The sequence below is a fragment of the Zobellella taiwanensis genome (genome assembly GCF_003012795.1).
GTDB classification, from domain to species: domain Bacteria; phylum Pseudomonadota; class Gammaproteobacteria; order Enterobacterales; family Aeromonadaceae; genus Oceanimonas; species Oceanimonas taiwanensis.
Map to the genome: position 1 here is coordinate 1 of NZ_PXYH01000009.1, position 55445 is coordinate 55445.

The 55445-nt window shown below is 64.3% G+C and carries 54 protein-coding genes and 4 tRNA genes (1 of these 58 running past the window's edge); 24 read left to right on the forward strand and 34 right to left on the reverse strand.

Going from position 1 to position 55445, the window contains the following annotated elements; genetic code table 11:
* The first annotated feature begins 51 nt into the window (after window positions 1-51).
* From C7I36_RS07930 to nadA, 3 genes are all read left to right on the forward strand, one after another.
* Window positions 52-127: transfer RNA gene (locus C7I36_RS07930), tRNA-Val, on the forward strand.
* Between the two features lie 24 nt (window positions 128-151).
* Window positions 152-227, forward strand: a tRNA-Lys gene (locus C7I36_RS07935).
* Window positions 228-357: 130 nt separating this feature from the next.
* Window positions 358-1419 carry a quinolinate synthase NadA gene (gene nadA / locus C7I36_RS07940; RefSeq protein ID WP_106453190.1) on the forward strand — a complete coding sequence of 354 codons (1062 nt, stop codon included), beginning with the start codon at window positions 358-360 and terminating at the stop codon, window positions 1417-1419.
* A gap of 71 nt (window positions 1420-1490) precedes the next feature.
* On the opposite strand, the gene C7I36_RS07945 is transcribed toward nadA, so the two are convergent.
* The 6 genes from C7I36_RS07945 to C7I36_RS07970 all read right to left on the reverse strand — a co-directional run bounded on the left by C7I36_RS07945 (window position 1491) and on the right by C7I36_RS07970 (window position 6819).
* Window positions 1491-1847: a NirD/YgiW/YdeI family stress tolerance protein gene (locus tag C7I36_RS07945; RefSeq protein WP_106453191.1), complete on the reverse strand. Its 357-nt coding sequence runs from the start codon at window positions 1845-1847 to the stop codon at window positions 1491-1493.
* A gap of 60 nt (window positions 1848-1907) precedes the next feature.
* Window positions 1908-3212 carry an ATP-binding protein gene (locus tag C7I36_RS07950; protein WP_106453192.1) on the reverse strand — a complete coding sequence of 435 codons (1305 nt, stop codon included), beginning with the start codon at window positions 3210-3212 and terminating at the stop codon, window positions 1908-1910.
* Window positions 3209-3874 (reverse strand): response regulator, encoded by a 666-nt coding sequence (locus C7I36_RS07955; protein WP_106453193.1) that lies wholly within the window; start codon window positions 3872-3874, stop codon window positions 3209-3211. Before C7I36_RS07955 ends, C7I36_RS07950 begins: the two co-directional genes overlap by 4 nt.
* Complete coding sequence (locus C7I36_RS07960) at window positions 3855-4718, reverse strand: D-hexose-6-phosphate mutarotase (RefSeq protein ID WP_181256322.1); 864 nt, start codon at window positions 4716-4718, stop codon at window positions 3855-3857. The genes C7I36_RS07955 and C7I36_RS07960 overlap by 20 nt, the downstream gene beginning before the upstream one ends.
* 77 nt (window positions 4719-4795) lie before the next feature.
* Window positions 4796-5791, reverse strand: coding sequence for a glyceraldehyde-3-phosphate dehydrogenase (gene gapA / locus C7I36_RS07965; RefSeq protein ID WP_106453195.1), 996 nt, complete (start codon window positions 5789-5791; stop codon window positions 4796-4798).
* A gap of 236 nt (window positions 5792-6027) precedes the next feature.
* A complete protein-coding gene (locus C7I36_RS07970) occupies window positions 6028-6819 on the reverse strand; it encodes a DUF2989 domain-containing protein (protein WP_181256324.1) in 792 nt (263 codons plus the stop codon).
* A 145-nt stretch (window positions 6820-6964) separates the two neighbouring features.
* Between C7I36_RS07970 and C7I36_RS07975 the strand changes: the two genes are divergently transcribed.
* Window positions 6965-8395 (forward strand): glyceraldehyde-3-phosphate dehydrogenase, encoded by a 1431-nt coding sequence (locus tag C7I36_RS07975; protein WP_106453197.1) that lies wholly within the window; start codon window positions 6965-6967, stop codon window positions 8393-8395.
* A 91-nt stretch (window positions 8396-8486) separates the two neighbouring features.
* Window positions 8487-8765, forward strand: a complete 279-nt coding sequence (locus C7I36_RS07980) for a YeaC family protein (protein ID WP_106453198.1) — start codon at window positions 8487-8489, stop codon at window positions 8763-8765.
* A 44-nt stretch (window positions 8766-8809) separates the two neighbouring features.
* On the opposite strand, the gene C7I36_RS07985 is transcribed toward C7I36_RS07980, so the two are convergent.
* The 12 genes from C7I36_RS07985 to rbsD form a co-directional block, all read right to left on the reverse strand.
* On the reverse strand, window positions 8810-9559 hold the full coding sequence (locus C7I36_RS07985; protein ID WP_106453199.1) for a M15 family metallopeptidase: 750 nt from the start codon (window positions 9557-9559) through the stop codon (window positions 8810-8812).
* The gene (locus C7I36_RS07990; RefSeq protein WP_106453200.1) at window positions 9556-10842 is read right to left on the reverse strand and encodes a TRAP transporter large permease; all 1287 of its coding nucleotides are present in this window, start codon (window positions 10840-10842) and stop codon (window positions 9556-9558) included. Before C7I36_RS07990 ends, C7I36_RS07985 begins: the two co-directional genes overlap by 4 nt.
* Complete coding sequence (locus C7I36_RS07995) at window positions 10839-11312, reverse strand: TRAP transporter small permease (RefSeq protein WP_106453201.1); 474 nt, start codon at window positions 11310-11312, stop codon at window positions 10839-10841. Before C7I36_RS07995 ends, C7I36_RS07990 begins: the two co-directional genes overlap by 4 nt.
* Before the next feature lie 54 nt (window positions 11313-11366).
* The gene (locus C7I36_RS08000; protein WP_219899619.1) at window positions 11367-12398 is read right to left on the reverse strand and encodes a TRAP transporter substrate-binding protein; all 1032 of its coding nucleotides are present in this window, start codon (window positions 12396-12398) and stop codon (window positions 11367-11369) included.
* A gap of 126 nt (window positions 12399-12524) precedes the next feature.
* Window positions 12525-13430, reverse strand: coding sequence for a LysR family transcriptional regulator (locus C7I36_RS08005; protein ID WP_106453202.1), 906 nt, complete (start codon window positions 13428-13430; stop codon window positions 12525-12527).
* Window positions 13431-13449: 19 nt separating this feature from the next.
* Window positions 13450-14337 carry a DMT family transporter gene (locus tag C7I36_RS08010; RefSeq protein WP_106453203.1) on the reverse strand — a complete coding sequence of 296 codons (888 nt, stop codon included), beginning with the start codon at window positions 14335-14337 and terminating at the stop codon, window positions 13450-13452.
* A gap of 36 nt (window positions 14338-14373) precedes the next feature.
* Entirely contained in the window at window positions 14374-15393 is a 1020-nt protein-coding gene (locus C7I36_RS08015) for a substrate-binding domain-containing protein (protein WP_106453204.1), read from the reverse strand.
* Window positions 15393-16304: a ribokinase gene (gene rbsK, locus C7I36_RS08020; RefSeq protein ID WP_106453205.1), complete on the reverse strand. Its 912-nt coding sequence runs from the start codon at window positions 16302-16304 to the stop codon at window positions 15393-15395. Before rbsK ends, C7I36_RS08015 begins: the two co-directional genes overlap by 1 nt.
* Window positions 16305-16471: 167 nt before the next feature.
* Window positions 16472-17353 carry a ribose ABC transporter substrate-binding protein RbsB gene (rbsB, locus tag C7I36_RS08025; protein ID WP_106453206.1) on the reverse strand — a complete coding sequence of 294 codons (882 nt, stop codon included), beginning with the start codon at window positions 17351-17353 and terminating at the stop codon, window positions 16472-16474.
* A gap of 184 nt (window positions 17354-17537) precedes the next feature.
* On the reverse strand, window positions 17538-18506 hold the full coding sequence (rbsC, locus tag C7I36_RS08030) for a ribose ABC transporter permease (protein ID WP_106453207.1): 969 nt from the start codon (window positions 18504-18506) through the stop codon (window positions 17538-17540).
* The gene (gene rbsA, locus C7I36_RS08035) at window positions 18503-20005 is read right to left on the reverse strand and encodes a ribose ABC transporter ATP-binding protein RbsA (RefSeq protein WP_106453208.1); all 1503 of its coding nucleotides are present in this window, start codon (window positions 20003-20005) and stop codon (window positions 18503-18505) included. The genes rbsC and rbsA overlap by 4 nt, the downstream gene beginning before the upstream one ends.
* Window positions 20006-20012: 7 nt before the next feature.
* On the reverse strand, window positions 20013-20432 hold the full coding sequence (gene rbsD, locus C7I36_RS08040; RefSeq protein WP_106453209.1) for a D-ribose pyranase: 420 nt from the start codon (window positions 20430-20432) through the stop codon (window positions 20013-20015).
* 271 nt (window positions 20433-20703) lie between these two features.
* Between rbsD and miaE the strand changes: the two genes are divergently transcribed.
* A complete protein-coding gene (gene miaE, locus C7I36_RS08045) occupies window positions 20704-21474 on the forward strand; it encodes a tRNA isopentenyl-2-thiomethyl-A-37 hydroxylase MiaE (protein ID WP_106453210.1) in 771 nt (256 codons plus the stop codon).
* Between the two features lie 69 nt (window positions 21475-21543).
* Here the strand turns inward: miaE and C7I36_RS08050 are convergent, their stop codons facing one another.
* The 10 genes from C7I36_RS08050 to pspF form a co-directional block, all read right to left on the reverse strand.
* Complete coding sequence (locus C7I36_RS08050) at window positions 21544-22152, reverse strand: TetR/AcrR family transcriptional regulator (RefSeq protein WP_106453211.1); 609 nt, start codon at window positions 22150-22152, stop codon at window positions 21544-21546.
* Window positions 22152-23549, reverse strand: a complete 1398-nt coding sequence (locus tag C7I36_RS08055; RefSeq protein WP_106453212.1) for an efflux transporter outer membrane subunit — start codon at window positions 23547-23549, stop codon at window positions 22152-22154. The genes C7I36_RS08050 and C7I36_RS08055 overlap by 1 nt, the downstream gene beginning before the upstream one ends.
* Entirely contained in the window at window positions 23542-26691 is a 3150-nt protein-coding gene (locus tag C7I36_RS08060; RefSeq protein WP_106453213.1) for an efflux RND transporter permease subunit, read from the reverse strand. Before C7I36_RS08060 ends, C7I36_RS08055 begins: the two co-directional genes overlap by 8 nt.
* A 12-nt stretch (window positions 26692-26703) precedes the next feature.
* Window positions 26704-27864 (reverse strand): efflux RND transporter periplasmic adaptor subunit, encoded by a 1161-nt coding sequence (locus C7I36_RS08065; protein WP_106453214.1) that lies wholly within the window; start codon window positions 27862-27864, stop codon window positions 26704-26706.
* A 168-nt stretch (window positions 27865-28032) separates the two neighbouring features.
* Window positions 28033-28830 (reverse strand): peptide ABC transporter ATP-binding protein, encoded by a 798-nt coding sequence (locus C7I36_RS08070; protein WP_106453215.1) that lies wholly within the window; start codon window positions 28828-28830, stop codon window positions 28033-28035.
* Window positions 28827-29831, reverse strand: a complete 1005-nt coding sequence (locus C7I36_RS08075; RefSeq protein ID WP_106453216.1) for a peptide ABC transporter ATP-binding protein — start codon at window positions 29829-29831, stop codon at window positions 28827-28829. The genes C7I36_RS08070 and C7I36_RS08075 overlap by 4 nt, the downstream gene beginning before the upstream one ends.
* Window positions 29831-30724, reverse strand: coding sequence for a putrescine export ABC transporter permease SapC (gene sapC / locus C7I36_RS08080; protein WP_106453217.1), 894 nt, complete (start codon window positions 30722-30724; stop codon window positions 29831-29833). Before sapC ends, C7I36_RS08075 begins: the two co-directional genes overlap by 1 nt.
* Window positions 30708-31670, reverse strand: a complete 963-nt coding sequence (locus C7I36_RS08085) for an ABC transporter permease (protein ID WP_106453218.1) — start codon at window positions 31668-31670, stop codon at window positions 30708-30710. The genes sapC and C7I36_RS08085 overlap by 17 nt, the downstream gene beginning before the upstream one ends.
* Before the next feature lie 2 nt (window positions 31671-31672).
* Window positions 31673-33274: an ABC transporter substrate-binding protein gene (locus tag C7I36_RS08090; protein ID WP_106453219.1), complete on the reverse strand. Its 1602-nt coding sequence runs from the start codon at window positions 33272-33274 to the stop codon at window positions 31673-31675.
* 2 nt (window positions 33275-33276) lie between these two features.
* The gene (gene pspF / locus C7I36_RS08095; protein WP_106453220.1) at window positions 33277-34263 is read right to left on the reverse strand and encodes a phage shock protein operon transcriptional activator; all 987 of its coding nucleotides are present in this window, start codon (window positions 34261-34263) and stop codon (window positions 33277-33279) included.
* Between the two features lie 199 nt (window positions 34264-34462).
* Between pspF and pspA the strand changes: the two genes are divergently transcribed.
* The 6 genes from pspA to C7I36_RS08125 are packed head-to-tail and all read left to right on the forward strand — an operon-like array spanning window position 34463 to window position 38785.
* Window positions 34463-35128, forward strand: a complete 666-nt coding sequence (pspA, locus tag C7I36_RS08100; RefSeq protein ID WP_106453221.1) for a phage shock protein PspA — start codon at window positions 34463-34465, stop codon at window positions 35126-35128.
* Window positions 35128-35361, forward strand: a complete 234-nt coding sequence (pspB, locus tag C7I36_RS08105; RefSeq protein WP_106453222.1) for an envelope stress response membrane protein PspB — start codon at window positions 35128-35130, stop codon at window positions 35359-35361. Before pspA ends, pspB begins: the two co-directional genes overlap by 1 nt.
* Entirely contained in the window at window positions 35346-35741 is a 396-nt protein-coding gene (gene pspC / locus C7I36_RS08110) for an envelope stress response membrane protein PspC (RefSeq protein ID WP_106453223.1), read from the forward strand. The genes pspB and pspC overlap by 16 nt, the downstream gene beginning before the upstream one ends.
* Complete coding sequence (locus C7I36_RS08115) at window positions 35738-37141, forward strand: YcjX family GTP-binding protein (RefSeq protein ID WP_106453224.1); 1404 nt, start codon at window positions 35738-35740, stop codon at window positions 37139-37141. The genes pspC and C7I36_RS08115 overlap by 4 nt, the downstream gene beginning before the upstream one ends.
* Entirely contained in the window at window positions 37138-38133 is a 996-nt protein-coding gene (locus tag C7I36_RS08120; protein ID WP_106453225.1) for a YcjF family protein, read from the forward strand. The genes C7I36_RS08115 and C7I36_RS08120 overlap by 4 nt, the downstream gene beginning before the upstream one ends.
* A gap of 10 nt (window positions 38134-38143) precedes the next feature.
* Window positions 38144-38785 (forward strand): tellurite resistance TerB family protein, encoded by a 642-nt coding sequence (locus tag C7I36_RS08125; protein ID WP_106453226.1) that lies wholly within the window; start codon window positions 38144-38146, stop codon window positions 38783-38785.
* A 39-nt stretch (window positions 38786-38824) separates the two neighbouring features.
* Here the strand turns inward: C7I36_RS08125 and C7I36_RS08130 are convergent.
* Together C7I36_RS08130 and C7I36_RS08135 are read right to left on the reverse strand one after the other, a co-directional pair.
* A tRNA-His gene (locus C7I36_RS08130) sits at window positions 38825-38900 on the reverse strand.
* Between the two features lie 6 nt (window positions 38901-38906).
* Window positions 38907-38983 (reverse strand) — tRNA-Arg (locus C7I36_RS08135).
* Window positions 38984-39140: 157 nt separating this feature from the next.
* On the opposite strand from C7I36_RS08135, the gene folD reads away from it, so the two are divergent.
* Together folD and C7I36_RS08145 are read left to right on the forward strand one after the other, a co-directional pair.
* Window positions 39141-39998: a bifunctional methylenetetrahydrofolate dehydrogenase/methenyltetrahydrofolate cyclohydrolase FolD gene (folD, locus tag C7I36_RS08140; protein WP_106453227.1), complete on the forward strand. Its 858-nt coding sequence runs from the start codon at window positions 39141-39143 to the stop codon at window positions 39996-39998.
* Window positions 39999-40007: 9 nt separating this feature from the next.
* On the forward strand, window positions 40008-40829 hold the full coding sequence (locus C7I36_RS08145; RefSeq protein ID WP_106453228.1) for an ion transporter: 822 nt from the start codon (window positions 40008-40010) through the stop codon (window positions 40827-40829).
* Window positions 40830-40904: 75 nt separating this feature from the next.
* On the opposite strand, the gene C7I36_RS08150 is transcribed toward C7I36_RS08145, so the two are convergent.
* The 4 genes from C7I36_RS08150 to C7I36_RS08165 form a co-directional block, all read right to left on the reverse strand.
* Entirely contained in the window at window positions 40905-41252 is a 348-nt protein-coding gene (locus tag C7I36_RS08150; RefSeq protein ID WP_106453229.1) for a hypothetical protein, read from the reverse strand.
* A 230-nt stretch (window positions 41253-41482) separates the two neighbouring features.
* A complete protein-coding gene (locus tag C7I36_RS08155; protein ID WP_106453230.1) occupies window positions 41483-41758 on the reverse strand; it encodes a hypothetical protein in 276 nt (91 codons plus the stop codon).
* A gap of 93 nt (window positions 41759-41851) precedes the next feature.
* A complete protein-coding gene (gene cysS, locus C7I36_RS08160; RefSeq protein WP_106453231.1) occupies window positions 41852-43231 on the reverse strand; it encodes a cysteine--tRNA ligase in 1380 nt (459 codons plus the stop codon).
* 131 nt (window positions 43232-43362) lie between these two features.
* Entirely contained in the window at window positions 43363-43893 is a 531-nt protein-coding gene (locus C7I36_RS08165; RefSeq protein WP_106453232.1) for a cytochrome b/b6 domain-containing protein, read from the reverse strand.
* Between the two features lie 150 nt (window positions 43894-44043).
* On the opposite strand from C7I36_RS08165, the gene C7I36_RS08170 reads away from it, so the two are divergent.
* The 10 genes from C7I36_RS08170 to C7I36_RS08215 all read left to right on the forward strand — a co-directional run.
* Entirely contained in the window at window positions 44044-44730 is a 687-nt protein-coding gene (locus tag C7I36_RS08170) for a response regulator transcription factor (RefSeq protein WP_106453233.1), read from the forward strand.
* On the forward strand, window positions 44714-45958 hold the full coding sequence (locus tag C7I36_RS08175; protein WP_106453234.1) for a sensor histidine kinase: 1245 nt from the start codon (window positions 44714-44716) through the stop codon (window positions 45956-45958). Before C7I36_RS08170 ends, C7I36_RS08175 begins: the two co-directional genes overlap by 17 nt.
* Before the next feature lie 58 nt (window positions 45959-46016).
* Window positions 46017-47990, forward strand: a complete 1974-nt coding sequence (locus tag C7I36_RS08180; protein WP_106453235.1) for an LTA synthase family protein — start codon at window positions 46017-46019, stop codon at window positions 47988-47990.
* Window positions 47991-48045: 55 nt separating this feature from the next.
* Entirely contained in the window at window positions 48046-48543 is a 498-nt protein-coding gene (locus tag C7I36_RS08185) for a peptidylprolyl isomerase (RefSeq protein ID WP_106453236.1), read from the forward strand.
* 71 nt (window positions 48544-48614) lie between these two features.
* Entirely contained in the window at window positions 48615-49343 is a 729-nt protein-coding gene (gene lpxH, locus C7I36_RS08190; protein WP_106453237.1) for a UDP-2,3-diacylglucosamine diphosphatase, read from the forward strand.
* A complete protein-coding gene (locus tag C7I36_RS08195) occupies window positions 49340-49708 on the forward strand; it encodes a diacylglycerol kinase (protein WP_106453238.1) in 369 nt (122 codons plus the stop codon). Before lpxH ends, C7I36_RS08195 begins: the two co-directional genes overlap by 4 nt.
* A 212-nt stretch (window positions 49709-49920) precedes the next feature.
* Window positions 49921-51132, forward strand: a complete 1212-nt coding sequence (locus C7I36_RS08200; RefSeq protein ID WP_106453239.1) for a M24 family metallopeptidase — start codon at window positions 49921-49923, stop codon at window positions 51130-51132.
* Window positions 51133-51312: 180 nt separating this feature from the next.
* The gene (locus tag C7I36_RS08205) at window positions 51313-52920 is read left to right on the forward strand and encodes a BCCT family transporter (protein WP_106453240.1); all 1608 of its coding nucleotides are present in this window, start codon (window positions 51313-51315) and stop codon (window positions 52918-52920) included.
* A gap of 8 nt (window positions 52921-52928) precedes the next feature.
* A complete protein-coding gene (locus C7I36_RS08210) occupies window positions 52929-53690 on the forward strand; it encodes a creatininase (RefSeq protein WP_219899620.1) in 762 nt (253 codons plus the stop codon).
* 396 nt (window positions 53691-54086) lie between these two features.
* On the forward strand, window positions 54087-55445 hold the 5' portion of the coding sequence (locus C7I36_RS08215; RefSeq protein ID WP_219899621.1) for a BCCT family transporter. The gene runs 312 nt beyond the window's last position; the window shows 1359 of its 1671 coding nt (coding positions 1-1359); it begins with the start codon at window positions 54087-54089; the stop codon falls past the right edge of the window.

Here is a 55445-nt window from a genome sequence, read left to right on the forward strand (position 1 = left end):
TTTTAATCAATTGGTCGCAGGTTCGAATCCTGCACGACCCACCAGATTCCCGGACGCTTAGCTCAGCCGGGAGAGCACCTCCCTTACAAGGAGGGGGTCACTGGTTCGATCCCAGTAGCGTCCACCATCTTCATGCAATTCCGTATGCAACGGGTCGTTAGCTCAGTTGGTAGAGCAGTTGACTTTTAATCAATTGGTCGCAGGTTCGAATCCTGCACGACCCACCATTTCCTCCCCATCCTGTTATTTCTCCTGTCGATGCAACTTTTACTGCCGGATATTTGGGTTCGCTCCCGGTCGGCGTTATAATGCCGCGCTATTTTGACATTATTCTGGATGGAGCACTGGGACCCGGTCATGACTGACGCTGTCGATATCATCGAGTTTGACTACCCCTTTCCCGCCAAGCCCGCCCCGCTCAATGCGGAGCAGCAGCAGGCGCTGAAAGACGAAATCAAGGCCCTGCTGAAGGCGCGCAACGCCGTTTTGGTGGCCCACTATTACACGGACCCGGAAATCCAGGCCCTGGCCGAGGAGACCGGCGGCTGCGTGTCCGACTCGCTGGAAATGGCCCGCTTCGGCAAGCATCACCCGGCCCAGACCCTGATCGTGGCCGGTGTGCGCTTTATGGGGGAAACCGCCAAAATTCTGAGCCCGGAAAAAACCGTGCTGATGCCGACCCTGGAAGCCGAGTGCTCTCTCGACCTGGGCTGCCCTGCCGACGAATTCACCGCCTTTTGCGATGCCCATCCCGACCATACCGTGGTGGTTTATGCCAACACCTCGGCGGCGGTGAAGGCGCGGGCCGATTGGGTGGTGACGTCCAGCATAGCGCTGGAAATCGTCGAGCACCTCGACAGCGAGGGCCACAAGATCATCTGGGCACCGGATCGCCACCTTGGCGCCTATATCGAAAAACAGACCGGCTGCGAAATGCTGCGCTGGCAGGGTGCCTGTATCGTGCACGACGAGTTCCGCGCCAAGGCCCTGCAGGAGCTGAAGGCCCAGAATCCCGATGCGGCCGTGCTGGTGCACCCCGAGTCACCCCAGGCGGTGGTCGAGCTGGCGGATGCCGTGGGCTCTACCAGCCAGCTGATCAAGGCGGCCCAGACCCTGCCCCACAAAAAGCTGATCGTGGCCACCGACAAGGGCATCTTCTACAAGATGCAGCAGGCCTGCCCCGACAAGGAAATGGTGGAAGCCCCCACCGGCGGCAACGGCGCCACCTGCCGCAGTTGCGCCCACTGCCCCTGGATGGCGATGAATGGCCTGGTGGCCATTCGCGACGCCCTGCGCGACGGCGGCAAGCCCCACGAAATCCAGGTCGACGAAGATACCCGGGTCAAAGCCATGATACCGCTGGAGCGGATGCTCAACTTCGCCGAGCAGCTCAAGCTGAAGGTCCAGGGCAACGCCTGATGCTGTGGCCACCCGACCATAAAAAAGCCGGAAGCGGTTGCTTCCGGCTTTTTTGTTGCTGCCGCCGGGCCTTATTGGGCCAGTTCGACGCGCTCCACGTCCAGTTCGGTTTCGTTCCAGTCCTTGTCGATTTCACCCCAAATGGTCAGACGGGTGTCGGGAGTGGCCTCGATACCGCGCCATTCGTCGTTGTCGATCTCGACGATCATGGTGCCGCTGTCGTCCTGAAAGCGATATTTCTCATCGCCCAAGGACTCGGTGATGACGCCGGTCAGGCGGACCTGGCTGTCGTCGCCCAGCTCCAGCGCCTGGGCCACGCTGACCTGCTCGGTGCGATCCGGCCCCTTGAATCCCCCGTGGTTGTCGGCCAGGGCGGCGGTGGAAAAAACGGTCAGGCCAAGCAGGGTGGCAGTGAGGGTCTTGTTCATGATGATACTCCCGTGTGGTTTAATTAAGGCTAATGTTAGCGGCAAAAGCTTAAATGAACCTTAAGACGGCAGACGCAACTGGACCCTTAGCCCCGGCTCACCGTCGGCGCGGGCCAGGAACCGCAAGTGGCCGCCATGGGCATGGGCAACCTGGTGGCAAATCGCCAGCCCCAGCCCCAGTCCCTGGCTCTTGCTGTCGAGCCGGGTGCTGCCCCGGGCCATGTCCTGGCGCAGGTCGGCGTCGATGCCCGCACCCCTGTCGCTGACCTCCAGTACCACCTCACCCGCCTCCTGTTGGAGGACGACATCGATGCCGGTGCCGGGCGGACAGTGGCGCAGCACATTATTGAGCAGGTTATCGAGCAAAATCCCCAGCAGGGTAGGCTCTACCCTGGCCTGGAGCGGGGCCAGCCGTTCACTGACCGGATAGTCCCGGGTTTCGGGACGCTGGCGAAAGCGCTGCAGCCCCGAGGCCAGCGCGGAATCCAGCGACAACCGTTCAAAGCGGTGGCGCCAGCGCCCCTGATCCAGCCGTGCCAAAATAAGCAGTTGTTCGATAACCCGCGCCATGCGATCCACTTCCGCCCGGATGGCGGCCAGATCCGGATCGCCGCCGGCCAGTTCCAGTTTGAGGGTGGTCAGGGGGGTGCGCAGCTCGTGGGCGACATCGCTGGCAAAGCGACGTTGCCGGCCAAGCACCTCGTTGACGTCGGTGATCAACTGGTTGATGCCGGCCGCCAGGCTGGCGACTTCCCGGGTCGGGGCGCGCAGCGAAAGCGGCGTCAGCGCGGCGGGCGAGCGCTGCTCCAGCTGGCGCACCAGGCGCGACAGGGGCCAGAGCATCAGCCCCATCAACAGGGTCAGCAACAGCAGGTTGACGCCGTTGCCGATCAGCGCCGGGGTGATGATGTCCTCGACAATGTCTTCCTGCAATTCCCGGTGCAGATCGTCCCGGCGCAGCATCTGCACCAGGATATCGTCCTGGCGCCATTGCCGGCCAAACCACTGGTGGCCGTCGAAAGCCAGCCTCACCGGGCCGCTGTCGGTACTGTCGGGCCAGTCGGGGTAATCCAGGTTGCTGATCCCTTGCCGGCGCCGCAGATCCACCACGTTGACCAGCAGGGTTTCTTCGTCGTCGGCCTCGAAGGTATTGCCCAGCAGGCGGCGCAGCCGGTCGTCGTCAATGGCGTCCTGGCCGGCGGCCAGCACCCGGGCCAGGATTTCCGCCTGGCGCGCCAAGTCGTCCTCCAGCAGCTCGCGAAACTCGCCCTCGGCCATGCGATAGGTGGCATAGATGCCGAGGCTGGTGCTGAGCAGAGTGGTCAGCGCCAGCACCAGGGCCAGATGGGTCAGTCGCAGTTTCATTCCGTTGTCGACTCCACCAGCCGGTAACCCTGGCCGCGGACGGTGGCGATGCGCTCCCGGCCGAGCTGCTTGCGCAGGGCGTGGATATGTACCTCCAGGGTATTGGAGTCGGCGCCGTTGCCGCTGCCGTAGAGCTGCTGGGTCAGGCGCTCCCGGCTCACCACCCGGCCGCCGGCCATCACCAGCACCTGCAGCAGTTGTTGCTCCTTGGGCGCCAGGGTCAGGGCCTGGCCGGCGAGGGTAAAGGTGTCGCTGTCCGGGGCATAGTGCAGTTCGCCAACCCGGATCACCGGGCTGGCCTGGCCGGCCCGCCGGCGCAGCAACACCCGGATACGGGCCAGCAGTTCGTCGGGTTCAAAGGGCTTGACCAGGTAGTCGTCGGCGCCGGTGTCCAGCCCCTGCACCCGGTCGTCGAGCTGATCCCGGGCCGAGAGGATCAGCACCGGCAACTGCCGGCCCTGGTGGCGCAGTTGCCTGAGCCACTGCAGGCCGTCCCCGTCGGGCAGGCCCAGGTCGAGCAGCACCAGATCCGGCTCGGCCGCCTCGAAATGGCTGCGGGCCGCCGCCAGGGCACGAACCCACTCCACCCGGTAATGTGCCTTGAGCAGCTTGAGCAGGGCATTGCCCAGGGCCAGATCGTCTTCAACCAGCAGCAGATACATGGGCAGTCTCCCTGTGGGGATCAACAAGGCGGCAGTGCAGCAACAGGCTGCGCGAGGCGCCCGGTGCCAGCGGCGGGGCGGCCAGGCTGGCGGTTTCGATGCAGACGAAACGGCGCGGATCGTCGATGTCCTCGGGCAGGGGCAGCCGGTGGGGATTCCACAGCACCAGGGCATCCTGGTGGCGGTGTTCCAGAAGCAGGCTGTCCGGCCCGCGGTCCAGCCGGGTTTGCGGTTGCGGCCGGGTATAGACCCGGTCGAAGGGCGCGCGGGCGGGAGCGGTGTGCCGGCATTCGGCGCCCTGGGCCAGGTTGTCCCGGTAAGTCGGGCCCAGGCCGCTGATGGCGCACAGGTCCACCTCGTCCACCGCAAAATAACTGTGCAGGGCAGCCTGGAACGGCAGCGGCCCGGCTCCCGTATTGGTGGTGACCAGCTCCAGCGTCAGGCCCTGGTCCAGGGTGATGAGCAGGCGCAGGCGGGCCTCGGGGCGCAGCAACTCAAGCTCCAGGCGGCAGCCTTGCGCCGTATCGCAAAGGGCATGCAGCCGCCACCGGCTGAGCCGGGCCAGTCCGTGCTGGGGGCCGCCCCGGGCGGCGGGGCCAAACCAGGGCCAGCACAGGGGAATACCGCCGCGGATGGCCTTGCTGCCGTCGAGCACGGCGCTGTCGCTCAGCCACAGCAGCGGGCGGCCTCCCGCCGGCGTGTATTGCAGCAGCTGGCCCCCGAACAGGCTGACCAGCCCCTCGCCCGCAGGGTGGCGGATATCGATGAATTCCAGCCCGGCCGGGTTGACCATCCGGCGGCAGTGGGGGGAGAGCCAGTCCTGGGGATCAAGGGAAAGAGACATAAGCCGAAAGTCCATGCTGCGATCAAAAAAGCGGCCCGGGGGCCGCTTTGCATCTTAACGGGTTATGGCCCCGAATGTTACTTCGAGATGTGGGCGATCAGGTCCAGCACCTTGTTGGAGTAGCCGATTTCGTTGTCGTACCAGCTGACCAGCTTGACGAAGTTGTCGTTCAGGGCAATGCCGGCCTTGGCGTCGAACACCGAGGTGCAGGTTTCGCCCAGGAAGTCGGTGGAGACCACGTCGTCTTCGGTGTAGCCGAGGATACCCTTGAGTTCGCCTTCGGCAGCGGCGCGGATGGCGGCGCAGATGTCGGCGTAGGAAGCCTGCTTCTCAAGGCGCACGGTCAGATCCACCACGGACACGTTGGGCGTGGGCACCCGGAAGGCCATGCCGGTGAGCTTGCCGTTCAGCGCGGGGATCACCTTGCCCACGGCCTTGGCGGCACCGGTGGAGGAGGGGATGATGTTCTGGCCGGCACCGCGGCCGCCGCGCCAGTCTTTGGCGGAGGGGCCGTCCACCGTTTTTTGGGTGGCGGTGGTGGCATGCACTGTGGTCATCAGGCCTTCGACGATGCCGAACTGGTCGTTGATCACCTTGGCCAGGGGCGCCAGGCAGTTGGTGGTGCAGGAGGCGTTGGAGACGATGTCCTGGCCGGCGTAGCTGTCCTGGTTGACACCCATCACGAACATGGGGGTGTCGTCCTTGGACGGACCGGTCAGCACCACCTTTTTGGCACCGGCCTGGATGTGCTTGCGGGCGGTCTCGTCGGTCAGGAACAGACCGGTGGCTTCGGCCACCACGTCCACGCCCGCCTGGTCCCACTTGAGGGCGGCCGGATCGCGCTCGGCAGTGACCCGAATGGTCTTGCCGTTGACCACCAGCTGGCCACCTTCAACGGCCACGGTGCCCTTGAAGCGGCCGTGGGTGGAATCGTACTTCAGCATGTACGCCATGTAGTCCACGTCCATCAGATCGTTGATGGCCACCACCTCGATGTCGCTGCGCTCGCAGGCTGCGCGGAACACGAAGCGGCCGATACGACCGAAACCGTTGATACCTACTTTGATAGTCATAAGTTCACCTGACGCTAAGTTGTGAAAAATTACGTTATGAAGAATTCTGATGGTTGTAAAATTACAAAAAAAAACGGCGGAGTCAACTCAAAAACCGGGTCGGCTTGTGCCAGATCATGATTTGCTGAAATTTTATTTCGGTTTTGATGTCTGTTTATTGTTAACGGTTTTCAGGCGGGGCGGCCTGTGGCCCCGGGCGCCACAGGCTTGAGTATAGGCCTAAATGGGTAGACCGATCAGCGGAGATAGCGGCCTTCCCGCAGCCGCAGCAGGATGTCGTCGGCCTGGCGCTGCAGGTCGGCCTGCTGTTCCGGCGACATGGCGGCATAGCTTTGCAGCCGTTGCCAGTCGATGTTCTGTTCGGGATCCTGCGCGGCCATGACCCGGCTCCATAGCCAGGCGTCGGCGTGGCGGCCATCGGCCAGGTAAAGGGAGATAAGATCGGCGAAAATGCCGGTATCGATGGCCGCGCCCGCCGGATACAGGCCCAGGGCCCGGTGCAGTGCCTGTTCCGCCGCCTGCGGGTCGCGCCGGGCCAGCAACTGGGCCAGGGCGCGCTGCAATTCCGGCTGCTGCATGGCGGGCCGGTCGGCCTGGTTTAAAAACCGCATACGGGCGGCGAGATCCCCCTTGTGGTGCCAGTGCCACAGTTGCAGGTGGGGATAGTCGGACTCCCGGGTCTGTTGTTCGAGCCGGGCCAGCTCCTCGCGGGCGTTGATCATCGCCTCGACCTTGTCGTTCTTGCGCTCCTTGCGCTTGCTGTATTCGATGCCAAGCACCGGCTCCAGGCACTTGTGGTAACTGTCCAGCCCCGTCATCAACTGGTGCAGGGAGGCGTCACCGGGCATCCTGGCCTGCAGGTCGCGGCCCCGGACCACGGCATTGCGCTCGTTGGCGCACCAGCTGTCGGTGTGCAGGCCGACGCAAAGCTCGGGCTGGGTATCGCACAGGGTGGCGATGCGATCTTCCTCACAACCTGCCAAAAAGATAAGGGGCAGGAGCAGGGCGAAGGGTGTTTTTGTATTCATTTGGGACATTCTCGGCCTGGCCTTGGTCTGGTAATCATACCCCCTATCCACTAAAATGGGCGCGCTTAAAAAGAGCAAAAGCGGGGCGTCTATGCGTCCGCTTCCAATACTAATGACGGTTACGTGAAATAAAAGGATCTGGTCGATGACCCACGAGAGTTACCTGTCCGCCTGGCAACAGAGCCAGGAGCTGGCGGAGTCCATGCAACCCCTGATCGGCAAGCTGTACCGCAACCAGGGTATCGAAACCCTGGTCTACGGCCGTACCCTGCTCAATGCCTCCACCATTGATATCCTCAAGGCCCACCGCGTGGTGCGCCGCCACGAGGGCCAGGTGTTGCCGGTTGCCCAAAGCTATCCGGTGCTCAAGGCCATCAGCGAGCTGCAACTGGCCCCCGCCAGTATCGACCTCGGCAAGCTGACCGTGCGTTACTGGAAGCAGCACAGCGACGAAGCCGGCCTGGCCGACTTCCTGCAGCGCGAGCTGGCGCCCGCCCTGGCCGCCGGCCCCCAGTCCCGCGCCACCGACGTGGTGCTGTACGGCTTTGGCCGCATCGGCCGCCTGCTGGCCCGCCTGCTGATTGAACGGGCCGGCGGCAACAACGGCCTGCGCCTGCGCGGTATTGTGGTGCGCGGCTCCGGCGACGACCTGGAAAAGCGTGCCAGCCTGCTGCGCCGCGACTCCGTGCACGGTCCCTTCAACGGCTCCATCGAGGTCGACAAGGAAAACAACGCCATCATCGCCAACGGCACCTACATCCAGGTGATCTACGCCAACAGCCCGGAAGAAATCGACTACACCCAGTACGGCATCCACGATGCCCTGGTGGTCGACAACACCGGCAAGTGGCGCGACGAAGCCGGCCTGGGCCTGCACCTCAAGGCCAGGGGCGCTGCCAAGGTGCTGCTGACCGCGCCGGGCAAGGGCGACATCAAGAACATCGTGTTCGGGGTGAACGACGCCATGATTGAAGCGGGCGACCGCATCATGTCCGCCGCGTCCTGCACCACCAACGCCATCACCCCGGTACTGAAGGCGGTGAACGACGCCTACGGCGTGAAGAACGGCCACGTGGAAACCGTGCACTCCTACACCAACGACCAGAACCTGATCGACAACTACCACAAGGGTGACCGTCGCGGCCGCAGCGCGGCGCTGAACATGGTGCTGACCAGCACCGGCGCCGCCAAGGCGGTGGCCAAGGCGCTGCCCGAGCTGAAAGGCAAGCTGACCGGCAACGCCATCCGGGTGCCCACCCCCAACGTGTCCATGGCGGTGCTGAACCTGAACCTGGAAAAGGCCACCACGGCCGAAGAGCTGAACGACTACCTGTGCCGGATGTCCCTGGACTCGCCCCTGCACAACCAAATCGACTTCAGCACCAGCCGTGAACTGGTGTCCACCGACATGGTCGGCTCCCGTTTCGCCGGTATTGTCGACTCCCTGGCGACCATCGTCGAAGGCGATCGGGCCGTGCTTTATGTGTGGTACGACAACGAGTTCGGCTACAGCTGCCAGGTGGTGCGGGTCATGCAGAAAATGGCCGGCATCGAGCTGATGGATCTGCCCGCCTGAAGGTAGAACCATGATCGAACAAGGGCAGCCGGTGGCTGCCCTTTTGTGTTTGTGGTGGTAGAGTAAGGCCGCCAACAGAGGAGAAATGCCCATGTCATCTTTTCAGCAAGCCATCGCCGCCATGCCGAGGGAAGTGTACGAACGCCTGAAAACGGCGGTGGAGCTCGGCAAATGGCCCGACGGCGCCCCGCTGACCCCGGAGCAGAAGGACACCACCCTGCAGGCGGTGCTGGCCTGGCAGTCCCTGCACAACGACACGCCGGACTTTATGACCATCGCCAAGGGCGGCGAGATAGTGATGAAGAGCAAGGCCGAGCTGCGCCGCCAGTTCCGCGACGAGCAGGAAATCGTGCGCCAGAACGTCAACTGATCTCCCCGGGGCCGCCGTCCGGTGGCCCCGAACCCTCTCAAGGCTCAGCCAATCCGCCGATCCACCTCCTTGCGCCAGCGGTTTTCCAGGCTTTCCGGATAGGTATGGCCATAGTGGGCGCGGCCGTGCCCGCCATACCAGGCCCACAGCTGGTTGCCAAAATCATAATGCCACCATTCGCTGGGCAGGTTGGTAAAGCCCGCCCGGGTCATGGCCCGGTAGAGCGTGCGGCGATGCTCGATCACCTCCTGTTCCCGCGGCGAGGGCCGGTCCAGCGCCTCGAAGGCGGCGGTATGGGAGGCGGGCGTGGCCTCGTCGAACAAGGTGCCCATGTCCAGCATCAGGCCGTTGTCGTCAACCAGGGTCACGTCGACCGAGCCGCCGGTGAGGTGCGGGCTGGGCGCCCGGGGATCGGTGCTCGGCACCGACACGAACTCGCGCGTCAGCTGCTCCAGTTCGGCATCGCTCTTGGAGGGCCAGTGATGCTCGATGACATTGTAGAGGGTATCGTACAGATATTGCTGTACCGAATAGGGCCGCCAGCTGTCGAGCACCAGCAGAGTCAGGCCTTCCGGCAGGGAGCGGGCCGCCGCCTGCAGGCGCAGGTAAACCTCGCGCCTGACATAGCATTCCGGCACGGCGTTGGGAATGCCGAGCTTGTAGTAGGCCGGGTAGCAGGCCAGCCGGCCCTGGGCCAGGCTGGCGGGCACCAGCTCTTCCTGGTTGTCGGCAATGGGCAGGGCCGTGACCTGGCGCCAGTCCGGCTCGGGCAGGCGGGGAATGGCGGTGTTCATGCGGCACCTCCAAGCAGGGCCGGCAGCCACAGCACCAGGGACGGGAACAGCACCAGGATCAGCAGCACCAGCAATGCCACCGCCACGAAGGGCCAGATGCTCTTGAACATCTCGGTGATCTCCAGCTTGCTGACGGCGGCGGCCACGAACACGCAGGCGCCCATGGGCGGGGTGATCAGGGCAATGGTGATGTTGAGGGTGATGACAATGCCCAGGTGGACGGGATCGACCCCCGCCGCCATGGCCACCGGCATGAAGATGGGCGTGAGCAGCATCAGCGCCGATACTTCCTCCATGAACATGCCGGTGACAAAGGTGATCAGGCTGAGCAGCAGCAGCACCAGCACGGGATGCTCAAGAATGGGATCGAACAGCACCACAAACGCCTTGGGCACCTGGGCATAGGACAGCAGCCAGCTGATCACCGCGGAAGCGGCCATGATCAGGAAGATGGCGCTGGTCAGGCGCGCGGTTTCCACCAGGGCGCTCCAGAACCGGCTCCAGGACAACTGGCGGCCGAGCAGGCCGACCAGGGCCACATAGGCCACGGTGAGGGCGCCCGACTCGGTGGGCGTGACCACCCCGAACACAATGCCGCCGACAATGATAAAGGGCGCCAGCAGGGCGGGCAGGGCACCCAGCAGGGCCTGCAGGAAGAGGGCGGCACTGGGACGCTGGCCGGAAACCGGCAACTGCGCCTTGCGGGCATAAAACCAGTTCATGATCATGAACGCCAGCCCCAGCAGCAGCCCCGGAATGACGCCGGCCAGGAACAGGTCGCCCACCGAGGTATTGGTGAGGGACGCATAGAGGATCATGAAAATGCTGGGCGGTATGATGGGGCCGATGAGCGAGCTGCCGGCGGTCAGGCCGGCGGCGTAGGCGGTGGAATAACCTTCCTTTTTCATGGCCGGCACCAGCAGCGAGCCGAGGGCGGAAGTGTCGGCCACGGCCGAGCCATTAACGCCCGCGAAAAACACGCTGGAAACCACGTTCACATAGCCCAGCCCGCCCCTCAGGTGGCCCACCAGCACCCGGGCCAGGGTCATCAGTTGCTGGGTCAGGCCGGCGCTGTTCATCAGGTTGCCGGCCAGGATGAACAGGGGGATAGCCATCAGCGAAAACACGTTGATGCCGCCGAAAAACTGCTGCGGCACCATGCGGCCAATCATGGCGGGATCGATGAACATAAAGCCCACCACGGCGGTGACCAGCAGGGCGATGAACAGGGGCAGGCCCAACAGCACGTGAATGATAAAAGAGGCAAACATTGCCAGCGTCATGCGTGACCTTCCTTGCGGCCGAATGGGCCGCGCAACAGCGTAAAGACGAACAAGAGGCCAAAACCCAGGGGCAGGCTCAGCACCGGCCAGGTACGGCTGATACCAAGCCCCATGGTGGTAAAGCGGCTGACGGAAAAGGCGTAGTGCCAGGAATACCAGCAGAAACCGGCACTCACCAGCAGGATCAGCAGCCACTGGTACAGCTTCAGCAGCCGGGCCAGGGGCGCGGGCAGGCGCTGTTCGAGCAGGCCGATGCGCATATGTTCGTTGCGCACCCACACCACGCCCGCCATCAGCAGGGCGCAGCCGATAATCAAAAACCGGGACAGCTCGTCCATCCAGATGGGCGAGCGGCCGAGCAGATAGCGGGCGGCCACGCCGTAGAGCAGCACCAGCAGGTTGGCCAGCACCAGGGCGCCGACTACCCACTCTATGGTGCGGCTGAGATAACGTATCAATGATGTTGTCATGGTGTCACAGGGCGGCCGCGAGGCCGCCGTTATGCAAAGGATGAAAGGAAAAACTCAGAATTTGGCCGCGTCTTCCAGGGCGAGGTCGACCCATTTTTGCTCGATGTTCTGCTCCTTGAGCCAGCCGATATAGGAGGGTTTGGCCTTTTCCTGGAACTGGCCCAGCTCTTGCTGGCTCGGGCGATACACGGCCATGCCCTTGTCGGCCAGGAACTGGACCCGCTCTTCCACCTTGGCTTCCACCGCTTCCCGGTTCAGCCGGTTGGCTTCCTGCACCGCCTCTTCCAGCGCCTGGCGCTGGGTCTCGGTGAGGCTGTTGAGCAGCTCGCCGTTGGCCACCAGGAACTGGTCGGAATACTGGATATTGGCCAGGGTCAGGTGCTGCTGCACTTCGTGCAGGCTGCCGAGGATGATGTACATGGGCGGGTTCATCTGGCCGTCCGCCACATTGGTTTTCAGGGCCATATAGACTTCGGTCCAGGGAATGGGCGTGCCCGAGGCACCAAAGGCCTCATAGAGCGCGACCTGGCTCTTGTCCATGGCGCGAAAGCGCAGCCCCTTGAAATCGTCCGGGGTCTTGATCGGGCGCTTGCTGTTGGTAAAGGCGAGGAAACCGCCTTCCTCCACCACCGCCAGGATATGGGTGCCGGTGCGGTCATAAAACTCCTGCTGGGCCGCCTGCCAGTATTCCCCCTCATCGAAGAAGCGGCGGGCATGGTCGAAATCCCGGAACAGGAAGGGGATGGAGCTGGCGTAAATTTCGGGGAACAGGGGCGAAATGCCGGCAAAGGAGGCAATGTTCAGGCCCGGGGCCGCGATAACCTGCTCCATGCGCTGCACTTCTTCACCCAGCATGCTGTTGGGGTAAAGGGTCAGCTCCAGCTCGCCGCCGGTTTTTTCTTCCACCAGTTGCTTGAGGTTGCTGGCAAACAGGTGCACGGCGTTTTTTTCGGCGTCGGGGGCGCCGTTGTAGGACAGGTCAATGGTGGTGGCGGCCTGGGCCAGGCCGCCCAGCATCAGGCTGCCGGCGCCCAGCAGGGTGGTGAGGGCAGTGGCCAGGCGGGAACGGACAAAAGGGGTTTTCATCGGATGATCTCCATATCGTGATTAGGGTTTCATTCAGCGCTTTCAGGTTAGGTGTTGAGCTGTTGACTTTTCAATACCAAGACTGTTGATTTTAAGTCAACATGGTGACTTATGCTTTAAATTTCATTAACTGAAAAACAACATGCCATCGTGCAGGTGCCGCAGCAGGCGTTCGCTGGCCACGGTCAGCTCCCGCCCCTTGTGGCTGATGATATGGGCCTTGGCACTGGCGAATACCGGGTGCGGGGCGGGCAGGCAAATGATTTTGCCCGCCCTGACCTCGTCGTTGACGGTAAGGCGGGGCATAAAGGTCAGGCCCATTCCGGACAGCACAAAATTCTTCAGTACCGCCACGGAATTGGTTTTTAATTGGGGGTTGAAGCGGATGTGTTCCAGTTGCTCCACCAGCCGGGTCAGCTGCCCCATGCCGAACTGCTGGTCGATCAGCGCCAGGGGATAGTCCAGCACCCGGTGAATATCGAGAGGGCCGGCACCAATCAGCGGATGGCCCGGCGGGGTGATCAGCTCCAGGGGCTGGCAACTGGAGACATGGGACTCCAAATCCGGGTCGGGCAGGGGAGCGTAGACCAGCGCCAGATCCACCATGTCTTCCTTGATCAGCCGCACCGCCTCATTGGCGCCGGCCATTTCCACGGTGATGGCGATGTCGGGATAGCGCTGCATAAAATTTTGCAGCGGTGCCGAAATCAGGTCGGCGATAAAGCCCTCGCCCACCGCCAGGGTTACCCGGCCGCGGCGCAACTGTTGCAGGGCCTCGATGCGCGAGCGGGCCGCCTCTTCACTGGCCTTTTGCTGGCGGTACAGGGAGATCAGCTCCTCTCCGGCTTCGGTCAGGGCAAAGCCCTGGCCCGAACGGTGGCCCACCGGCAGGCCCAGGTCTTCCTCCAGCTGGCTGAGCTGGCGGCTGATGGCCGACACATCGATATTCAGGCGTGTGGCGGCCTTGCGCAACGAACCCTGGCGCGCCACCTCGTTGAGGTAGTGCAGGGCCCGGGGGTTGAATTTCCACATGGGCATCTCCCGGCCGGTGTTAAGGGGTTGGCGTGGCCGGCGCAAAGCGGCGGCGCTGGGCGCGCCGGTCGAGCACGCTTTTGACCGCCATCGCCAGCAACACTAGGGCGCCGCCCAGCAGGCCCTGATTGCTGGGCCGCTCGCTCAGGAACAACCACACCAGCAGGGTGCCGAACACGGTTTCCAGCAACAGCAGCAGGCTTACTTCCGCCGAGGGCAGATATAGCGGCCCCTGCTGGATCAGGGTAAAGCCCGCCGGCATCAACACCAGGCAAAGCAGCAGCAGCCAGCCCAGGTTGGCGGCGTCGGGCAGCATGACCTCGCCGCTCCAGGCCAGCGCCAGCAGGGCGGTGCCCAGGCCGCCCAGGGCCAGCATGGGGCTCATGTCCACCCCGGGCCGGCTGCGCGCCAGGGTAAGGTTGCCGGCCAGCCCCAGGGCCGCCATCAACGCCAGGGCGTTGCCGAGCAGGGAGCCTTCGCCGGCATCGTCGAGCACGATAAGGGAAATCCCCGCCAGGCAGGCGCCGATGGCCAGCCAGGTGCGCAGGGGCAGCCGTTCATGCAAAAACACCCGGCTGAGCAGGGCGGCGATAAGGGGTGCCGAGGCCAGGATCACCAGCACATTGCCGGCCTTGGTGAAATGATTGCCCAGCACAAAGCCCAGGGTGCTGACCGTAAACAGCAGGCCGCAGCCCAGCCCGGCCAGGCCGCAGGCCAGGTAGGCGCGAAACCAGTGGCGGCGGTAGCGGGCCACCACAATCAGCCAAAAGCCCAGCACATTGAGCAGCCCGCGCCACAGCACCAGCTGCTCGGCAGGCAGGCTGATAATGCGCAGCAACAGGGCATCGGGGGAAATAATCAGCACCCCCAGGGCGGTAAGCAGCAAACCTTTTTGATGGTTGTCCATAACCCGGATTCATAAGTAGCCGACAAAGCAGCGATGCTACCCAAGCCGGCGGGGAATGGCCAGCGCCGCGCTGCTTTCGCGCACCACCAGCTCGGGGCTCAGGGTCAGTACCCGGGGCGGGGCCGAGGGCTGTTGCAGCCGCTCCAGCAGGGTGTCTACCGCCAGGGCGCCCAGGCCGGCCTTGGGTTGCTCTATGCTGGTGAGCGCCGGCACCAGGTAGCGGGCCAGCTCGATATTGTCGTAGCCCACCAGGGACATGTGTTGTGGCACGTTCAGCCCGGCATCGGCCAGGGCGCGCAGGGCACCCACCGCCATCATGTCGTTGCCCACAAACACCGCCGTGGGGCGCTCATTGCCTGCCAGCAGCCGGGCCATGGCCGCCTTGCCGCCAGTCAGCTCAAAGTCGCCCTCGGCAATCCATTCGGGGCGCACCGCCAGGCCGGCCTGTGCCATGGCGGCCTTGAATCCCGCCAGCCGTTCCTCCGCCGCCCGTTTGCCCATGGGGCCGGTAATGCAGCCGATATGGCGATGGCCAAGGCGGATCAGGTGTTCGGTGGCCAGCCGGCCGCCCCGCTGGCCCGAATCCTGAATAAGATCCGCCTCCAGATCCATGGGGCCCCAGTCCGCCAGCACCAGGGGCACGCTGGGGTAGCGTTCAAACACCCCGGCGCCCAAATGGGCCTGGGTGCACATCAGGATGACGCCGTCCACCCGCTTTTGCAGCAGCATTTCCATGCTGGCGTTGAGCCGGGCCTTGTCGCCCAGGGTGTTGCACAGCACCAGGCTGTAGCCGAGCTCGAAGCAGCGCTGCTCCACCCCCTGCACCGCCTCGGCAAAAAAGGGGTTGGCGCTGGCGGTGACCAGCATGCCCAGGGTCCGGGTCTGGTTGACCTTGAGGCTGCGTGCCAGGGCCGAGGGGGCATAGTGCAGGGCTTCTATCGCCTGTTCCACCCGGGCGGTGATCTCGGGGCTGACGAAGCGGGTTTTGTTCAGCACATGGCTGACGGTGGAGGTGGAGACCCGGGCAAGCCGGGCCACGTCCTTGATGGTGGCCATCAGTGTTGCTCCAGCAGGGCCTCGATCTCGGCCCGGTAGGGCACCGAGGTCTGGGCGCCGGGGCGGGTCACCGAAATGGCCGCCGCCGCCTGGGCAAAACGCACCGCCTCGGCCAGCGGCCGGTCCTGCTGCAGGGCGGCGACCAGGGCGCCGTTAAAGGTGTCGCCCGCCGCCGTGGTGTCCACCGCCTGCACCGAAAAGCCCGGCACCCGCCGGCCCTGGCCTTGTTCGCTCAGCCAGACGCCGCGCGCGCCCAGGGTGATGATGACAACTGCGATGCCCTTGGCATGCAACGCCCCGGCCGCGGCGGCCGCGCCGGCGTCGTCGTTTACCGCCACGCCGGTGAGCCGCTCGGCTTCGGTTTCGTTGGGGGTGATGAGATCCACCAGGGCCAGCAGTTCGTCCGGCAGGGCCCGGGCGGGGGCGGGGTTGAGCACTACCCGGGCGCCCCGGGCCTTGGCGGCGCGGGCGGCGGCCAGGTTGGTGTCGAGCGGGATTTCCAGCTGCAACAGCAGCTGTTTGCAATGCAGTGCCTCGGCGTGGCGCGCCAGCCGGTCCGGGGTCAGTTCGGCGTTGGCGCCGGCCGCCAGGGCAATGGTGTTTTCGCCGGCGTCGTTCACCTGGATAAGGGCCACGCCGGTGTTGACGCCCGCCACGGTGTCGATGGCGGACACATCAATGCCGTCGGCGGCAAAGCCGGCCACCAGGCTGCCGGCCAGGGCATCCTCGCCCACGCAGGCCACAAAGCGGGTGGCCGCGCCGGCGCGGGCGGCGGCCACCGCCTGGTTGGCACCCTTGCCGCCGGGCACAATGCGGTAATCGCGGCCGGTGAGGGTTTCACCGGGGCGGGGAAACTGGGGCAGCCTTATCACATGATCGATATTGATGCTGCCTGCTACGGTCAGGGTCATGGTGGTTACCTTGTAGTTAGGGGGGTGGCAACATCGTCTGTGCCCCCTGGCGGTCGACCAAAGGGCCGCCGTTTTTAGCATGGGTATTTGCCTGCCGGTGTGCACCTGAGGTATTCCACCGTGGCAGCTTTGGCGCGAGGCGGCCGGGTCTTGCCCGGCCGGCCATCTTACTGGCTGATCACCTGCAGCGGAACCGGGATATAGTCGGCCACGGTTTCGCCCTTGAGTACCTTGTCGGCGGTTTCCACCGCGATGGCGCCGATGGCGTCGGGTTGCTGGGCAATGGTCGCCGCCAGGCGGCCGCCTTCCACCGCCTTGATGCCGTCCTCGGTGCCGTCAAAGCCGACGATCAGTACCTCCTGCTTGTTGGCGGCCTGCAGGGCGCGCATGGCGCCCAGCGCCATTTCGTCGTTTTGGGCGAACACCGCCTGCACGCCCGGGTTGCCGGTCAGCAGGTTTTCCATCACGTTCAGGCCCTTGGTGCGGTCGAAGTCGGCGGGCTGGCTGGCCAGCAGGGTCAGGCCGTGTTCGGCCACCGCCTGGGCGAAGCCTTCGCCCCGCTCCCGGGCGGCGCTGGTGCCGGCAATGCCTTCCAGCTGGATCACCCGGGCGTCGTGGCCGACCTTGTCGGCAATAAAGTCGCCGGCCATTTTGCCGCCGGCCACGTTGTCGGAGGCGATGTGGGAGACCACCTCGCCCCGGCTGGCGGCGCGGTCCAGGGTCAGCACCGGCAGGCCGGCGCCGTTGGCCAGGCGGATGGCGTTGGCCACGGCATCCGAGTCGGTGGGGTTGATCAGCAGCGCCTTGGCGCCGCGCACGCCCAGATCCTCCACGTTGGCCAGCTCCTTGGCGGGATCGTTCTGGGAGTCGAGCACAATGAGGTTGTAGCCCAGCTCGGCGGCCTTCTGCTCGGCCCCTTCCTTCATGGTGACGAAGAAGGGGTTGTTGAGGGTGGAGATCACCAGCGCCAGGGTATCCTGGGCATAGGCGCCGGCGGTCAGGGTGGTGCCGACGAGGGCGGTGGCAAGCAGGGTGGTCAGTTTTTTCATGGTTCGGCTTCCTTTTCGTGTGTAGGGGTAGAGCGTTTGTTTATCAAAAATGTTGGGCCGTACTAAAGGCTGCGGCCAAAGGAGCCACTACGCCGACACGCCATAATCCCTCCCTGGGGGCTCGGACATGCCATCCATGGCATGTCACGGTCGGCTACGTGGCTCCCTTGTCCTCCTTCGCAACTTACCTGTTCTTGTTGTCCACCAGCACCGCCAGCAGGATCACCGAGGCCTTGGCGATCATCTGGTAATAGGACGACACATCCAGCAGGTTGAGGGCGTTGTTGAGAAACCCGATAATCAGCGCCCCTATCAGGGTACCCATAATGGCGCCCTTGCCGCCGGCCAGGCTGGTGCCGCCGAGCACCACGGCGGCGATGGCGTCCAGCTCGTAGCTGGAGCCGGCGGTGGGCTGGGCCGACGACAGCCGGCTGGTAACGATGATGGCCGCCAGCGCCGACAGCATGCCGCAGAGGGCGTAAACGCCCATTTTTACCCGGGCCACGTTGATGCCCGAGAGCCGGGCCGCCGCCTCGTTGCCGCCCACCGCGTAAATATAGCGGCCAAAGCGGGTGTGGTTGAGCAGGTACCAGGCGCCGAGAAAGGTCAGGCCCATCAGCCACACCGGCACCGGAATGCCGAACACATAGCCGGTGCCGAACCAGGCGAACAGATCGGCGGCATCGGTAAAGCCGGTGGAGATGGGGCGGCCGTCGGTATAGACCATGGTCACCCCGCGCAGCAGGGTCATGGTGACCAGGGTGGCGATAAAGGCCTGCACCCGGCCCTTGGCGACGATAACGCCGCTGACCCCGCCGAGCAGAAAGCCCGCCAGCAGCACCGCCGGCAGGGTGAGGAAGATGGGCAGCTCCATCGCCACCATGGTGGCGGCAAAGGCGCCGCACAGGGCCAGCACCGAGCCCACGCTGAGGTCGATGCCGGCGGTGAGGATCACCAATGTCATGCCCACGGCGATAATGGCGTTGACCGAGGTCTGGCGCAAAATATTGAGCAGGTTGTCGAGGGTGAAGAAGTTGGGGCTCAGCACGGAAACCACCCCAATCAGCACCAGCAGGGCGATCAGCGATTTCTGCGCGATCAGCCATTCCTTGCTGAACCAGCGGCGGCCGGGGTCGAGAGTCGGGGTGTTCATGGGGTTACCTCTTGTTGCGCCTGGCCGACGGCGGCGGCCAGCAGTTGTTCCTGGGTGGCCTCGCGGGCCTTGAATTCACCGGTGATGCGCCCTTCGTGCATCACCAGGATGCGATCGCTGATGCCCAGCACTTCCGGCATGTCGGAAGACAACAGCAGTATGGCCATGCCTTCCTGCTTGAAGCGGTTGATCAACTGATAGATTTCCTTTTTGGCGCCCACATCCACGCCCCGGGTCGGCTCGTCCAGAATCAGCACCCGGGGGCGGGTCATCAGCCCCTTGGCGATGGCCACCTTCTGCTGGTTGCCGCCGGACAGGTTGCCGATCAGCTGCTCCCGGCCCGGGGTCTTGATGTTGAACAGCCGGATAAAATCGTCCACCGCGGTGCGCTCGGCGCCGTGGTCGAGCTGGGGGCCGTGGCTCAGCTCCGCCAGGGCCGACAGGCTCATGTTGACCTTGACCGACAGCCCCAGGATAAGGCCGTCGCCCTTGCGGTCTTCGGAAATATAGGCGATGCCCGCCGCCAGCCCCTGCTGGGGCGTTTTGGCGTGGTAGGGCCGGCCCGCCAGCCGTACCGAGCCGGCGGTGCGGGGCAGGGCGCCGTAGAGGATTTTGGCCAGTTCGGTGCGCCCGGCGCCCATCAGTCCGGAAAAACCGAGGATCTCGCCCTGGCGCAGGCTGAAGCCGACGTCCCGGACGCCGGGGCCGGCCAGCGCCTCCACCCGCAGCACTTCCTCGCCCGCGGGCACCGCCAGGCGCGGGTATTGCTCGTCCAGCCGCCGGCCCACCATCATTTCGATCAGGCGGTCCTCGTCGATGTCGGCCACCGCTTCCTCGCCAATCCAACGGCCGTCGCGCAGCACCGTCACCCGGTCGCAGATCTCGAAGATTTCCTTGAGCCGGTGGGAGATGTAAACGATGCCGCAGCCGGCCTGGCGCAGCTCTTCAATCACCCGGAACAGGGCCCGGGTTTCGGTATCGGTCAGGGCGTCGGTGGGTTCGTCCATGATGATCACATCGGCCTTGAACGACAGGGCCTTGGCGATTTCCACCATCTGCTGGGCGCCGATGCTCAAGTCGCCCACCCGGGTTTTGGGGGAATGGCGGATCTGCAGCCGGTCGAGCAGGGCCTGGGCGTCGGCGTAAAGCCGGCGCCAGTCGATGTTGCCGAAGGCGCCGACCGGCTCCCGGCCGAGGAAGATGTTTTCGGCGATGGTCAGCTCGGGCAGCAGGTTCAGCTCCTGGTGGATGATGCCGATGCCCGCCTGCTGGGATTCACGCGGCCCCTTGAAGCGGCAGGCCCGGCCCCGGTAGCGGATTTCGCCCGCGTCCAGCGGGTAGATGCCGGTCAGCACCTTCATCAGGGTGGACTTGCCGGCGCCGTTTTCGCCCATCAGCGCCATCACCTGGCCCGGATAGACCTTGAGCCCGGCCTGGTCCAGCGCCTTGACCCCGGGAAACGCCTTGTCGATGCCGGCAAGAGACAGTATGGGTTCCATGCTCACCTCAGAAAGGCACGCCGGCGCGCAGGATAAGATTGGCGTAGGGGGTGCATTCGCCGGTGCGCACCACTGCCCGGCTGCGGCCGTTTTGCCGTTTGAACTCGGCATGGGGCACGTAGCCGACCGGGATCTCCCGGCCCTGGGCCGCGCCCGCCCGGGCCAACTGCTCCAGCAGCCGCCGGTGCAGTTCGGGGCTGACCGTTTTGATTTCTTCCGCCAGCACCACGGCCTCCAGCTGCAACTCGCTGAGCAGGGCCGCCAGGGTGTCTTCCAGCCCGGGCAGGCCGGGGCGCACCGCCAGATCGATGCATTCGACCCCGGCGGGAACGGGCAGGCCGGCGTCGGCCAGGGTGATCTCGTCGGTATGGCCCAGGCTGGCCACCAGGGCGGACAAATGACGGTTGAGCAGGGTGGTTTTCTTCACGGCGGCACCTTGTCTGGCCGGGCCGGTTGGCCCGGGATTACCCGGTGATTGCGAGCGAAACGGTTACGCAATCGATTCGATGGCGTAATTCTAGGTAATATCTCCGACAATGTTAGGTGCGGATCCCGAAAATGCGAGCCGGATCAAAAACCGGAACCCGGGGTCAGCCCCGGGTCCGGCGATGGCGGCGTCCGCCGGGGGGCTGCCCCGGGCGGCATGAATTGGTAAACTGCGCGGCTCTACCCGGCCTTGCCGCCCACAGGAATCGATTGTGTATACCCATGTCCCGAACGCCGAGTTAAGCCAGTTGCTGGCCCCCATCCACGGTTTTTTGCACTGCGCCACCCCCGACGCCTGGCTCGGCGAGGCGCGCCGCCCGGAGCGGCTGGCGGTGCTGCTGGTGGATCACGCCAACTGCGAGATGAAGGCGGCGATGAGCGCCCACAGCCTGGTGCGCCGCTACTGCTTGCCCAAGGAAAAGCGCAAGCTGCTGCCCAACCTGGATTTTTACAAGTCGCTGGACGCCCTGCCGGAAAAGGGGGAGGTGCTGGGCAAGCAGGCCCTCACCGACGACAACCGCCGGGTGTTCGATGAATTGGCCAAGAACGAGTTGCTGGTGAAAATGGTGCGCCTGATCCAGGAGGAGCTGCATCATTTCGAGCAGGTGCTGGAGATCATGGCCGCCCGGGGCGTGGCCTACGACACCCTGTCCGCGTCCCGCTACGCCGCCGGCCTGCTGCGCCATGTGCGTACCCACGAGCCGGCGGCGGTGGTGGATCGCCTGATCATCGGTGCCTATATCGAGGCGCGCTCCTGCGAGCGTTTTGCCCGGCTGGCGCCTTTCCTGGACGAGGAGCTGAGCCGCTTTTATGTTTCCCTGCTGCGTTCGGAGGCGCGCCATTACCAGGATTACCTGGCCCTGGCGCGGGATTATGCCGGCGGCGACATTGCCGGGCGGGTGGCGTTTTTCGGGGAGCGTGAGGCGGAGCTTATCCAGTCGCCGGACCCGCTGTTCCGCTTTCACAGCGGCAGCCCGGCCTGAAGTAAGGGGGGAATGGCGGCTCACGACCGGCGGCGGCCGGGTTTTGCCAAGCGCCGTTCGACCGGCGCTTTAGTCCGGGGCATGGCCCTCGAGCAGCAGCGGCAGCAGCAGGGCCAGGCCGGCCTTGAGCTGCTCGGGGGCCAGTTCGGGCTCGCGGCTCAGGCGCAGCAGCACCCCTTCCCACAGGCACTGGATCAACAGGGTGACGCGGGTGGCCCGGGCCGGGTCCATGCCCAGCCCGCCTTCGGGCCGGGGCCGGCTTAGCCAGGCCACGAACTGCTGGCGCAATTGCCGGTCGGAACACTGCACCGCCGAGGCGACGGCGGTGTCGCGGGTGGCCTCGGCGGAAATTTCCAGGAACAGCGGTGCGCTCAGGGCGTCGCCGGCGGCACCGCCGTCGTCGAACAACTGCAGGAAAATGGCATACAGCCGTTCCTCGCCGCCCTGCAACTGGCCCAGGTCCTGGCGGGCCAGGTCCAGCTGCTGGGCGATGATGGCCAGGATGATGTCATGCTTGCCGCCAAAATAGCGGTAGATAAGGCCCGGGCTCATGCCGGCCTCCTGGGCCACCGAGGCCATGCTGGCGCCGTGGAAGCCGTCGCGGATAAAGCAGCGGCGGGCCGCATCCAGGATGCGGCCGCGCTGCTCTTCGGCGCGGTTGCGGTGGGCGGCGTTCATCAGCCCGCTTCCCGCCAGCCGCCTCCCAGCGCCTTGTACAGGTTGACCCTGTTGCTCTGCTCCGCCAGCTCGGCGCTGATCAGCGACTGCTCGGCCTGGTACAGGGTGCGCTGGGCATCCAGCAGCACCAGGTAGCTGTCCTGGCCCGCCCGGTAGCGGGCGAGGGACAGTTGCTCGGCGCGGCGGGCGGCGTCCACCAGGGCCTGCAGCGCGTCTTGCCGCTCCGCCAGGGTGCGGGTCAGGGCCAGGCCGTCGGCCACTTCCCGAAAGCCGCTCTGGATGGCTTTTTCGTAGTCCGCCAGGGCGATGTCCCGCTCCGCCTCGGCCAGGCCGAGGGCGGCGCGCAGGCTGCCGCCCTGGAAGATAGGCAGGTTGATCCGGGGCGCGAAGCGCCAGATGCCGCTGCCGCCCTCGAACAGGCCGTCCAGCTCGCCGCTGGCGGTGCCCACGCTGCCGGTCAGGCGGATGGACGGGAAAAACGCCGCCCGGGCCGCGCCTATGTTGGCGTTGGCGGCGAGCAGGGCGTATTCCGCCTGCTGCACGTCGGGCCGGCGCAGCAGCACGTCGGAGGGCAGGCCGGCGGGCAAGGGCGCCAGGCCGCTGACCTCGCCGCCGTCGCCCGCCGGCAGCAGCGCCGGATCGACGGGCGCGCCCACCAGCAGGGTGAGGGCGTTGAGATCCTGGGCCACCAGGCCCCGGTAGCGGGCCAGATCGGCCCGGGCGGTTTCCAGGGCGGTCTGGGCCTGGCTCAGATCCAGCCCCGACACCGCCCCCAGCTGGTGGCGGCGTTCGGTCAGCGCCAGCGCCTGTTGGCGGTTGTCGAGGGTTTCTTCGGCCAGCCGCTCGAGCCGGCGGTCGCCGGCCAGGGTGAGGTAGGCGTTAGCCACTTCCGCCACCAGGCTGAGCTGGGCGGCGCGGCGGGCCTCTTCCCGGGCCAGGTACTGGTTCAGCGCCGCCTCGCTCAGGTTGCGGACCCGGCCGAACAGGTCGAGTTCGAACTCGGCGATGCCGAGGTTGGCGCTGAACTGTTCGCTGACGCCGGCGTCCGGGGCCAGGCGGCCCCGTTCCAGGTCGCCGGCGGCCGCCACCGATGGCAGCCGGTCGGCGCGTTCAATGCGGTACTGGGCCCGCGCCTTGTCGACGTTGAGCAGGGCCACCCGCAGGTCGCGGTTGTTGGCCAGGGCCTGTCCGATCAACTGCTCCAGCTGCGGATCGGTGAAGAAGTCGAGCCAGCCGATATCGGCCGCGGTAGCCTGGGTATCGGCGCTGCTGGCCGGTATCGGCCAGTCGGCGGCCACGCCCGGACGGGCCTCGGGCAGCTCGGGCACCAGGGTGGAGCAGCCTGCCAGCAGCAGGCCGGTAACCAGCGCCAGGCTGGTGCGCACGGGGTTATTCATCGGTATTGTCTCCTGTCTGCACGGCGGTGTCGGCGGCCCGGCGGCGGCCGAACAGCCGCTGTACCACCACGAAGAATAGCGGAATAAAGAACACGCCCAGCAGGGTGCCGGCCAGCATGCCGCCAAGCACGCCGGTGCCGATGGCGTTCTGGGCGCCGGAGCCGGCGCCGGCGGCGATGGCCAAGGGCAGCACGCCCAGGCCGAAGGCCAGGGAGGTCATCAGGATCGGCCGCAGCCGGTCGCGCACCGCCGTCATGGTGGCCTCGATCAGGCTCATGCCGTGCTTTTCCAGGTTCTCCTTGGCGAACTCAACGATCAATATGGCGTTCTTGCTGGTCAGGCCCACTGTGGTGAGCATGGCCACCTGGAAGTACACGTCCCGCTCCATGCCGCGCAGGCCGGTGGCCAGCACGGTGCCGAGGATGCCGAGGGGAGCCACCAGCAGCACGGCGGTGGGCACCGTCCAGCTTTCATAGAGGGCGGCCAGGCACAGGAACACCACCAGCAGCGACAGGCTGTACAGCAGCGGGGTCTGGGAGCCCGCCTGGCGTTCCTGGTAGGACAGGCCGCTCCATTCCATGCCGATGCCGGCGGGCAGCTGGCCTACCAGCCGCTCCATCTCGGCCATGGCCTCGCCGGAGCTCACGCCCGGGGCCGCCTCGCCGTTGATTTCCATGGCGGGCACGCCGTTGTAGCGCTCCAGCCGCGGCGAGCCGTAGTCCCAGCGGGTACTGGCGAAGGCGGAGAAGGGCACCATGTCGCCGTCCTTGTTGCGCACCGACCATTGCTCGAAGTCTTCCGGCACCATGCGGAAGGGCGCGTCGGCCTGCAGGTAGACCCGCTTGACCCGGCCCCGGTCGATAAAGTCATCGATATAGCTGCCGCCCCAGGCGGTGGCCAGGGTGGCGTTGATGTCCGCCGCCGACAGGCCGAGGGCACCGGCCTTGGCGTGGTCGATGTCTATCCGGAACTGGGGGGTATCGTCCATGCCGTTGGGGCGGACGTTGACCAGCAGTTCGCTCTGCCCGGCCATGCCGAGCAACTGGTTGCGGGCGTCGACCAGGGCGTCGTGGCCCAGGCCGGCGTTGTCCTTGAGGAAGAACACGAAACCGCCCGAGGTGCCCAGCTCCGGCATGGCCGGGGGCGCAAAGGCGAACGCCATGGCGTCCTTGAACTGGCTGAGGGCGGCCATGGCCCGGCCGGCGACGGCATCGACGCTTTGCTCGGGGGACTCCCGCTCGGACCAGTCCTTGAGCTTGACGAAGGCCAGGCCCATGTTCTGGCCGGTACCGCCGAAGCTGAAGCCCTGTACGCTGAACACCGACTCCACCACCTCGGCCTCGTTCTGCAGGAAGTGGTCTTCCAGCTTCATGATCGACGCCATGGTGCGCTCCTGGGTGGCGCCCACCGGGGCCTGCACCTGGGCGAACAGAATGCCCTGGTCTTCCGGCGGCAGGAAGGCGCTGGGCAGGCGCAGGAACAGCACCACCATCACCGCCGACAGGGCCAGGAAGATCAGCATGAAGCGCTTGCTGCGGGTCAGGATGCCGTGCACGCCGCCCTGGTATTTGCCGCTGGCCCGCTCGAAGTTGCGGTTGAACCAGCCGAAAAAGCCCTTGGTGCCGTGGTGCTCGCCCTTTTTCAGCGGTTTGAGCATGGTGGCGCACAGGGCCGGGGTCAGCACGATGGCGACCAGCACCGACAGCGACATGGCCGAGACGATGGTGGCCGAGAACTGGCGGTAAATGACGCCGGTGGAGCCGCCGAGGAAGGCCATGGGTACGAACACCGCCGACAGCACCAGGCCGATGCCCACCAGGGCGCCGGTGATCTGATCCATCGACTTGCGGGTTGCCTCCAGCGGCGACAGCCCTTCCTCGGTCATGATCCGCTCCACGTTTTCCACCACCACGATGGCGTCGTCCACCAGCAGGCCGATGGCCAGCACCATGGCGAACATGGTCAGCATGTTGATGGAAAAACCGAGGGCGGCGAGCACGCCGAAGGTGCCGAGCAACACTACCGGCACCGCTATGGTGGGGATCAGGGTGGCGCGGAAGTTCTGCAGGAACAGGTACATGACCAGAAACACCAGCACCACGGCTTCCACCAGGGTTTTGACCACCCCTTCGATGGAGACCTTGACGAAGGGGGTGGTGTCGTAGGGCACCACAGACGTCATGCCGGCGGGGAAGAATTGCTCCAGCTGTTCCAGGGTCTGTACCACGCCGGCGGCGGTATCCAGGGCGTTGGCGCCGGTGGCGAGGGACACCGCCACGCCGGCGGCGGGCTGGCCGTTGTAGCGGCTGATGAAGTCGTAGTTTTCGGCGCCGATTTCCACCCGCGCCACGTCGTCCAGCCTGAGGGTGGCGCCGTCGGCCTGGGTACGCAGCACTATGTTGCGGAACTGCTCCGGGGTCTGCAGCCGGTCCTGGGCGTTGATGGTGGCGTTGAGCTGCTGGCCGGGCATGGCCGGCGTGCCGCCGAGCTGGCCCACGGCCACCTGGGCGTTTTGCGCCTGGATGGCGGCGATGACCTCATCCACCGACAGGGAGTAGGTTTCCAGCTTGTTCGGATCCAGCCAGATACGCATGGCGTATTCGGAGCCGAACACCTGCAGCGAGCCTACCCCGGGCACCCGGCTCAGGGGATCCACCAGGTTGGCGTTGATGTAGTCGGCGATGTCGTCCTTGCCCATGCTGCCGTCTTCCGACACAAAGCCGAGCACCATCAGGAAACCGCTGCTCGATTTACTGACTTCCACCCCCTGGCGCTGCACGTCCTGGGGCAGCAGGGGCATGGCCAGTTGCAGCTTGTTCTGCACCTGGACCTGGGCGATATCCGGATCGGTGCCGTTCTCGAAGGTCAGGGTGAGGCTGGCCCGGCCGCTGGCCTGGCTGGTGGCGGACATGTACAGCAGGCCGTCGAGCCCCTTCATGTTCTGCTCGATGATCTGGGTCACCGAGTCTTCCACCACCTTGGCGGAGGCGCCCGGATAGGTGGCGTTGATGGTCACCGCCGGCGGCGCTATGGTCGGGTACTGGGAGATGGGCAACTGGCTGATGGACAGCGCCCCCGCCAGCATGATGATGATGGCGATCACCCAGGCAAAGATGGGCCGATCGATAAAGAAACGTGCCATTCAAAATTCTCCTCAGGAGCGGCTGTCGTCGGTGGCGGCGTCGATGACGCGCACCTCGGCGCCGGGACGGACCTTTTGCAGGCCTTCGATGATCACCCGGTCGCCGGCTTCCAGCCCGCCTTCCAGCAGCCATTGGTCGCCCAGGGTACGGCTGACCTGCACCGCCCTTTGCTCGACCTGGTTGTCGGCGTTGACCACCAGGGCGCTGGTATTGCCCTTGGGATCCCGGGCGATGCCTTGTTGTGGCACCAGCAGGGCGTTGTCGCGCTGGCCCTGGCCGAGTTCGGCGCGCACATACATGCCCGGCAGCAGCAGTTGCTCGGGATTGGGCACTTCCACCCGCAGCAGATAGCTGCCGGTGCTCCGGTCGACGGTGGCCTCGCTGAACGCCAGCCGGCCCTGGTGGGGATAGGGCGTGCCGTCTTCCAGCAGCAGGGTCACCGGCACTTCGTCGGTGCTGCTGAGGGTGCCGGCGGCCAGCTCCCGGCGCAGTTTGAGCAGTTCGCTGCTGGACTGGGTCAGGTCCACATAAATGGGATCGAGCTGCTCTATGGTGGCCAGGGGCTCGGCCTGGTTGGCGGTGACCAGGGCGCCCTGGGTGAAGGCTGACTTGCCGATGCGGCCGGCGATAGGCGCCGTGATACGGGCATAGTCGACCCGGATCCGGGCGCTGGTGACCGCCGCCCTGGCGGCGGCGAGATCGGCTTCCGCCTGGCGCAGGGTAGCGATGGCGTTTTCGTTGTCCTGGCGGCTGACCGCGTCGATTTTGACCAGCTCGGCGGAACGGGCGGCATTGAGCCGGGCGGAGGTCAGGGTGGCTTCGGCCCGGGCCTGGGCGGCCTTGGCGGAAGCCAGGTCGGCCTGGTAGCTGGCGTCGTCCAGTTGGTAGAGGGGCTGGTCGGCCTTGACCTCACCGCCTTCGGTAAACAACCGCTGCTGCACTATGCCGTCCACCTGGGGGCGAACCTCGGCGGTGAGGTAGGCGGCGGTGCGCCCGGGCAACTCGCGGGTGAGGGTGACGCTCTGGGGTTGCAGCGTGGCCACCACCACTTCGGGCGGCGGGGCGTTCTGGGCGCTGCTCTGCGGATTGCTCTGGGTATCGCAGGCCATCAGGCCGAGGCCCGACAGCACCCCCACCAGGACCAGGCGGGGCGGAAAGGTTCGCAGTGACATAGTAAGTCTCGCTTGCATGCTTGATGTGGTTATTGGAATCGGAATGAACGCTCATTCATTTGCGCCCAAGAATGAACGATCATTCATTGTTTTTCAAGTGACAATTCATGACCGGTGCCGGCGGCACTCCGGGCGGGAGGGAAGGGAGGGGGGAGGAAAACGGGCGGCTCAGCCGCCCCGGTGCCAGCGGTATTCGTTGTTGTAGCTCTGCAGCAGGCGCAGGCCCTGCTCGCTCTGGGGATGCTCCAGCACCCTGTGGGTGGGGCCGGCTTCCACCACATGGCCTTCGTGCATCAGGATCACCTGGTCGCTGACATGGCGCACCACGCCAAGGTCGTTGGCCACGATCACGTAGGACAGCCCCAGGGTGCTCTGCAGGCTGAGCAGCAGGTTGATGATCTGGGAGCGCACCGAGATGTCGAGGTTGGAAATGGCCTCGTCGGCAACGATGATCCGGGGCGAAAGGATCAGGGCCCGGGCCAGGGCCACCCGCTGTTTCTGGCCGGTGGAGATCATGCCCGGATAGAAATGGTAGTGATCCGGCAGCAGGCCGACCATGCGCAGGGTGTCCAGGACCAGCGCCTCGCGCTGCTCGGCGTCCAGCTCGGTATTGAGGCTGAGCGGGGCTTCCAGGATCTGGCCGATGCGGCTGCGCGGATTGAGCGAGGTGTTGGGATCCTGGAAGATCATGCGCAGCAGCTGGCAGCGCTTTTTGTCGTCGCCGGGCGCTATCTTGTCGCCGTCGATGTAGACGCTGCCCTGGGTGGGCGGCATGACGCCCGCCAGCACCTTGGCCAGGGTACTCTTGCCCGACCCCGCCTCGCCCATCAGCGCCAGGGTCTGGCCCCGCTCCAGGGTGAACGACAGGGGATGGAAGGCGGTCTTGACGCTCTTGCGGAACAGACCGCTGTGATTGACGAACACCTTGCTGAGGTGGTCGACCTTGAGCAGCGGAGCCTGGCTCATCGGGGCTTCCCTTTCTTGGCCATGTTGAGGGGGAAATGGCAGTAGTAGCTGTGCCCCTTGACCTTGGCCAGGGGCGGCGCCACCACGCACTGTTTCTGGGCATTGGGGCAGCGCGGGCCCAGCCGGCAACCGATGGGCAGGCTCTGCAGGGGCGGTATGACCCCGGGCAGGGTGTTGAGCCGGGATTTATGGGGCAGGCTGCCGTCCAGATCCGGCATCATCTGCAGCAGGGCGGCGGTGTAGGGGTGGTGGGGCCGGGTCAGGATTTGCTCCCGGCTGCCCGACTCCACCGCCTGGCCGCAATACATCACGGTGATGTTGTGGGTCAACCGGGCGAAGGTGGTCATGTCGTTGCTGATCAGCAGTATGGTGGTGCCCGACAGCTTGTTGACCCGCTCCAGCAGGCGCAGGATCTGGGCCTGGTTGGTGGCCTCCATGGCGTTGGTGGGCTCGTCCGCCACCAGCAGCTTGGGCTGGTTGGCGATGGCCATGGCGATCATCACCTTCTGGCAGACCCCTTCCGACAGCTGGTAGGGATAGGCGTTCATCACCTGGCGGTGATCCCGGATGCCGACCCGGTGCAGCAGGCCGACGGCCTGGTTGCGCCGCCACTGCCAGCGCTGCCACCACTTGCCGTGAAAGCTGCGCGAGGGAATGGCCTCGATCAGCTGGGCGCCGATCCGCTCGGCGGGATCCAGGCAGCTGGAGGGCTCCTGGAACACCATCGCCATGTCGCGTCCCATGACCAGCCGCCGCTCCTTGGGGGACAGGCTTTGCAGGTCGATATTGTCGAGGTACATGCGATCGGCGGTCACCCGCCAGGTGTCCTTGGCGATGCCCACTATGGTTTGGGCCACCAGGCTCTTGCCCGAGCCGGACTCGCCCACCAGGCCGCGGATTTCGCCGTCGGCCAGGGTCAGGCTGAACTTGTCGACCGCCTTCACCATGCCCTGGGGGGTATCGATTTCGATGGTCAGGTTGCGGATATCGAGCAGCGGCATCAGTCCATTACCTCATTGATGGCCTGGCGCAGGCCCTCGCCGACCATGTTGATCACCAGTACCGACAGCAGTATCGCCAGGCCCGGCAGGGTGACGGTCCAGGGCGCCAGGTAGACCAGTTCGAGGGCGTCGGACAGCATGGCCCCCCACTCGGGCCGGGGCGGCTGGGCGCCGAGGCCGAGAAAGCCGACCGCGGTAATGTCGAGGATGGCCGCCGACAGCGCCCGGGTGGTCTGGCTGACCAGGGTATCGCTGAGGTTGGGCAGCACCCCGTAGCGCAGGATGCGCCACTGGTTGGCGCCGTCCAGGCGCAGGGCGACGATGTATTCCTTCTGCATCTCTTCCGACACCGCGTTGTAGGTGGCGCGGACGAACTGGGGGATCAGCGCCAGGGTGATGGCGAACAGGGTATGCAGCAGCCCGGGGCCCAGGATGGCGACGAAAATAATGGCCAGCAGCAGCGAGGGGATGGACAGCAGGGTGTCGAGCAGGTGGTTGAGGATGCTCGCCTTCATGCCCCGGCTCATGCCGCCGAGGATGCCGATGCTGCCGCCCACCAGCAGCGCCACCAGCACGATCAGCACGGCGTTGCCCACGGTCAGGCGGGCGCCGCTGATCAGCCGGGACAGCAGATCCCGGCCCAGGTCGTCGGTGCCGAGGAAAAAGTCGATGTTGCCCTCGGCGGCCCAGGACGGCGGCAGCAGCAGCGCCTCACCGAACTGTTCATAGGGAGCGTAGGGCGCCAGCCAGGGGCCGAACAGGGTGAACAGGGTCAAAAACCCCAGCCCCCAGAGGCCGATCATCGCCAGGGTATTTTTGCGAAACAGCAACCAGGCCTGCTCGAGGGGGGAGCGGACCTTGAGTTCGGGATAGATGTTAGCCCTGGTTGGCATAGAGCGCCCTCCGCCGGCTGGGGTAAACGAGGGTGGAAAGAATGTCCATGCCGACTCCGGCCACTATGGTGAAGGTGGCGATGGCCAGGGTGCCGCCCTTGATGGCGGCATAGTCCTGCAGCGCTATGCTGGTGACCAGCCAGCGGCCGAGGCCCGGCCAGTCGAACACGATTTCGGTCATCATCGCCGAGGTCAGCACTGTACCCAGTTGCAGCCCCAGGGTGGGGATGGTCATGGGAAAGGCGTTGCGCAGGCCGTGGCGCAGTATCACATGGGTTTCGCTGAAACCCTTGGTCAGCGCCGCACGGATGTAGTTTTGCCGGAGCACCTCGAGCAGGGCGCTGCGGATTTGGCGGATCACCTCTGTGGTCGGCACTATGGCCAGCACCAGGGCAGGCAGGATCAGGTGCTGCAGTGCGTCGAGGAAGGCCGGCAGGCGATGGGGGGTGTCGGCGAGCAGCGAGTCTATGATCATGATGCCGGTCACCGGGGTGATGTCGTAGAGCAGGCTCAGCTGGCCCGATACCGGCAGCCAGCCCAGGTGCAGGGAAAACAGCATCACCAGCAGCAGGCCCAGCCAGAACACCGGCACCGAATAGCCCACCAGGGTGCCGGTGAGGATCAGGGTATCCTGCCAGCGGCCCTGGCGCAGGGCGGCCAGGGTGCCCACCGGCACCCCCACCAGCAGGGAAATGACAAAGGCCGCCAGGCACAGCTCCAGGGTGGCGGGAAAATACTGGCCGAGCGCCCCCAGCACCGGCATGCCGGTGGCGCTGGAAATCCCGAAATCCCCCGCCAGCAGCTGCTGCAAAAAGGCCAGGTAGCCGGGCCAGAACTCCCCGCCGTCGGTGCCGAGCAGCCGGTATTCCAGGCCATAGGCGAGCAGTGTCAGCAGCAGCAGGGTACTGAGCAGCAGGTTGAGCCGGCGCAGCAGGTAATGAAACATGGCTACTCCTCCTTGTAGGCCTGGTGGAAGGCCACGCCGCCGTAGGGCTGCAGCCGCAGCCCCTTGACCTGGCGGCGGTGGGCCTGCTGCTTGAGGCTGTGGGTCAGCGGGATCAGCGGCATGTCCTGGTAGACCAGTTCCTGGGCCAGCTGATAGTGGCCGATGCGCGAGGCCAGGCCGGGATCGGCCAGGGCCGCGTCGAGCTCGTGCTCGAACAGCGGATGACACCAGCGGCTGGCGTTGGTGCCGGCGGCAATGGCCTGGCAACTGAGCAGGTTGCGCAGCATGTTGTCCGGATCCGGGGAGTCGGCGGACCAGCCGGTCAGCACGGCGTCGTGGGCGCCTTCCCTCAGGGTGCGGCGCAGTATCTGCTCTTCCAGGCTTTGCAGCCGGACCCGGATGCCGAGCTCGCCCAGGCGGCGCTGGATCAGCTGGCCGGTCTTGAGTCCGTCCGGGTTGAAGCTGCGGCTGCCCGCCGGCACCAGCAGCGTCATTTCAAAGCCGTGCTCAAGGCCGGCCTGCTCCAGCAGCCAGCGGGCCCGTTCCAGATCGGGCAGGGGCATCAGCAGGTTGGGATGGTGCCCCCAGGATACCGGCGGCAGCAGCGATTCGGCCACGGAGCCGATGTCGAAATAGACAGCGTGCAGGATATCGGTGCGCGACAGTGCCAGGCTCAGCGCCTTGCGCACCCTGAGATCGCTGAACGGCGGCTTTTGGGTATTCAGTGCCAGTGCCGAGACGTTCATGCCGGTGGCCTGGTCCAGGGCCAGCTCCGGGTGGCGGCGGATCACCGACATCTGGCTGGCGCCCGGGTGGGCCATGACGTCGCACTCGCCGGTCAGCAGTTTGGCCAGGCGCTTTGACGACTTGGGGGTGATGTCGAAAATCAGCTGGCCGAGCCGGGCCGGGCCGCGCCAGTAGTCGGGATGGCGGTAATAACGGATGAAGTCGTCGGTGCGGTAGTGGCTGAGCCGGAACGGCCCTGTGCCCACCGGCTGCTGGTCGAGCAGCTGGGGGGTGCCGGCGGCGAGCAGGCCCTCGGCGTATTCCGCCGAGAGGATCACCGCGTAGTCGCTGGCCAGGTTGGCAATAAAGGAAGCGTCCGGCCGGCGCAGGATGAATTCCACCTCCAGGCTGTCGAGGGCGCGCACCTCGCGGATAAGCTCAGGCCAGCCGATGCTGTCGAAAAAGGGATAGCGGCCGCCGCTGACCGGGTGATAGGGATGATGGGGGTCAACCAGCCGGCGAAAGGTGAATACCACGTCCTCGGCGGTAAGCTGCCGGCCGGGGGTGAACCAGGCGGTATGGTGGAAGCTGACCCCGGGGCGCAGCCTGAAGCGGTAGCGCAGGCCGTCCTCGCTGCGGCTCCAGGCCAGGGCCAGGGCGGGCACCGGCTGCAGGTTGTTGGGATCGATGTCGAGCAGGCGGTCGTACAGCTGGCGGGCGGTGGCGTCCAGGGTCTGGGTGGAGGTGACCAGTTGCGGGTTGAAGGTCAGCGGCGGGCCTTCCGCGCAATAAAGCAGGCTCTCTTTGGCCAGTTGTCGGTTGCCGCCGTCGCAGCCCGCCAGCAGCAGGGGAAACAGGCAGCACAGCCAGAAACGCATGTTCAGTCCTTGTGTTCCGCCGCCCCGCTGGCGGCGTGTTTGCGCAGCAGGCCGCGCAGTTGGTGGTAGCTGAGCCCCAGCAGCCCGGCGGCCTGACGTTGATTATAACGGGCCCGGGCCAGTGCCGTCTGCACCAGGCTGTGTTCCTGTTCGGCCAGGTGCCGGCGCAGGTCGAGCGGCAGGGCCGGCGCCGCCTGCTGCCCGGGGCCGCCGCCCGGCCGCCAGGGGGAGGCGAAGGGGTCCAGGCACAACTCGGCCAGGGGCTGCTGGGGGCAGCCGTGGCGGTAGAGGCTGCGCTCGACCACGTTTTTCAGTTCGCGCACATTGCCCGGCCAGGGATGCTCCAGCAACCGGCGCCGCGCCGCCGGGGCGAAACCGGCGAACAGGGGCCAGCCCAGCTCCATGCACAGGGCGACGGCAAAGTGTTCCGCTAGGCGCAGTATGTCCTGATCCCGGGCGCGCAGGGGCGGCAATGTAACCACATCGAAGGCCAGTCTATCAAGCAGATCGGCGCGAAACTCGCCCTTTTCCACCAGCTCGGGCAGATCCTGGTTGGTGGCGCACAGCAGGCGGACGTCCACCTTGACCGGCTGGCTGCCGCCGACCCGTTCGAACTCGCCGTATTCGATGGCCCTGAGCAGTTTTTCCTGCACCCGGGCACTGGTGGTGGCCAGCTCATCGAGAAACAGGGTGCCGCCGTCGGCCCGCTCGAAGCGGCCCAGGTGGCGTTTCTGGGCGCCGGTGAAGGCACCCGCCTCGTGGCCGAACAGCTCGCTTTCGAGCAGGGTTTCGGCCAGGGTGGCGCAGTTGAGGGAGATGAACGGCTGTTGCCAGCGGGACGAAAGGTAATGCAGGCGCTGGGCGATCAGCTCCTTGCCGGTGCCGCGCTCGCCCACCACCAGCACCGGCCGGTCGAGGGGGGCGAGCAGGGAGACCTGGTCCAGTACCCCGAGCAGGGCATTGGACTGACCGATAAGCTCAATATCCATGGCGTAACTCTTGGTTAAATTTGCCAAATGATAGCCTTTTTAACCACGAGTCGGCAGGCCTCATTCCGCGCCCTTTATAAAATAGTCATGTTTTTCATGGTATTAATGTTTGTTTAAGGTTTGGCATGTATCTTGTTTAGGTGAGTGGGAAGGCGAAGCCAGGGGGCATTCGCCGCCCAACCGCCCGAGGAGGCAATTCATGAGCATTTTTTCACGCATGGCCGACATCATTAACGCCAACCTCAATTCCCTGCTGGACAAGGCCGAGGATCCGGCCAAGATGGTCCGGCTGATCATCCAGGAGATGGAGGACGAGCTGGTGCGCGAGCGCTCCAACCTGGCCCGCTTCCTGGCCGAGAAAAAGGATCTGCTGCGCCAGATAGAACGCCACCGGGAGCGGGTGCAGGAATGGCAGGACAAGGCCGAGCTGGCGCTGACCAAGGATCGCGAAGACCTGGCCCGGGCCGCCCTTATCGAAAAGAGCAAGCAGGCCGAACTGCTCAAGGCCCTGGAGCAGGAATGCACCGTGGTGGAAGAGAGCATGAACAAGCTGGCGGAAGCCATCCAGCAGCTCGAGGCCAAGCTGGCCGACGCCCGTGCCCGCCAGCAGGCGATGCAGTTGCGCGAGCGCAGCGCCCAAAGCCGGATCAAGGTGCAGGAGCGGGTGCGCCAGAGCGAAAACGCCTCGGCCATCGACAAGTTCGATCGCATGGAGCGCAAAATCGACGAACTGGAGGCCAGGGCCGATCTGTACAGCCGCAGCCGGGGGCTGGATCAGGAATTTGCCGAACTGGAGGCGGACGACGTCATCGGCAAGGAACTGGCCCGGCTCAAGGCCCGGCTCAATAACCGCGAGGAACAATAATGTCCGAACTGGCCTGGGCCCTGGTGGCCCCGCTCAACATCTTTCTGTTTCTGGTAGTGCCGGTGTGGCTGGTGCTGCACTATCGCAGCAAGCGGCGGCTGGACGAGGGGCTGGATGAAGCCGCCCGCCAGCGCCTGGAGCAGGCACTGCAACAGTCCGAACAACTGGCCGAACGGGTGCAGACCCTGGAGCGGCTGCTGGATCAGGAGGTCCCCGGATGGCGTCAACCCTGATAAACCTCTATCGTGACAAAAGCAACGGCAAGCTCGGCGGGGTATGCGCCGGCATTGCCCGCAAGGCCGGGGTCGAGCCCTGGCTGGTGCGGGTGCTGGCCATCACCGGCCTGGTCTTCGCCAGCTTCCTGACCCTGGTGCTCTACATCGCGGCCTGGCTGCTGCTCGACGACCTGCCCGCCGGCACCCGGCAAAGCCCGCCTCCGGAGCATGTCAAGGCCGCCGGCTGGCAGTCGGGGCTGTCGCCCCGGGAGGCGCTGGAGCGTCTTGAGGGCCGGCTTGCACGGCTGAACGAGAGGGTGGCGGGCATGGAGCGGCTGCTGACCTCCCGCGAGTTCAGGCTGCGCCGGGAATTCAACCATCTGCGCGAGGATAAATGAACAAAACCGCACTGGAGCAGTGGCGCAACAAGGCCGGGGCCTGGGTCCAGCGGGGGCTGGACCAGCGCCTGCGGCTGGCGGTAACGGGCTTAAGCCGCAGCGGCAAGACCGCCTTTATCACCAGCCTGGTCAACCAGTTGGAGCACGCCGGCATCGACGCCCGGCTGCCCCACTGGCCGCCGGCAGCCGAGGGCCGGCTGCTCGGCATCAAGCGGGTGCCGAGCCGTCACCACCATGTTCCCGCCTTTGGCTACGAGGCGGCCCTGGCCCAACTGGCGGGCACGCCGCCGGCCTGGCCCGAGCCGACCCGGGGCATCAGCGAGATCACCCTGGCGATCCGGTACCAGCCCGGCAATGCCCTTAAACGCCGGCTCAAGGATACCGCCACCCTCTATCTGGAACTGGTCGACTATCCCGGCGAATGGCTGCTCGACCTGCCCCTGCTCGACCTGAGCTATGCCCAGTGGAGCGAACAGCAGCGCCGGCTGCTGGACAACCCCGAGCTGGCGCGGCTGGCCAGGCCCTGGCTGGAGGCGGGCGCGGCCGTGGCCGCCGACGCCCCCGCCGAGGATGCCCGGCTGGCCCGGCTGGCGGCCGACTACAGCCGCTGGCTGCTCGACATCCGCCGCGAGGCCGGCGCCTACCTGGTGCAGCCCGGGCGCTTTATCCTGCCCGGTGAATACCAGGGCGCGCCCATGCTGGAGTTTGTGCCCTGGGTGTGGGGCCAGGTGCCGGCCGGGCTCGGCGAGCAGCATCACTACGGCATGATGGAAGCCCGTTTTGAACACTACAAAAAACACCTGGTGGCCGGTTTTTACCGTGAATTTTTCGCCGGCTTCGACCGCCAGATAGTGCTGGTGGACTGCCTGAGTGCGCTCAACCGGGGGCCGGACAGCGTGGCCGACCTGGGCCGGGCCCTGTCCGCCATCATGCAGAGTTTCGAGTATGGCCAAAGCGGCTGGTGGCGGCGGCTGTTCGCCCCGCGCATCGACAAGCTGCTGTTCGCCGCCACCAAGGCCGATCACCTGACCCCCGACCAGCACGGCCGCCTGAGCCGGCTGCTGGGGGCCCTGGTGCGCGGCGGCCACCGCCGGGCCCGGCTGGCGGGCATCGATATCCAGACCCTGGCGCTGGCCTCGATCCGCGCCACCACCAGCGGCGAGGTCAGCCACCAGGGCGAGCGCATCCCCGCGCTGCAGGGTCACCGGCTGGCCGACGGCCAGCCGGTGACCCTGTATCCGGGCGAGGTGCCCGAGGGCCTGCCTGAGGCGGACTTCTGGCAGCGACAGGGTTTTGACTTTACCGAATTCGCGCCGCCCCGGTGGCAACAGGATGCGCCACTGCCCCATCTGCGCCTGGATCAGGCGCTCGCCTTTCTGCTGGGAGACAAGTTGTCGTGACCCTCAAAAGCAAACTGATTCTGGACCAGCCCCTGGCGGCGCCGGCCGCCGACCCGCTCAAGCCGGGGCAGGCGCTGGCGGAAGACGATTTTATCCGCCTCGATGACACCGAGCCGGTGCCGCTGGCGGCGCTGCGTCCGCGCCGCCGGCACCGGCTGTGGGCCAGTGCCATCGCCCTGCTGCTGCTGTTGCTGCTGGTCGACTCCGGCCTGTCTTTGTGGCAAACCTGGCAACAAAGCCGGCTGCTGGGGGCCGCCTGGAGTCTTGCCCTGGGGCTGCTGGCCGTGGCGGCCCTCGCCACCCTGTGGCGCGAGCTGCGGCTGCTGCGCCGCCTCGAACAGGTGGGGCGCCAACGGGCCCGGGCCGAGGCCCTGCTGGCCGGCGCGGGCAGCGGCCAGGCCAGGCCCTTGTGCGAACAGCTGGCGGCCCAGGGCGGGCTGACCCATACCGAGGGCTTTCAGCAATGGCGCGCCGGGCTGGAGCAGCAGGAGCTGGACGGCGAGGTGCTGGCACTGTACAGCCGGCTGGTGCTGGCCGGCCAGGATCGCCAGGCCCGGGCCCGGGTGCTCAAGTGGTCCGGCGAGGCGGCGGTGATGGTGGCCGCCAGCCCCTTGGCGGCGGTGGACATGCTGCTGGTATTGTGGCGCAACCTGCGGATGATAGAGGACATTACCCAATGTTACGGCATCCGCCTCGGGGCCCTGAGCCGGATGCGGCTGCTGCGGGGCGTGCTGCACAACATGCTCTATGCCGGGGTGTCGGAGGCGGCGGTGGACATGGGCATGGACCTGCTGGGGCTGGAGCTGGCGGGGCGGCTGTCGGCCCGGGCCGGGCAGGGGGTGGGCGCGGGCCTGCTGACCGCCCGCCTGGGCCTGCAGGCGATGGATTTGTGCCGGCCCGTGCCCTGGCAGGGCGACGAGAAAAAGCAGCTGGGCGGCATTCGCCGTGCCCTGGTCGACAAGGTGCTCAGGCTGCTGACCCCTAAATCATGAGGAGAACGAGATGAATGCGGAAAAACTGATTGGCCAGTTTTTGGGCAAGGGTGCCGGTTTTGGCAAGGGCGCCGCCACCGGCGGCATACTGGGCCTGCTGCTGGGCAGCAAGAAGGGCCGCAAGATGGCCGGCGGCACCCTCAAGTACGCGGGACTGGCGGCGGCCGGGGTCATGGCCTGGAAGGCCTACCAGGGCTGGCAGCAGGGGCGCAGCCCGGGCCAGGCGGCGCCCGCCACCGAGGCCGATCTGCAACAGCTGGATCCGCGGTTTTCGCCGTTGGCCGCCGCGGCCAACGGCGAGCCGTTCCAGCTGTCGCTGATGCGCGCCATGATAGGCGCGGCCAAGGCCGACGGCCATGTGGATGCCGCCGAGCAGCAACGGATTTTTGAGCAGGTGGAGCAACTGGGGCTGGCGGCGGACGAAAAGGCGCTGGTGTTCGACATGCTGTCGGCGCCGGTGTCACTGGGCGACATTGTCGCTTCCGCCCGGGGACCCGAGCAGGCGGCGGAGCTGTATCTGGCATCCCGGCTGGTGATCGATCCGGATCAGGCGGCGGAGCAGGCCTACCTGGAAGCGCTGGCGCACCGGCTGCAGTTGCCGGCGGAGCTGGTGACACATCTGGAAAGCCAGGCCCGGCAGGGAATGGCATAGCCGAGGGCTTGCCTGCAGGGGAATGCAATGGGATTAAAGTGGGGTGACCGACGGGGCTCGAACCCGCGACAACCGGAATCACAATCCGGGACTCTACCAACTGAGCTACGGTCACCAGTGATGGCGCGCCCTGCAGGACTCGAACCTGCGACCATCCGCTTAGAAGGCGGATGCTCTATCCAGCTGAGCTAAGGGCGCCGGGCGTTGCGCGGGGTTCGGCCACGACGCAACGGGGCGGCATCATACCGATTTGGCCCCACAGGGTCAACGGCTTTATCCCGCCGGGCCTTGCTTATCAAAACCCTGAAAAAATGCGACAATCGCCGCAGGTTTATAAAGGTGAGAATCAACGCAGATGTCAGCTCAAATCATCGATGGAAAAGCGATTGCACAGGCGGTGCGCAACCAGGTTGCCGAACGGGTTGCCGAACGCAAGCGCGAAGGAAAACGCGCTCCCGGCCTGGCGGTGATACTGGTGGGGGCCAATCCCGCCTCCCAGGTTTACGTGGGCAGCAAGCGCCGGGCCTGTGAAGAGGTGGGCTTTGTCTCCCGCTCCTTCGACCTGCCCCAGCACACCACCGAACAACAGCTGCTGGATCTGATCGACGAGCTGAACGGCGATGCCACCATCGACGGCATCCTGGTGCAACTGCCGCTGCCGTCCCACATCGACAGCACCCTGGTGCTCGAGCGCATCCATCCCCACAAGGACGTGGACGGTTTCCACCCCTACAATGTGGGCCGCCTGGCCCAGCGCATTCCGGCCCTGCGACCCTGCACCCCCAAGGGCATCATGACCCTGATTGAGCGCAGCCACATCAAGACCCATGGCCTCAACGCCGTGGTGGTGGGAGCGTCCAACATAGTGGGCCGGCCCATGACCCTGGAACTGCTGCTGGCCGGCTGCACCACCACCACCTGCCACCGCTTCACCGAGGATTTGCGCGGCAAGGTGGCCGGCGCCGACCTGCTGGTGGTGGCGGTGGGCAAGCCCAACTTCATCCCCGGCGACTGGATCAAGCCCGGCGCCGTGGTGATCGACGTGGGCATCAACCGCCTGGACGACGGCCGCCTGGTGGGCGACGTGGAATATGCGGTGGCCGCCGAGCGCGCCGCCTACATCACCCCCGTGCCCGGCGGCGTGGGCCCGATGACGGTGGCGTCACTGATTGAAAACACCCTGATCGCCTGCGAGCGCTACCACGACCGTTAAGGCCCGCCCATGAAGTGGCTCGACAAGGATGTCCTGTACACCGTGATTTTCGGTACCGAAACCCCGGCGGGACGCCGGTTCGATATCGGTCTTATCATCGTCATACTGCTGTCGATAGGGGTGTTGCTGCTGGACTCCATGGGGCCGGTGCGGGCCCGCTACGGCAGCCTGCTCTATGGCCTGGAGTGGGGCTTCACCCTGCTGTTCACCCTGGAATACGGCCTGCGCGTCTACTGCGCCCAGAGCCGGGCGGCCTATGTGCGCAGCTTTTACGGGGTGATTGATCTGCTGGCGGTGCTGCCCACCTACCTGGCCATCTTCATTCCCGGGGCCAGTTTCCTGATGATGGTGCGCCTGCTGCGGGTACTGCGGATTTTCCGGGTGCTCAAGCTGATGCGCTATGTCAACGAAGCCAACACCCTGTTGCGCTCGCTCAACCAGAGCCGGCGCAAGATACTGGTGTTTTTCAGCACCCTGTTCATTCTGGTCACCCTGTTCGGCTCGCTGCTGTATGTGGTGGAAGGGCCGGAAAACGGCTTTACCAGTATCCCCACCAGCATTTACTGGGCCATTGTCACCATCACCACCGTCGGCTTTGGCGACATCACACCGCAAACGCCGCTGGGGCGTGCCATTGCCGCCGTAACCATGCTGATGGGCTATGCCATTATTGCCGTGCCCACCGGCATCATCACCGCCGAGCTGGGCCGGGAAATGCGCCGGGAGCAGGACTTGCGCCATTGTCCCCAGTGCGACAAGGGCGGCCACGACCGGGATGCCCGTTTCTGCAAGCACTGCGGCGGCGAAATGGAGCCGACCCAGGGCGCCTGAGCGGGACGGTAAAAACCGGCTGTACAGCCAAAAAAAGAGGGAGCCCCGGGCTCCCTCCGCCAACCGGGCCGGCGGTTATTGCTGTTCGCTCTCTTCGAGCATTTCATTGAGCTTGCGCTCCGCCTCGGCGGCCGCTTCGTCCATCGCCTCGCCCATGGCGTCGGCCTGTTCGCCGGCGGAATTGACCATGTCCTCGGCCGCCTGATCGAGGGATTCGCCCAACTGCTCCATGGCGCCCGGCTCTTCCACTCCCAGGGTTTCCCTGGCGTCGTCGGCGAACTGCTCGCCTTGCTCCTGTACCTGCTCGACGGCCTCGTCCACCTGTTCCCCGGCCTGCTCCGCCGGGCCCTTGTTGTCACAGGCGGCCAGGCCAAAGGCGGCGACCGAACTCAGCAACAGTACATTCAGCAGTGATTTCTTCATGATTCGCTCCCTAGGGTCTAACGGTTGTTATCGCGGCCTGAGCCGCATTGAGGTGTTTTCACTATCAGTAATAGCGCATGGCGGCGTAGGGCAACAGGGGGCCGGCCCCGGGGATGGGGCCGGGTTTTTAATTAAATGTTTTTAAAATCAAAAATTTACCTGTTTTCGCGAAGCCGGGTGACGCAACAAAATCGTATCCGGGGCGAAGAAATATGACGGACTGCCGCTGTTCACTCGCTGGCCAGGGTGGATTCCATGATGTCGCCGAGCCGGTCTTCCGCTTCCCGGGTGGCTTCCTGTACCACCTGTTCGAATTCCTGTTTCTGCTGTTCCAGCACCTCGGGATCGGGCCTGGCCTCTGCCGGTGGCCGGGTTTCGGCCGGTCGCTCGGTATTTTCCACAACCTGATCGATATTGTCGCCGATGTCGGCGGCCGGTCCTTTTTGCTCGCAGCCGGTCAGTGCCAGCAGCAGGGTCAACAGCAGGGGAGGAAACAGTGTATTCATGGCAGGCTCCTGTCGGTATGGCCCAGGCAGGGCGATAAAAAACGGGGCGCCCATTATGACGCCCCGCTCAAGGATTGCAAAACGGCCGGGCGCTTACTTGCGCCGCCAGCGGGTGCCCTCCGGGCCGTCTTCCAGCACTATGCCCATGGCGGTGAGCTGGTCGCGGGCGGCGTCGGCGGCGGCCCAGTCCTTGCTCTGGCGCGCATCCAGGCGGGCCTGGATCAGGCGCTCGATGTCGGCCACCTCGTCGTCGGCGCCGGCATCGCCGCGCAAAAAGGCCTCGGGCTCCTGGGTCAGCAGGCCCAGCACCCCGGCCAGCTCCCGCAGGCGACCGCCCAGGCCGGCGGCCGCGGCGTCGTCCTTGCCCTTCTGGCGGTTGATTTCCCGAGCCAGATCAAACAGCACCGAATAGGCCTCGGGGGTGTTGAAATCGTCGTCCATGGCGGCATTGAAGCGCGCCACAAAGTCCTCGCCGCCAGCGGCGGGCGCCTCGGGCAGATCCCTGAGTGCCGTATAGAGCCGCTCCAGGGCGGTGCGGGCCTGCTTCAGGTTTTCGTCGGAATAGTTGAGCTGGCTGCGGTAGTGACCCGACAGCAAAAAGTAGCGAATGGTCTCGCCGTCGTAGTGCTTGAGCACGTCGCGAATGGTAAAGAAGTTGCCCAGCGACTTGGACATTTTCTCCTGATCCACCATCACCATGCCCGAGTGCATCCAGGTGTTGACGTAGGGGCTGTGGTTGGCGCAGCAGCTCTGGGCGATTTCGTTTTCATGGTGGGGGAACTGCAGGTCCGAGCCGCCGCCGTGAATGTCGAAATGCTTGCCCAGGTGCTTGCCGTTCATGGCCGAGCACTCGATGTGCCAGCCCGGACGGCCCTCGCCCCAGGGGGACTCCCAGCTCGGCTCGCCGGGCTTGGACTGTTTCCACAGCACGAAATCGAGGGGGTTGCGCTTGCTCTGCTCCACTTCCACCCGGGCGCCGGCCTGCAGCTGCTCCAGGTTCTGGCCCGAGAGCCGGCCGTAGTCGGCAAAGCTGTTCACCTCGAACAGCACGTCGCCGTTGTCCGCCACATAGGCGTGGCCGTCTTTTATCAGGGTTTTGACCATGGCAATGATTTCGGGAATATGGCCGGTGGCCTTGGGCTCGATATCGGGCCGGGCGATATTGAGGGCATCAAAGTCCTTGTACATATCGGCGGTCAGGCGCTCGGTGAGGGCGTCGCAGCTTTCGCCATTTTCCGCCGCCCGCTTGATGATCTTGTCGTCAATGTCGGTGATGTTGCGCACAAAGGTCAGATCGTAACCGGCATAGCGCAGGTAGCGGGTGACCACATCAAAGGCCACAAAGGTCCGGCCATGGCCGATATGACAGAGATCGTAAATGGTCACACCACACACATACATGCCGACCTTGCCGGGCACCAGGGGTTTGAATTCTTCTTTTTGTCGGGTCAGGGAGTTGTAGATTTTCAGCATGATTAGGGTCTTGGTGGTGGTGAGTGGTTAGGAACGTCAGCGCTTATTGAACCGTTAATGGCCACGCGGTGCAAGCACAAAGCCCGGCGGCGGGGCGGGAGCCGCCGGGTAAGGGAAAATCGCAACAAGGATCAGGCTACATCATCGCCGTCGGGCGGCCGTTTGGTGCCGGTGAACATGGATTTGATCAGGTTTTCCCGGTGGCGCAGGCCGGTGAAGATGACCCCGGCAATGTGCAGCCCCACCAGCCCCAGCAGGGCATTGGCGATAAACTCGTGCACGTCTTCCAGCCAGTCACCACCGGCATCGGTGACATACAGCCAGCCGCTCAGGGTGAGCAGGCTCAGGCCGGCCAGCAGGGCCAGCACCATGGCCGCGCCCGCCGGGTTATGGCCGAGATAGCGCTTTTCCCGGCGGTGGCAAACCTCGTTGAGGTAACCCAGCGTGGCCGCCGGCGGGCGCACGAACTGGCGAAAGCGGGCATAACGGGAGCCCACCAGCCCCCACACCAGCCGAAAGGCAATCAGCCCCATCACGCCGTAGCCCGCCACTTCGTGTACCGACTGCCATTCGTCGGCGGTCAGCCAGGCGGTGGCAAAGGCCGCCACCAGCGACCAGTGAAATACCCGCACCAGCGGATCCCATACCTTGATGGATTGCATTGCGTTATCTCCCGTGTCAGCGGCCGATGCCGGCCTTGTACTCACTTTAGGGAAATAAACTTAAGGCTACATTAAGTGCCCATGCGTGATTTAATACCGGGCCGCACATCAAGGCCGACGTCGGGCCGTTGGTCAACACGAGGAAAGGGCATGCGCATTCTGGTGGTGGAAGACAATCCGGATATTCTGGTCAATATTATCGATTATCTCAGCCTCAAGGGGTGTACCGTGGATGCCTTGCACAGCGGAACGGCGGCGCTGGCCCTGCTGGCCCGTCAGGAATTTGATCTGCTGGTGCTGGATCTTGGCCTGCCGGGACTCGATGGCATTGAGTTGTGCCGTCGGTTGCGGGCCGGCCTGAATCCGCTGCCGGTATTGATGCTGACCGCCCGGGACACCCTGGACGACAAGCTGGCCGGGTTCGAGGTGGGGGCCGACGATTACCTGGTCAAGCCCTTCGCCCTGCCGGAGCTGTGGTCGCGCATTCAGGCCGTGCTCAAGCGCAGCCGGCAGCAACGGGTGCGCCGGCTGACGGTGGCCGATCTTGTCCTGGATCTGGATACCCTTAAGGTCAGCCGCCAGGGGCGGGACATCAGTCTCAACCCCAAATGCCTTAAATTACTGGAAGTGCTGATGAAGCACTCGCCCAATGTGGTTAGCCGGGCCACCCTGGCGAGCGAATTGTGGGCCGACGAGCCTCCCGACAGCGACGGCCTCAAGTCCCATATCTACCTGTTGCGCAGCGCCATCGACAAGCCCTTTGACCGGCCGCTTATTCACACCGTGCACGGCCAGGGCTACCGTCTGGTTGGCGACGATCATGCGCCTGACCATTAATGCCCGCCTGCAGTGGGTGCTTAACCTGCTGATCGTAAGCTTAAGCCTGATGGCGTCGGCGGCCATTGTGTTGCTGGTGTTCTGGTTTGAGCGCACGCTGTTTTACAACCATTTGCACAGCGATCTGCTCGATCAGGTGCGGGCCCATGCCAGCCTGCAGCAGCCGCTGGTGTTGCCGATGACCGACACCACCTATTACAAGGTGCCCTCTGGGCAGCAGGCGCTGCTGCCGCCCCGGTTTCGGGATTACCCGGAAGGGGGGCACGAAGTGCTGCTGGGGGACGGTGCCTACAACCTGTTCGTGCATTATCAGGATGGCTGGGAACACGTGCTGGTGCAGGATCAGAGCGAATTCGAACGTTACGAGCTGCTGGTGTTCAGCGGCATGACAGTTGGCGTGCTGGGTGTATGGGCCCTCGGCTTCTGGCTGTCGCGCCGGCTCAGCCGGCAGATATTGCAGCCGGTGTCGCAACTGGCGAAAGAGGTGTCCCGGCTGCGCCAGCAGTCCGGCGCCCGCCTGCATGGCGTTTACCCCGATGACGAAGTGGGCTTGCTGGCGCGTGCCTTTGAGGAGTACGCCGACCGGGTGCAGGAGCTGCTGACCCGGGAACAGCAGTTTTCCGCCAACGCCAGCCACGAGCTGCGCACACCCATGATGGTGATCCGCGGTGCCCTGGATATGCTGCGGGAAACCGGCAGCGGCTCGGTGCCGGAGCAACGCCAGCTGGCGCGCATGGAATCGGCACTGGACGACATGCAGCGTCAGGTGAGCCTGTTTTTGCAATTGTCCCGCTCACCGGAAGACGCGGTGCGCCACGACAACCTGATCCCCCTTAACCGGCTGGCGGCCAGTACCCGGGAGCAGTGGGCAGCGCTTGCCGAGCGGCGAGGTCTGACGCTGACCCTGGCCGGAGAGGCGGAGCCGTCCCGGCCCGTGCCCGCCATCCTGGCCGGCGCCGTGCTCAACAACCTGTTGCGCAATGCCCTGGATCACACCTTTAAGGGCGGGGTTGAGCTTCGCCTGGGGCCAGACTGGATGGAGGTGTGCGACACCGGCGAGGGCATAGCGCCGGAGATGCTGGCGCGTATTCACGAGCGGGGCGTGAGTGGTGGCGACGGCTTTGGTCTTGGCATGTCCATCGTCAAGCGGGTGTGCGATCACCAAGGCTGGACCCTGAGTCTGGCGTCCAACTCACCGGCCGGTACGCGGGTGCGCGTCACCTTTTGACCTTTTTTTGACCTTGTCGCCCTTAGCATGGGGTTTTAATCCGACTGGCGCGGTGAGCATGACAAGACTCAAACAATGGCTGGGACCGCTGTGGCCCTTTTTCTGCTTTTTGCTGCTGAACCTGGTATTGCTCGGTTTCAGCCGGCTGGCGCTGGCGCTGTGGCAGGCCGAGCGGGTCACCGGTGCCAATGGCTGGGGCCCGGTGCTGCTGCAGGGCCTGCGGGTGGATCTGTCTACCCTGTGCTGGCTGTTCGGCGTACCGGCGGTGCTGACCCTGCTGCTGGCCGGCAAGCATGGCCCGGGCCGCGCCTGGCTGTGGCTGATGCGAGTGTGGCTGACGGCGGGCACCGGATTGCTGCTGTTGCTGGAGCTGGCGACCCCGGCCTTTATCAACACCTATGATCTGCGTCCCAACCGGCTGTTTATCGAGTACCTGATCTATCCGAAGGAAGTGTTTGGTATGTTGCTGCAGGGGCACCTGCCGGCGCTGGTGCTGGTGAGCCTGCTGGTGCCGGCGGCACTGTGGGCGGGCTGGCGCTGGTCCGGTCGGCTGTGCCAGCACCTTGCCATGCCTGCCTGGTACTGGCGGCCGGTGCTGGTGCTGCTGGTACTGGCCCTGGGCCTGCTCGGCGGGCGCTCCACCCTGGGCCACCGCGGGCTGAACCCGGCACTGGTGGCTTTTTCCACAGATCCCCTGGTCAATGGATTGGTGCTCAACTCCGCCTATTCGGTGGGTTTTGCCGCCAAACAGCTGGGCAAGGAAGAAAACGCCGCCTCCCTTTACGGTCGCATGGAGCAGAGCGAGTTGCTGAATACGCTGCGCCGGGCCCAGGGCCGGCCGGACAGCGACTACCTGTCGGCCGAGCTGCCCAGCTTGACCCGCAACACCGCCAGTTACCGGGGCAAGCCCAAAAATCTGGTGATCATTCTGGAAGAAAGCCTGGGCGCCCGGTTTGTGGGCACCCTGGGCGGGCTGCCGCTGACTCCCGAGTTCGACAAACTGGCCCGGAAGGGCTGGCTGTTTGAGCAGCTCTACGCCACCGGCACCCGCTCGGTACGGGGCATAGAAGCGGTGGTGACCGGTTTTACCCCCACCCCGGCCCGGGCCGTGGTCAAGCTCGACAAGAGCCAGACCGGTTTTTTTACCCTGGCCCAGTTGCTGAACCAGCGGGGTTATCACACCCGGTTCATCTATGGGGGCGAGAGCCATTTCGACAACATGGCCAGCTTCTTTCTGGGCAACGGCTTTGAGCATATCGTCGATCAGCGGGATTTCGAGTCGCCCGCGTTTGAAGGCGCCTGGGGCGTGAGCGACGAGGATCTGTTGGTGCGCGCCCATCAGGAATTTGAGCAGTTGCACCGGCAGGGCAAGCCCTTCTTCAGCCTGGTGTTCAGCTCCAGCAACCACGATCCCTTTGAGTTTCCCGATGGTCGCATCGAGCTCTACGAGCAGCCCAAGCAGACCCGCAACAACGCCGCCAAATACGCCGATTACGCCCTGGGCCGCTTCTTTGAGCTGGCGCGGCAGTCGGATTACTGGCAGGACACTCTGTTTCTGGTGGTGGCGGATCACGACTCGCGTACCTACGGCCCCGAGCTGGTGCCGGTGGCGCACTTTCGGGTGCCGGCGCTGCTGCTGGGCGAGGGCATAGCGCCGCGCCGGGACGAGCGCCTGGTGAGCCAGATCGATCTGCCGCCGACCCTGTTGTCGCTGATGGGCATCGACAGCGACAACCCCATGCTGGGCCGGGATCTGACTCAGGCGTCGCCGAACCGGGCATTGATGCAGTTCGACAAGAACTTCGCCTTGCTGAGGGATGACCACATGGTGGTGTTGCAACCGGAGCAGCATGCCCTGGGCTTTCGCTATGATGCCGGGCAGCAGCGGCTTATCCCGGCGCCGGTGGATGCCGAGCTGGCACTGCAGGCCCAGGCCTATGCGCTGTGGGGCAGTCTGGCCTATCAGCAGGGGCTGTACCGGCTGCCCGCCGGCCCCTTTCTCGCCGGCCGTGACGGGGCAGGGGTTCGCTAACGGCCCGGCTTGCGCTAAACTCGCCCCCTGAACTCACACATTCGGAAGCATCAACATGGTCACACTGCACACTAGCTACGGCGACATCACCCTGAACCTCTTTGCCGACAAGGCGCCGGAAACCGTTGCCAACTTTCTGCAATACTGCCGCGACGGCCACTACGACAACACCCTGTTCCACCGGGTTATCGATGGTTTCATGATCCAGGGCGGCGGTTACGGCCCCGGTTTCGAAGAAAAGGAAACCCGCGCCGCCATCAAGAACGAAGCCGATAACGGCCTCGGCAACAAGGTGGGCACCATCGCCATGGCCCGCACCATGGAGCCCCATTCCGCCACCGCCCAGTTCTTTATCAACGTCAACGACAACGACTTCCTCAACTTCAAGTCGGCCACCACCCAGGGCTACGGCTACTGCGTGTTCGGCGAAGTGAGCGAAGGCATGGACGTGGTCAACAAGATCAAGGGCGTGGCCACCGGCACCCGCGGCTACATGCACCAGGACGTACCGGTGGACGACGTGCTGATCACCGGCGTGACCGTCAGCGAATAAGGCCGCTCGGCGATGGCCTTGCAATGCCCGCCCCGGCGGGCATTGTTGTGTTTGGAACCGGATGTTACCCGATGCCCCATACCCTGTTTATTGCCGATCTGCACCTGAGTGCCGGCCGGCCCGATATTACCGCCGCCTTTTTGCGTTTTATGGCAGAAGAAGCGCCGAAGGCCGATGCCCTCTATGTGCTGGGGGATTTGTTCGAGTTTTCCATTGGCGACGATGAACAAAGCCCGCTCAACCGCCGGGTGGCCTCGGCCTTTCGCGACTGTGGCGTGCCGGTGTTCTTCATCCACGGCAACCGGGATTTTATGGTCGGGCGCCGCTTTGCCCGGGAAGCCGGCCTGACCCTGCTGCCCGAGCATCAGGTCATCGACCTGTACGGCGAGCCGACCCTTATCATGCACGGCGACACCCTGTGCACCGACGATGCCGGCTACCAGCGCTACCGCCGCATCACCCGGCTTGGCTGGCTGCAATGGCTGTTTCTGCGCCTGCCGCTTAAAAAACGCCTGGGCATCGCCGACGGCATTCGCGGCAAAAGTGCCGAGGCCAAGCAGGACAAAAGCATCACCATCATGGATGTGAATCAGGGCGAGGTAGCGCGGCAGATGCGCAAAGCAGGTGTGCGGCGGCTGATCCACGGCCATACCCACAGACCCGCCATCCACCGGTTTGATCTCCACGGCCAGCCGGTGCAGCGCATCGTGCTGGGGGACTGGTACACCCAGGGCAGCGTGCTGGTGGTAACGCCGGAGACCGAAACATTGCAAGGCCTGAGCCTTGGGGAGAACCGATGAAACCAGGAAAAACCGGGCTTGACCGTATTATTTCCGCCGGCGGCTATTCGTTGCAGGGGCTCAAAAGTGCCTATCGCAACGAAGCGGCCTTTCGCCAGGAATGCTGGCTGGTGCTGGTGCTGCTGCCGGTGGCCCTGATCTGGGATGTGGGCCTGGTGCCCCGGCTGTTGCTGGTGGGCAGCCTGGTGCTGGTGCTGGTAGTGGAATTGCTCAACTCGGCGGTGGAGGCGGTGGTGGACAAGGCCAGCCCCGAATACCACGAACTCGCCGGCCGGGCCAAGGATATGGGCTCGGCGGCCGTGCTGCTGACCCTGTTGCTGATGGTGCTGACCTGGCTGCTGGTGCTGGTCGACTACCTGTTCTGAGGCCGCCGGCGGAACCGCCCCGGGGCAGGATCGCGGGGGCCTTATGAGGTGTAATGTGTGATAACAACGCATTAACAAAGCAAATGAGCTGATTTGAAGTATTCATTTCTGTTATGACGTTGAGGGCTATAGCATCAGGGGTATGCGCAAATCCGCCATCACACGGGGCGCAGCCAACCCTGTTATCGGTTCGTTAAGGAAGGAGCCTTACCATGCAAATGCCCAACACCCTGACCATCCCCAACGGCGAAAAAGTCCGCGGCATGTTTTCCGAGGCGGAAATGCGTTCCCGCCAGCACAAGCTGCGCCAGTACATGGCCGCCAGCGACGTGGATGCGGTGCTGTTCACTTCCTACCACAACATCAACTACTTCAGTGATTTTGTGTACTGCCGCTTCGGCCGCGACTATGGCCTGGCGGTGACCCAGGACATCCACACCACCATTACCGCCAACATCGACGGCGGCCAGCCCTACCGCCGCAATGCCCTGGGCGACAACCTGGTATATACCGACTGGCAGAAAGACAACTTCTTCCGCGCCGTACAGCAGCTGATCGGCGGCGCCAAGCGGGTGGGGGTGGAGTTCGACCATCTGAGCCTGCAGAACCTGGACAAGCTGAAGGCCGCCCTGCCGGAAGCCGAGTTCGTGGACATCGGCGTGCCCACCATGAAGATGCGCATGATCAAGTCGGCGGAAGAAATTGAGCTGATCAAGCAGGGCGCCCGGGTGGCCGATGTGGGCGGTGCCGCCATTCGCGACGCCATCGGCGTGGGCGTACCGGAATACGAAGTGGCCCTGGCCGGTACCCAGGCCATGGTGCGCGAAATTGCCCGCACCTTCCCCCATGCCGAGCTGATGGACACCTGGGTGTGGTTCCAGTCCGGCATTAACACCGACGGTGCTCACAACCCGGTCACCAGCCGCAAAATTGAAGCCGGCGACATCCTCAGCCTGAACACCTTCCCGATGATCGGCGGCTACTACACCGCCCTGGAGCGGACCCTGTTCAGCGAGCACGTGTCCGACCGCCACCTGGAGCTGTGGGAAATCAACTGCAAGGTGCACCGCCGTGGCCTGGAGCTGATCAAGGCCGGCAACCGCTGCTGCGACATCGCCGCCGAGCTGAACGAAATTTTCGCCGAGCACGACGTGCTGCAGTACCGCACCTTCGGCTACGGCCACTCCTTCGGCACCCTCAGCCACTACTACGGCCGTGAAGCGGGCCTGGAGCTGCGCGAAGACATTGAAACCGTGCTGGAGCCGGGTCATGTGGTGTCCATGGAGCCGATGATCATGCTGCCGGAAGGGCTGCCGGGCGCGGGCGGTTACCGCGAACACGATATCCTGGTGATCAGCGAAAGCGGGGTGGAAAACATCACCCGCTTCCCCTTCGGTCCCGAATACAACATCATCAAGGGATAACATCCGGCCCACCCTCCTGCGAGGGTGGGCTTTTTAGTTTTGGGCCCGGCTGTAATGTGATGGACGGCGTTACAGGGTTCAAAAATGGGATACACCTGCGAGTAACGAAAGTCGCTTGTATGGTATCTTGCGGTTAATGAGAGAACAGCTTGTCTGGAGCGGTTCCAAGGAGTTGACGTCATGGTTCTCAATAATGGCCCATTGAAGGGCATTAACCCTTATATCATGTTTATTTCCTTGCTGATCACCGTCGCGCTGATCGGTTATGCCTTAATCTTTCCAAGTGAATCCGCTGCCCTGGTGGATTTGGTCAGAACATTAATTACCCTTGCCGCCAACTCCTGGTATGTGTTGTTGGCCGCCCTGTTTTTGATTTTTTGTATCTGGATTGCCTGCAGCCGTTATGGAAATATCCGGCTGGGCAAGGATGATGAAAAACCGGAGTTTGGTTATTTTGCCTGGTTTGCCATGGTGTATGCGGCAGGGCAGGGGATTGGTATTATTTTCTGGTCCATCGCCGAACCCATGTTTCACTTTTCTTCCGGCTCGCCCTTTTCCGAGCAAACCGGTAATGCAGAAGCCGCGGCCTCGGCCATGGCTATTTCCTTTTTTCACTGGGGGCTGAACGCCTGGGCCATTTATTCGGTGGTTGGCCTGTCCCTGGCGTTTGTGTGTTACCGGCTGAACAAGCCACTCAGTATCCGGTATACGCTCTATCCCCTGTTCGGCAACAAGGTAACGGGTCGCTGGGGAGTATTGATTGATGTCATTGCCGTGTTCGCCACCCTGTTCGGGATTGCCACTTCCCTTGGCATGGGCGCGCAGCAGATTAACGCCGGGCTGTCGGAAATATGGGGCATACCGCAAAGTCCGGGAGTGCAGCTGGCACTGATTGTGGTGATTACCCTCTGTGCGCTTATCTCCGTATTGACCGGCCTGAAAAAGGGCGTTAAATACCTGTCGATTGGCAATATGTGGCTTACCGTGTTGCTGCTGCTGTTTTTCTTTGCCTTTGGACCAACCCTCTATATTGTAAAAACCTTTTTCAGCGGCTCCTTTGACTATATTGCCCAGTTGGTCAGCTTTAATTTTTATATCGAGCCCGCTCCCCATGCCCTGGGCGATGCGCAGGCCAGCTGGAAGGGAATGTGGCAAGGATGGTGGACCGTGTTTTATTGGGGCTGGTGGATGTCCTGGGCGCCCTTTGTCGGCGTGTTCGTGGCCCGGGTGTCCAGGGGGCGGACCATTCGCGAGTTTATCTGGGGCGTGGTGGGCGTTTCGTCCTTGCTGTCCTTCGTCTGGCTGGCCGCCTATGGCGGCACCGCCCTCTACCTGGATTTGTTCGAAGGCGCCGGCATTGCCGCCGTGGTGAGCAACGACGTGGCCAAAGCCCTGTATGCCACCTTCCAGGGCATGGAACTGGGCAGCCTGTCCACCCTGGCAATGATTGTCGGCACCCTGATGGTGGCCACCTATTTCATTACCTCGTCGGATTCCGGCACCCTGGTGCTGACCACCATCATGAGCGAGGGTGAAGAACATCCGCTGAACAGGCACAGGGTGATATGGGGAGTCATGCAGGGTGTGGTGGCGGCCGTGCTGCTGTTTGTGGGAGGCGAAGCCGCGCTGAGTTCGCTGCAAACCGCGTCTATCGCGGCGGCGCTGCCCTTTTCGCTGATTATGTTGTTGATGTGTGCGTCATTATACAAAGGGGTCAGGGCCGAATATAAAAAAATAGGCGATGCCCGCCTGTATGGTGCCGCTGTGGTTAATTCAAAAGAGGTGTAAGTGAAATGGTGAATCTGGAATTAATGGACTGGCAGAGCTATGCCGCCAGGGTCAAGGATGGCAATGCGGTCATCATGCTGCCGATAGGTGCCATAGAACAGCACGGCCCCCATATGTCGATGAACCCGGATGTATTGATCCCCAAGGCCATTTCCGAAGGGGTCGCCGGCAAGTCGGATTCCATCCTGGTTGCGCCGCCCATTTCCTATGGCTACAAGTCCCAGGTCAAATCGGGTGGCGGCAACTTTTTCCCCGGCACTACCTGTATCAACGGTAAAACGTTGATCGATGTGGTGAAGGATGTGCTGGTGGCCTATGCCCGCCATGGCAACCGCAAGTTCGTGCTGGTGAACGGTCACTTCGAAAACTCCATGTTCCTGGTGGAGGGCATCGATCTGGCCCTGGAGCACCTGCGCCATGAGGGCATCCAGGCTCAGGTCATGCTGCTGTCCTACTGGGACTATGTCACCCAGGACACCATCGAAACCGTGTTTCCGGACGGCTTTACCGGCTGGGACGTGGAGCACGGCGGCGTGCTGGAAACCTCGCTCATGCTGCACCTGCATCCGGAATGCGTGGACATGGAAAAGGTGGTGCACCATCATCCGGCCACCTTCCCGCCCTACGATATCTTCCCGTCCGAGCCAAGCTGGGTGCCCTCGTCCGGTACGCTGTCATCGGCCAAAAACGCCAGCGAGGAATATGGCCGTTTGTTGTTTGAGGTGTGCGTAACAGGCATTTACGGTTCGGTTGCGGAACGTTTTCTCTGAGGGACGGCGCGGCGGAGCCCGGTCGGTGCAGCACTATCAGGATCGGTTAGTTAGCGTCAACGCAAGAGTACCCGCCTTTTCCCCGGCAAGCCGCGGAGGTGCGGAGGCAAGCCATGGTGACATGGCTTGCCTCTTTCTTCATGGCCTGGCCGGAATTTCATTTAACACCTCATTAACGTACCAAATGACACAATTACAAGTTCTCATTTCTTTTGTCCGGGACCGGGGCGTAGCATGAAATTTATCCATCATATCCGCGCGTATTACTTCAGGATACAGGAGTGATGTAAGGGGAGGTTATGGATAACGACAACAACAGAGAGGTAAAGTAAAGTGACAAACAAACAAATGGTTTATGAGAAGCCAAGAGGTCACAGGGAATCGCTTGAACCGGTTGTGATCCCGAGGTTTACCGGGCGGGATCTTCCGCCCATTGGCCGGCTGCTCATCCAGTTTACCCCACCCATCGCCATCATCGCGCTGATTTTCATGGTGCTGAAAAATCCCGATGGCGTCGCCGGCGTCATTTTTGACATGAGAACCTATGTCACCAATGACTTTACCTGGCTGTTTATTCTGTACTCTTTGTTTGCGGTAGCCATTTGCGCCTGGCTGGTGTTCAGCAAGCTGGGCAAACAGGTCAGGCTGGGGGGGCCCAACGCCAAACCGGAATACAGCAACTTTGCCTGGTATTCCATGCTGTTTGCCTGTGGCCAGGGTATCGGATTGATTTTCTGGTCGGTGGCACAGCCCATCATGCTGCGCGACGACAGCCCGGTGATCCGGGCCGTGGAAGGCGACGTGGCCGGCGGCGGTATCGTCTGGGCCTATTTCCACTGGGGATTCACCGCCTGGGCCATGTATTGCGTGGTGGCGGTGTGCCTGGCCTACTCCCACCACAACCTGGGAAAAACCCTGACCTTCCGCGAGGCCACGGTGGATATCCTGCCGCGCTGGGCCCAGGGGGGCGCCGGTGTAGTGGTGGAGCTGCTGGCCATCATGGCGACCGTATTGGGCCTGTCCACTTCCTTTGCCTTTGCGGCCATGCAGTTTTCCTCCGGACTGAGTTCCTTTACCGGTGCCACCTCCAGCCCTACGCTTTGGCTGCTGGTGATAGTGGGACTGGGGACGGCAGCGGCCATTTCCGCCTTTTTCGGCATCAGCAAGGGCATGAAACTGGTCAGTGAAACCAACTCCATCCTGAGTGTGGTCCTGGTGCTGGCCGCCCTGGTATTTGGTCCCACCCTGTTTATTGTGTCCAACATCACCCAGACCTTCGGCTCCTATTTCATGAATTTTATTCCCATGAGTTTCTGGACCGACGCACCCAGCACCGCCCAGCCGCTGGAAAGCTGGCAGCAAAGCTGGAATGGCTGGTGGACCGTCTTTATCTGGTGCTGGGTCATTGCCTTCTCTCCCTTTGTGGCCGGCTTTATCGCCCGTATTTCCCGCGGCCGTACCCTGAGGGAGTTTGTGATTGGCGTGACCGTCATTCCTTCCCTGATCGTCATGCTCTGGATCGGCGTGCTGGGCTCTGCCGCGATTTACTACGATGATCTCAGCGCCGGCGGTATTTCCTCGGCCGTGGGCGAGAATGTGTCCAGCGGGCTCTTCGTTATGCTGGAGTCCATTCCCTTTGTTGGCAGTCTGCTGCTGATTGTGGCGACCATTTTGGTGGCGACCTATTATGTGACTTCCCTGGATGCCGGCACCTATGCCCTGGCGGAGTTTGTGTCGGCTCCCAAACAGGCGGGA

Excerpts from the sequence above, each read along its gene's own strand:
- nadA (WP_106453190.1), top strand. The coding sequence starts at position 358 with ATGACTGACGCTGTCGATATCATCGAGTTTGACTACCCCTTTCCCGCC.
- C7I36_RS07945 (WP_106453191.1), bottom strand. The coding sequence starts at position 1,847 with ATGAACAAGACCCTCACTGCCACCCTGCTTGGCCTGACCGTTTTTTCC.
- C7I36_RS07950 (WP_106453192.1), bottom strand. The coding sequence starts at position 3,212 with ATGAAACTGCGACTGACCCATCTGGCCCTGGTGCTGGCGCTGACCACT.
- C7I36_RS07955 (WP_106453193.1), bottom strand. The coding sequence starts at position 3,874 with ATGTATCTGCTGCTGGTTGAAGACGATCTGGCCCTGGGCAATGCCCTG.
- C7I36_RS07960 (WP_181256322.1), bottom strand. The coding sequence starts at position 4,718 with ATGTCTCTTTCCCTTGATCCCCAGGACTGGCTCTCCCCCCACTGCCGC.
- gapA (WP_106453195.1), bottom strand. The coding sequence starts at position 5,791 with ATGACTATCAAAGTAGGTATCAACGGTTTCGGTCGTATCGGCCGCTTC.
- C7I36_RS07970 (WP_181256324.1), bottom strand. The coding sequence starts at position 6,819 with ATGAATACAAAAACACCCTTCGCCCTGCTCCTGCCCCTTATCTTTTTG.
- C7I36_RS07975 (WP_106453197.1), top strand. The coding sequence starts at position 6,965 with ATGACCCACGAGAGTTACCTGTCCGCCTGGCAACAGAGCCAGGAGCTG.
- C7I36_RS07980 (WP_106453198.1), top strand. The coding sequence starts at position 8,487 with ATGTCATCTTTTCAGCAAGCCATCGCCGCCATGCCGAGGGAAGTGTAC.
- C7I36_RS07985 (WP_106453199.1), bottom strand. The coding sequence starts at position 9,559 with ATGAACACCGCCATTCCCCGCCTGCCCGAGCCGGACTGGCGCCAGGTC.
- C7I36_RS07990 (WP_106453200.1), bottom strand. The coding sequence starts at position 10,842 with ATGACGCTGGCAATGTTTGCCTCTTTTATCATTCACGTGCTGTTGGGC.
- C7I36_RS07995 (WP_106453201.1), bottom strand. The coding sequence starts at position 11,312 with ATGACAACATCATTGATACGTTATCTCAGCCGCACCATAGAGTGGGTA.
- C7I36_RS08000 (WP_219899619.1), bottom strand. The coding sequence starts at position 12,398 with ATGAAAACCCCTTTTGTCCGTTCCCGCCTGGCCACTGCCCTCACCACC.
- C7I36_RS08005 (WP_106453202.1), bottom strand. The coding sequence starts at position 13,430 with ATGTGGAAATTCAACCCCCGGGCCCTGCACTACCTCAACGAGGTGGCG.
- C7I36_RS08010 (WP_106453203.1), bottom strand. The coding sequence starts at position 14,337 with ATGGACAACCATCAAAAAGGTTTGCTGCTTACCGCCCTGGGGGTGCTG.
- C7I36_RS08015 (WP_106453204.1), bottom strand. The coding sequence starts at position 15,393 with ATGGCCACCATCAAGGACGTGGCCCGGCTTGCCCGGGTCTCCACCTCC.
- rbsK (WP_106453205.1), bottom strand. The coding sequence starts at position 16,304 with ATGACCCTGACCGTAGCAGGCAGCATCAATATCGATCATGTGATAAGG.
- rbsB (WP_106453206.1), bottom strand. The coding sequence starts at position 17,353 with ATGAAAAAACTGACCACCCTGCTTGCCACCGCCCTCGTCGGCACCACC.
- rbsC (WP_106453207.1), bottom strand. The coding sequence starts at position 18,506 with ATGAACACCCCGACTCTCGACCCCGGCCGCCGCTGGTTCAGCAAGGAA.
- rbsA (WP_106453208.1), bottom strand. The coding sequence starts at position 20,005 with ATGGAACCCATACTGTCTCTTGCCGGCATCGACAAGGCGTTTCCCGGG.
- C7I36_RS08050 (WP_106453211.1), bottom strand. The coding sequence starts at position 22,152 with ATGAACGCCGCCCACCGCAACCGCGCCGAAGAGCAGCGCGGCCGCATC.
- C7I36_RS08055 (WP_106453212.1), bottom strand. The coding sequence starts at position 23,549 with ATGAATAACCCCGTGCGCACCAGCCTGGCGCTGGTTACCGGCCTGCTG.
- C7I36_RS08060 (WP_106453213.1), bottom strand. The coding sequence starts at position 26,691 with ATGGCACGTTTCTTTATCGATCGGCCCATCTTTGCCTGGGTGATCGCC.
- C7I36_RS08065 (WP_106453214.1), bottom strand. The coding sequence starts at position 27,864 with ATGTCACTGCGAACCTTTCCGCCCCGCCTGGTCCTGGTGGGGGTGCTG.
- C7I36_RS08070 (WP_106453215.1), bottom strand. The coding sequence starts at position 28,830 with ATGAGCCAGGCTCCGCTGCTCAAGGTCGACCACCTCAGCAAGGTGTTC.
- C7I36_RS08075 (WP_106453216.1), bottom strand. The coding sequence starts at position 29,831 with ATGCCGCTGCTCGATATCCGCAACCTGACCATCGAAATCGATACCCCC.
- sapC (WP_106453217.1), bottom strand. The coding sequence starts at position 30,724 with ATGCCAACCAGGGCTAACATCTATCCCGAACTCAAGGTCCGCTCCCCC.
- C7I36_RS08085 (WP_106453218.1), bottom strand. The coding sequence starts at position 31,670 with ATGTTTCATTACCTGCTGCGCCGGCTCAACCTGCTGCTCAGTACCCTG.
- C7I36_RS08090 (WP_106453219.1), bottom strand. The coding sequence starts at position 33,274 with ATGCGTTTCTGGCTGTGCTGCCTGTTTCCCCTGCTGCTGGCGGGCTGC.
- pspF (WP_106453220.1), bottom strand. The coding sequence starts at position 34,263 with ATGGATATTGAGCTTATCGGTCAGTCCAATGCCCTGCTCGGGGTACTG.
- pspA (WP_106453221.1), top strand. The coding sequence starts at position 34,463 with ATGAGCATTTTTTCACGCATGGCCGACATCATTAACGCCAACCTCAAT.
- pspB (WP_106453222.1), top strand. The coding sequence starts at position 35,128 with ATGTCCGAACTGGCCTGGGCCCTGGTGGCCCCGCTCAACATCTTTCTG.
- pspC (WP_106453223.1), top strand. The coding sequence starts at position 35,346 with ATGGCGTCAACCCTGATAAACCTCTATCGTGACAAAAGCAACGGCAAG.
- C7I36_RS08115 (WP_106453224.1), top strand. The coding sequence starts at position 35,738 with ATGAACAAAACCGCACTGGAGCAGTGGCGCAACAAGGCCGGGGCCTGG.
- C7I36_RS08125 (WP_106453226.1), top strand. The coding sequence starts at position 38,144 with ATGAATGCGGAAAAACTGATTGGCCAGTTTTTGGGCAAGGGTGCCGGT.
- folD (WP_106453227.1), top strand. The coding sequence starts at position 39,141 with ATGTCAGCTCAAATCATCGATGGAAAAGCGATTGCACAGGCGGTGCGC.
- C7I36_RS08145 (WP_106453228.1), top strand. The coding sequence starts at position 40,008 with ATGAAGTGGCTCGACAAGGATGTCCTGTACACCGTGATTTTCGGTACC.
- C7I36_RS08150 (WP_106453229.1), bottom strand. The coding sequence starts at position 41,252 with ATGAAGAAATCACTGCTGAATGTACTGTTGCTGAGTTCGGTCGCCGCC.
- C7I36_RS08155 (WP_106453230.1), bottom strand. The coding sequence starts at position 41,758 with ATGAATACACTGTTTCCTCCCCTGCTGTTGACCCTGCTGCTGGCACTG.
- cysS (WP_106453231.1), bottom strand. The coding sequence starts at position 43,231 with ATGCTGAAAATCTACAACTCCCTGACCCGACAAAAAGAAGAATTCAAA.
- C7I36_RS08165 (WP_106453232.1), bottom strand. The coding sequence starts at position 43,893 with ATGCAATCCATCAAGGTATGGGATCCGCTGGTGCGGGTATTTCACTGG.
- C7I36_RS08170 (WP_106453233.1), top strand. The coding sequence starts at position 44,044 with ATGCGCATTCTGGTGGTGGAAGACAATCCGGATATTCTGGTCAATATT.
- C7I36_RS08175 (WP_106453234.1), top strand. The coding sequence starts at position 44,714 with ATGCGCCTGACCATTAATGCCCGCCTGCAGTGGGTGCTTAACCTGCTG.
- C7I36_RS08180 (WP_106453235.1), top strand. The coding sequence starts at position 46,017 with ATGACAAGACTCAAACAATGGCTGGGACCGCTGTGGCCCTTTTTCTGC.
- C7I36_RS08185 (WP_106453236.1), top strand. The coding sequence starts at position 48,046 with ATGGTCACACTGCACACTAGCTACGGCGACATCACCCTGAACCTCTTT.
- lpxH (WP_106453237.1), top strand. The coding sequence starts at position 48,615 with ATGCCCCATACCCTGTTTATTGCCGATCTGCACCTGAGTGCCGGCCGG.
- C7I36_RS08195 (WP_106453238.1), top strand. The coding sequence starts at position 49,340 with ATGAAACCAGGAAAAACCGGGCTTGACCGTATTATTTCCGCCGGCGGC.
- C7I36_RS08200 (WP_106453239.1), top strand. The coding sequence starts at position 49,921 with ATGCAAATGCCCAACACCCTGACCATCCCCAACGGCGAAAAAGTCCGC.
- C7I36_RS08205 (WP_106453240.1), top strand. The coding sequence starts at position 51,313 with ATGGTTCTCAATAATGGCCCATTGAAGGGCATTAACCCTTATATCATG.